Raw genomic sequence first — 57671 nt, forward strand, 5'->3', positions numbered from 1 at the left:
CCACGAGGCGCACGTGCTGGCCGACGTGGCGGGCGCCCCGCGCGCGCAGGCCCTCGGCATTCCCTTCACGGCGCTGGCCGGCGACATGCGCGGTGCGTTCCAGCCGGGCGGCGCGTTCGGCGCGCTGCTGAAGGATGGCGCCAGCATGTCCCGCCTGATGCGCGCCTGCGCGACGCTCGCGCGCGACAACACGCTGCCGTGGATGGAAGCGGCGTGCGCGGCCGCGCGCGGCAGCGACCTGCTCGTGTATTCGGGTCTGGCCGGCTTCGTCGGCCTCGCGGTGGCGGAGGGGCTCGGCATCCCGTGCATCGGCGCCGCGATGTGGCCGATGACGCCCACGCGCGAATTCGCGCCGCCATTCCTCAACATGCACCGCCTGCCGGGCTGGGCCAATATGCTGGCCCACCGCGCGTTCGAACGGATGGCGTGGTCGATGTTCGGCCCGGAACTGAACCGTGCCCGCGCGCGGGTGTTCGGCGCCCCGCCGCGCAAGCAACCCTGGCGCGACATGCCGCTGCTCGTCGGCTGCTCGCCCACGTTGCTGGCGCGCCCGGCCGACTGGCCGCCGAACGTCGCGGTCACGGGCGCCTGGCAGTTGCCGGCCGGGCAGGGCCATACACCGCCGCGGGCCTTGCTGGACTTCCTGGAGGCCGGGCCTGCGCCCGTCTACATCGGCTTCGGCAGCATGGCGGGCATTGCCCAGGGCACGCTGGTCGATGCGATCGCGGCCGTGGCCAGCGGGCGGCGCGTGCTGTTCCATCCGGGCTGGAGCGGCATCGATCCATCTCGCCTGCCGTCCGACGTGTACGTGCTGGACGACACGCCGCACGACTGGCTGTTCCCGCGCACGGCGCTCGTCGTGCATCACGGCGGCGCGGGCACGAGTCACGCGGCGGCGCGCGCGGGCGTGCCGTCCGTCGTCGTGCCGTTTGCCGGCGACCAGTTCTTCTGGGCGCGGCGCATGACGCTGCGCGGGATCGCCGTGGCCTGTCCGGCGGCCGGCCTCGACAGCGCGCGCCTCGTGCAGGCCGTGGCCGCGGCGTCGCAGCCGGCCATGCGGGAGGATGCGCGGCGCGTGGGGCAGGCGATGCGGGAAGAGGACGGCGTGCGGACGGCCGTCGATCTGCTACTGGAGGATAACATTTGCACAAATGATAAATAAAGTTGTAGATTGGAAATCCTAATGGCTATAATTTCCAGATCAATTATAAAAACCGAGAGAGTCCATGAGCCATTCCCGTGCAGTCGTTTTCATCGATCCCGCCATCGCCGGCTGGGAAGACATCGCCGCCTCCGCAGGCCATGCACGCGTCGTCGTGCTGGATGACGGACAGGATGGGCTGCTCCAGGTCGCCGCCGCGCTGGCGGCCGAGCGCGACCTGGCCGCCATCCACATCGTCTCGCACGGCAGCGCCGGCCGGATCGTGCTGGGCAGCACGGTCGTGACCGCCGGCGTGCTCGCGCATTACGCCGGCGCGCTCGCGACGATCGGCCGCAGCCTGGCCGCGGCGGGGGACATCCTGCTGTACGGCTGCGAAGTCGGCCAGGGCGCCGCCGGCGCCGCCTTCCTGGAGCAGCTGTCCGACTACACGGGCAGCGACGTGGCGGCGTCGACCGGCCTGACCGGCGCGGCCGCGCTCGGCGGCGACTGGCACCTGGAAGCGCACGTGGGCACGATCATGGCCCGGCCGCTGGCGGCGCCGGCCTTTGCCGGCACGCTGGCGCTCGTCGGCGGCACCGTCAATAACGACCGCCTGGTCGGCACCGCGGGCGCGGATTCGATGTCGGGCGGCGCCGGTGACGACGTCCTCGTCGGCAGCGCCGGCAACGACACGATGGATGGCGGCGCCGACGGCGCGTACGGCGACACGGTCGACTATTCGGCCGGCACGGCCGGCGTGTCGGTCGACCTGGCAGCGGGCACCGCCAGGGACAACTGGGGCAACACGGACACGCTGATCGGCATCGAGCACGTCACCGGCTCCGCATTCGCCGATACGCTGATCGGCTCGGCCGGCCAGAACTGGTTCCGCCCGGGCAAGGGCAACGACACCGTCAACGGCGGTGGCGGCGACGACGTCGTCATGTACGAGGGCATCACCACCAGCGTCACCATCAACCTGCGGACGGGCGTCGCCACCGGCGCGGACGTCGGCAGCGACACGTTGACCGGCATCCGCAACATCCACACGGGCGCGGGCGCGGACATCATCCAGTTGTCGGACCAGGGCGGCTACGTGTTCGCCCGCGGCGGCAACGACAGGATCACGGGCGGCAACGGCAGCGATACGTTCATCGGCGGCAGCGGCAACGATACCCTCGACGGCGGCGCCGGCCGCGACACGGCCAACTACATGGACGACACCCATGACGGCACCGTGAACGTGGTGGTCACGGGCCTGGGCGTCAAGGTCAACCTGGCCACCGGCATCGCGACCGACAACTGGGGCCACACGGATACGCTCCTCAACATCGAAGACGTGTCCGGCTCGCGCTTCGGCGACACCATCACGGGCAACGCGGCCGACAACAACCTGCGCGGCGAGGACGGCAACGACACGCTGTCCGGCGACGCCGGCAACGACTGGCTCGACGCCGGCAACGGTGCCGACAGCGTGGTGGGCGGCGCCGGGTTCGACCAGCTGACGGGCGGCGCCGGCAACGATACGCTCGACGGCGGCGCCGACCGCGACCGCGTCAACTACAACAACGAGTATCCCGGCACCGGGCTCACGGGCAAGGGTGTGACGGTCAACCTGGCGACCGGTACCGCAACCGACAACTGGGGCAACACGGACAAGCTCGTCAGCATCGAGGACGTGTCCGGCTCGCGCTATGCCGACACGCTGGTCGGCAATGCAGCCGACAACAGCCTGAACGGTGACGACGGCAACGACACGTTGTCCGGCGATGCCGGCAGCGACTGGCTCGACGGCGGCAACGGTGCCGACAGCCTGCTGGGCGGCCTGGGCATGGACCAGCTGTCCGGCGGCGCCGGCAACGATACGATCGACGGCGGCGCCGACCGCGACCGCGTCACCTATTTCAACGACTACGGCACCATCGCGCCGACCGGCAAGGGCGTCGTGGTCAACCTGGCGACCGGTACCGCGACCGACAACTGGGGCAACACGGACAAGCTCGTCAGCATCGAGGACGCGTCCGGCTCGCGCTATGCCGACACGCTGATCGGCAATGCGGCCGACAACAGCCTGTCCGGCGACGACGGCAACGACACGATCTCCGGCGATGCCGGCAACGACTGGCTCGACGGCGGCAGCGGTGCCGACAGCATCCTGGGCGGCGCCGGCTTCGACCAGCTGACGGGCGGCGCCGGCAACGACACGCTGGACGGCGGCGCCGACCGCGACCGCGTCAACTACAACTACGAGTACCCGGTCACCGGGCTTACCGGCAAGGGCGTGACGGTCAATCTCGCAACGGGCACGGCCATCGACAACTGGGGCAATACGGACAAGCTCGTCGGCATCGAAGAGGTGACCGGCTCCCGCTTCGCCGACGTCATCACGGGCGATGCGCAGGATAACTACCTGTGGGGCGAAGAAGGCAACGACAGCATCGCGGGTGCCGGCGGGTCGGACATGCTGACCGGGACCAGCGGCAACGACACACTGGACGGCGGCGACGGCCGCGACCGCGCCAATTACTCGGACGACTACCGCGGCCCGGCGCCCACCGGCAAGGGCGTCACGGTCAACCTGGTCACGGGCGTCGCGACCGACAACTGGGGCAACACCGACAAGCTCGTCAGCATCGAGGACGTGACCGGCTCGCGCTATGCCGACACGCTGACCGGCAATGCGGCCGACAACAGCCTGAACGGCGACGACGGCAACGACACGCTGTCCGGCGATGCCGGCAACGACTGGCTCGACGCGGGCGCGGGCAGCGACAGCCTGCTCGGCGGTGCGGGCATGGACCAGCTGTCCGGCGGCGCCGGCAACGACACGATCGACGGCGGCGCCGACCGCGACCGCGTCACCTATTTCAACGACTACGGCCCCATCGCGCCGACGGGCAAGGGCGTCATCGTCGACCTGACGCTGGGCACCGCGACCGACAACTGGGGCAACACGGACAAGCTCGTCGGCATCGAGGACGTGTCCGGTTCGCGCTACGGCGACGTCCTGACCGGCGACGCCAACGACAACAACTTCTACGGCGACGACGGCAACGATACGCTCGCCGGCGGCGCCGGCAACGACTGGCTCGACGCCGGCGGCGGCAACGACAGCCTGCTGGGCGGCATCGGTACGGACCAGTTGTCCGGCGGCGCGGGCAACGACACGATCGACGGCGGCGATGGCCGCGACAACGTCATCTACGACAACGACTACGGCAGCATCGCGCCGACCGGGAAGGGCGTCGTCGTCAACCTGGCGACCGGTGTCGCGACCGACAACTGGGGCAATATCGACAAGCTCGTCGGCATCGAAGCCGTCGTCGGTTCGCGCTATGGCGACTTCATCACGGGTAGCGCGGGCGACAACGACCTGTTCGGCCAGGACGGCAACGACACGCTGGCGGGCGGCGACGGCAACGACTGGCTCGACGGCGGCAACGGCAGCGACGTCCTGCAGGGCGGCAGCGGCGTCGACGCGTTCTCGGGCGGGACCGGCAACGACACGATCGACGGCGGCGACGGCCGCGACCTCGTCTCGTACACCAACGACTACGGCGCACTCCCGATCACGGGCGTGGGCGTGAAAGTCAACCTGGCCACCGGCGTCGCCACCGACAACTGGGGCAACACGGATACGCTCGTCAGCATCGAGGACGTGTCGGGTTCGCGCTTCGCCGACAAGCTGACCGGCAATGGCGCCGACAATGCCCTGATGGGCGGCGCCGGCGACGACGTGCTCGCGGGCGGCGGCGGTGCCGACCGGCTCAATGGCGATGCCGGCGACGACACCCTGGACGGCGGCAGCGGCATCGACACGTTGAGCGGCGGCGACGGCAGCGACACGTACTACGTCGACAATGCCGGCGACATCGTGATCGAGACCAATGCGTCCGCGGCGGGCGGGATCGACGAGGTCGTGGCGTCGGCCAGCCATGTGCTGGGTCTCAACATCGAGAACCTGACCCTGCTGGGCGGAGCCATCAACGGCACCGGCAATGCGCTGGGCAACCTGATCATCGCCGGTTCGGGCGTGAACGCGATCGACGGCGGCGCCGGCATCGACACGCTGTCGTTCGAAACGGCCACCACGTCCGGCACGACCGGCGTGACGCTGGCATTGGGCGCGGCCGGCGTGAAGACGACCGCGGCGGGGATTTCCGGCGCGGACACGGTGGTCAACATCGAAAACCTGATCGGGTCCGACTACAACGACACCTTGTCCGGCAACGCCGGCGTCAACGTCATCCATGGCGGCGAGGGCAGCGACGTCCTCAATGGCATGGGCGGCAACGACGTGCTGTTCGGCGGCGCGGGCAGCGATGTGTTCGTCTTCACGACGGCGCTGAGCGCCACGGCCAACGTCGTCCGGATCGAGGACTTCTCGAAAGGAGAGGACAAGCTCCGGCTGGAAAACGCGATCTTCACGAAGCTGGCGGCCACGGGGACGCTCGGTGCCGGCAATTTCAAGGTGATCGGTTCGGCGGCCCTCGATGCGGACGACTACATCCAGTACGACAAGGCCACCGGCGCCCTGTACTACGACGCGGACGGTTCGGGCGTGGGCGCGGCCGTCAAGTTCGCCATCGTCGGCGTCAACCTGGCGCTGACCAGCACCGACTTCATGGTGATCTGAGGCAGAGCAGGCCGGTTCCTGCGGACTTCCTGGGTATATACTGGACCATCGTTGCCCGATGACCAGTCCAGGAACCGTGGGTCCCCAATGAACCAGTCGCTCTCCCGCCCGACGAGGATCAGCTATTGCCTGATCATCCTGTTGCTGCTGGCGACACCGGCGCTGCTGGTCTGGCAGCACTACGGGATGGTCAGGACCATCGAGATCTCGCCCGGCCAGCCGCACGGCGCCCGGGTCGCGGACGACCGGCCCGAGCTGGGGGGCAACTCGGTCGGCATCCTGGAGCGCACCCCCGATGCGATCGTCATGCGGTGCGCGCTGGGCACGGTCGCGACTTACGGCTTCTGCAAGTTGCAGTTCCTGCTGGGCCGGCCGGGCAAGGGGATCGACCTGTCCGGGTTCGACTCGATCGATTTCGACCTGCGCTACACGGGGCGGCCGCCGCGTATCGTCAAGCTGCACCTGATGAATTTCGAGCCGGAGTTCTCCACCCTCGGCGACTGGAATTCGCAGCGCTTCAACGAAGCGGAAATCGACTTGTCGCGGCAGGCCACCCCGTTCACGATTCCGATGAACGTCCTGCGCACCGCCGACTGGTGGCGCAGCACGCACAAGATCCCGCTCTCCAAGAGCTACCCCCGGCTCGACCGCGTGACGGCCGTGGAATTGTCGACGGGCGCCGTCCCGCAGGGGCAGACCATCACGCTCGAGGTGCGCTCGATCCGCTTCCACGGCAAGTGGATCTCGAAGACCGCGCTGCTCATGGGCCTGGTGTTCGCGTGGATCGCCTGCGGCATCCTCGGCCTGACGCTCGGCCTGCTGCATTTCCGGGACAGCCTGTCCGCCACGAAGTCGCGCCTGGAACACCTGGCCGCCGTCGACCGCGAACGCAAGGCGGCCGAAGCGGCGCGCGAGGCGGCTCTGGCCGAGGCTGTCGGCCTGGCGCGCCAGCGCAGCAATTTTCTCGCGCAGATGAGCCATGAATTGCGCACCCCGCTCAACGCCATCATCGGCTATGCGCAATTGCTCAAGCGCGACCGGCACCTGCTGAACGACCGCCAGGCCGCGGGCCTCGCCACCATCCACGAAAGCGGCCAGCACCTGCTCACCCTCATCAACGACATCCTGGACCTGGCGCGGGTCGAGGCCGGCAAGATGGTGCTGTATCCGGCCGCGGTCCACCTCGGCACATTCCTGCAGGTGGTCGTCGACATCATGCGCGTGAAGGCCGAGGAGAAGGGCCTCGCGTTCGAGTACGCACTCGCGCCCGACGTGCCAGCCGCCGTGACGATCGACGAGACGCGCCTGCGCCAGGTGCTGCTCAACCTGCTCGGCAACGCGGTGAAATTCACCGATCGCGGGACGGTCTCGCTGCGGGTCGCGCGCGTGCCGGCGGCAAGCGGGGACGACGCCTGCGTACGGCTGCGCTTCGAGGTGGCCGACACGGGCATCGGCATGAGCGCGCACCAGCTCGGCCGCCTGTTTCGCCCGTTCGAACAGGTGGCCGACGTGCCGCGGCGCGCCGGCGGCACGGGGCTGGGCCTGGCCATCAGCCAGCAACTGGTGCGCCTGATGGGCGGCACCATCGGCGTCGCCAGCGAACCGGACGAGGGCAGCACGTTCTGGTTCGAATTCGCCGCGCCGGTCGCCACCGGCAGCCCGGCCAGCGCGCCGTCGCAGCGCACGATCGTCGGCTATGAAGGCGAGCGCAAGCGCTTGCTGATCGTCGACGACGTCCCGCAGAACCGCGCGATGCTCGTCGACCTGCTGCAGGCCGTGGGCTTCGTCGTGGCCGCGGCCGAGAACGGCCTCGAATGCCTCGCCCTGCTCGACAGCTTCAAGCCCGACCTGATCGTAATGGACGTCATGATGCCTGTGATCGACGGCAACGAGACGACGCGGCGGATCCGCCAGATGCCGGCGTGGCGCCGGGTGCCCGTCATCGCCGTGACGGCCGGCGCCAGTCCCGAGGACGAAGCGCGGTGCCGGGAAGCGGGCGCCGACGCCTTCGTGCCCAAGCCGGTCGAACACGACGTCCTGCTGCGCGCCATCGGCACACAGCTGGGCCTGGCGTGGATCACCGGCCCGGCTGCGCCGGACGCGCCGCCGGAGGAGGAAGAGGCCGCGCTGGTCGTCCCGCCCACCGAAGAGATCGAGGTGCTGTGGCAGCTGGTGCGGATCGGAAACATGCGCAAGATCCGCGAACAGGCCGGCTACCTGCGGACGCTCGACCCGTCCTATGCGCCGTTCGCCGACCACCTCGATGCGCTCGCGCGGGGCTATCACTCGAAAGACCTGGCCGCGTTCGTGGCCCGCTACCGGACCGAGGACGTCGTGCGGCCGGCGGTTTGACGACAGACAAATACATATGTGTCGGAGAAATTTACATAAATACAATCATTTTGAAACAAAAAATCCGGCAAAAATGAAACAAGCGTTTGATTAATTGAAGAAATAACTCTTGGTTACAGTTAATGGCATACCCCTTGCTTGACTGCGGATGAGCCTGCCGGTGCCCGGCGGGATCTTCAACAATCGACAGGGAGTCCGCTTTGAGAACGCTTACCGCCATTGCTGTAGCCATCGGCGTGCTGACCACGTCGCTGGCGTACGGCGCCACGACCTCCACCCAGTTCCACCTCGACCGCGATGCGCGCATCGTCGACCTGGGCCTCGCGCCCCAGTCGGAAGTGCGCCAGGTCACGCTGTCGCTGGCGGTGAAAAACGCCGCCGCTATGGACGCGCACGCGGCGTCCATCGTCGACCCGTCCAGCCCGAACTACCGCAAGTTCCTGACGCCGGCGCAGGTCGGCAGCCTGTACGGCCAGGACGCCACGTCCATCGCCCAGGTGGTGAACTTCCTGCAGTCCCAGGGCCTGACGGTCACGAAAGTCTATGCGAACAACCTGCTGATTTCCGCGAAGGGCACGAATGCGCAACTCGCGGCCGTGTTCGGCAGCCCGATCCATGCCTACCAGTCGCTGGGCCGCAAGTACGAGGCGCCGGCGGGCGCGACCGCCGTGCCGGCCAACCTGTCCGGCATCGTCAAGGCCGTGCACGGCTTGAACGGCCGTCCGCTCTTCCACAGCAATATCGTGCGCCAGCCGGCCTCGGGCGTGGCGACCGGCGAGTCGAAGCTCGTACCGAGCCGCATCCCGACCGCGAACGCCGCGGCCGCCTCCTTGCCGGGCGAGTACACGGTACGGGACCTGGCCGCCAAATACAACGTGACGCCGCTGTATTCGGCCGGCGTGACGGGCGCCGGCAAGACCATCGGCATCGCCACGCTGGCCGGCTACCGCCAGTCCGATGCGTACGGCTACTGGAATGCGCTGGGGTTGAACGTGGCGCCGAACCGCATCACCGACGTGCCGGTCGACGGCGGCCCGCTGCCGGATGACGGTCCGGGCAGCGACGGTGCCGGCGAGACCACCCTCGACATCGAACAATCGGGCGGCGTGGCGCCGGGCGCGAACATCCGCGTCTACCTGGCGCCGAACCAGGGCAATGGCTTCCTGGACATGTTCGCCACGGCCGTCGACGAGAACATCGTCGATACGCTGTCCGTGAGCTGGGGCGCCGCAGAGGTATTCAATGACCCGGCGGACCTGGCCGCGTTCCACGCGGTGTTCGTCCAGGCCGCGCTGCAGGGCATTCCCGTGATCGCCGCGTCGGGCGACGCCGGCGCCTTCGACATCAACAGCGCGCTGCCGTATCCCGCCTGCACGACCCTGCTGACGACCGATCACCCGGCGTCCGACACGGCCGTGCTGGCCGCCGGCGGCACGACCCTGCCGCACACGCAGGCGCACAAGTACGGCAACATCACGATCCCGACCGAGCGCGCCTGGGCGTGGGACTACCTGCGCAACTACATCACGCAATACTACGGCCAGACCACGTATTACACGGATTACTTCCCGGTGGGCGGCGGTGGCGGCGTGAGCGTCGACTTCGGCCGGCCGTCGTACCAGAACAACCTGGCCGGCGTCGCGTCGACCTCGGCGGCGCAGAGCCTGTACTGCAAGGCGTCCGTGCTGGGCGATCCGGGCACGGGCTACGAATGGCTGATCGACCTGCCGCCCGCCGTCCCGGGCCGTAACCTGCCGGACGTGTCGCTCAACGCCGACCCGTACAGCGGCTACCTCGTGTACTTCGAAGGGCAATGGGGTTCGGGCAGCGGCGGCACCAGCTTCGTCGCGCCGCAGCTGAACGGCATCTTCACCCTGATCGCGGCCGGCAGGAACGACCGCCTGGGCCTGCTGCATCCGCAGCTGTACGGCGCCTTCAAGACCTACGGCTATGGCGCCAGGTCGCCGTTCCGTGCGATCACGGCCGGCACCAATCTCTACTACAAGAGCACGAACACGTTCAATCCGGCGACGGGCCTCGGCTCGCTCGACGTGACGAACCTCGCGCGCGCATTCGGCGTGAATCTGTGAACCCTTCAGGAACAAGCAAATGAAATCGATCAAGCACATGCTGTTCGGCCTCGTCCTCGCGACCTGCGCCGCCTTCAACGCCTCCGCCACGCCGACGTACAGCGACATGTTCTTCGTCGTGCCCGAGTTCGGCCCGACCACGACCCAGACCTGGGATTTCGGCATCTCGGCACCCGGCGCCCTGGCCGGCGAGACGTTCGAGTTCGACTTCCTGTTCAACACGCCGCCCGAGCCGGCATGGTTCTCGTTCGTCGTGTTCCCGGACCTTGCGGGCTCGATCGCCTTCACCGACCTCGGCATCTTCGCCGGCGACCTCTTCACGCCGATCGACGCGCTGAGCCTGAACCTGGCGAGCGAACTGGCGAAAGGTGCGGGCTGGATCACGAGCGGCACGTACGACCTGCGCCTGGCCGGCACGTTCCTCGTCGACGGCGCCGGTTTCACGGGGCGTGCGGAGTCCGACATTCCGGAACCCGTGAGCCTGGCGCTGCTGGGGCTCGGCCTGGCGGGGATGGCGGGGGTGCGGCGGCGCAAGGCCGTCAAGGAAGCGGCTTGATGTGAAGGCCGGCATGTCGCCGCGGCGCCTTGCCGCGGTCCTCCTGTGCCTGCGGACCGACCGGAACGTGGAGCGGTCGGAACGATGTTTTCAAACGACGGGCGCCGCCCGTCCCCGGCACGCAACGCCGTTCGACATGCCTCACTCGACCCCGCGGCCCGACCCTTCGACGAGCACGGCGCCCGAAAACTGTTGCAACCCGCCGGCTTGTGGCCGACGCGGGACCCGCCGTACATCATCTCCTGCATCGCGTTCGTGAAGACATCGTAGACGCGCTCACGATCACACTGACATGGTGGCCGTGCCGCTGATGCGGCGGGAGAATATCTGCCCGATACGAAAACAAATGCCCGCGAAGTTGCGGGCATTTTATTGCCTACTGCACGGAGCAATTGCTCTAGTTTATTTGCCCAGCTAATCCCATGGAGCGGCGGCCTGACGGCTTGCGTGGTGTCAAAAGGCTAATTCGGCCCGTATAGGAGTATCTCATTTCGTGTCATTCCGGGCCACGTAACATTTAGTTGTTACTGCGTAATGCAACGCCTCTTTTAGTGCCGTTTGTAATTCAAGCGAACACGTACATGTTAAATAGCGTCAGAGTGTTTTTCCAGGGCGAATTCAACCGCAATGTTGTCACCCTGGTGACCGGGACGGGGCTCGCGCAGCTTATTCCACTTGCGGTTACACCGATCCTGTCACGCCTTTATCCGCCGGAGCAATTCGGCGTGCTCGCACTCTTTGTTTCGGTCGTATCAAGCTTGTCCGTGCTGGCCACGGGCCGTTATGAATTCGCGATCATGCTGCCGCGTAAGGATGTCGATGCCACCAATATTGCGGCATTGTCGATCACGATCAGCCTGATCGTCGGCGTCAGCCTGTTTGCGGTCGCCTGCCTGTTGCACAAACCGATATCAACAGCGCTGGAAAACGAATCGATGTCGGCATGGCTGTATGTCCTTCCCCTGGCGGTTTTTCTGAATGGCATTTACTCGACTCTAAAATATTGGTGCAATCGCCACAAGCTGTATTTTTTGATGGCGCATCGGCAAGTGCTTCATAGCGGCGGGACCTCGGCCGTGCAGCTCGGCCTCGGGCTGCTCCACGCCGGCGCCGGCGGACTGGTGATCGGAAGCGTGTCCGGCCAGGCCCTGGCGGCGGGCATGATGGCGGGCATGGTGCGCCGCCATTGTCCGCGATTCTGGCGCGGCGTCGACAAACGCAAGATGCTGGCGCTGGCGAAGCGTTATCGAAGCTGTCCGCAATACCTGGCCCCGGCCCATACGCTGGGTGCGGTGTCGGTCCAGCTGCCCACGATATTCATCAATGCCGCGTTCGGTCTGGCGGCGTCCGGATATTTCATGCTGGCCGAGCGGGCGGTCGGAATGCCGCTGTCGCTGGTATCGGGCTCGATCGGGGATGTTTTCAGGCAGGAAATCAGCGAGGCTTTCCTGGCAGGGCAACGTTGCAGAGAGATATTTATTTCGACACTCAAAAAACTTGTGGCGATCGCGACACCGCCGTTTCTGCTCCTGCTGTTTTTCGCGCCGTCGCTGTTTGCGCTGGTATTCGGTGAAAAGTGGCGTGTCGCGGGAGAATATGCCCGGCTGATGTGCCCGATGTTTTACCTGCGCTTCATCAGTAACCCTTTGAGCCTGGTTGCGATAATCGCGCAGAAGAATCGATTCGAATTTGTGTGGCAGGTGGGTATGTTGTTTTGCCTGACGATCGTGGCGGCAACACATTATGTCATTCACCTGGACGCGAACAAGTACATCGTCGGCTTCGTGATTATCTACAGCGTATTTGATCTCGCGAATCTTTTTGCTTCATATAAATTTGCCTGCGATGGCGACTGGCGGAAGTCCGGCAGCCGAATGCGTTGATCGGCTCCGCAGTTTCAATCGTTGTTTGATGACGGGAGCAAGGCAATGGATGCAGTCATTCAAGAGTTGAACGGGACAGAAGGCGAGAATACGCAACACCGGTCCGCTACGCTGCTGAACAAAGCCGAGTATCGAAACCTGTGCGCAGCCGAGCCGTCGATCCCGATTTTTTCGAATGCCTGGTGGCTCGACGCGGTCGCCGGGCCGGACGGCTGGGACGTCGCGCTCGCGAAGGTCAATGGGCGGATCGTCGGTGCCATGCCGTTCTGCATGACCCGGCGCCATGGCATGAAGGTGATCCAGCAGCCGCCCTTGACACCTGTACTCGGGCCGTGGATACGGGGCGACCAGGGCACCCCCACCACCAGACTGAGCAACCAGCAAAAAATCATGCAGTCGCTGATCGAGCAACTGCCCTGGTTCGACCATTTCAGCCAGGCCTGGAACAAGGATTTGTCGAACTGGCTGCCGTTTTACTGGAACGGCTTCAGCCAGTCGACTGAATACACCTACGTCATTCCCGGGCTGGACGACCTCGATGGCGTCTGGAGCAGGTTCGACCCCACCCGCCGCAAACATTGCAGGACAGCTGTCGAGCGGCACAATCTGCGGGTGCGCGACGACCTGCCGCTCGACGCGTTCCTGGCCCTGCACCGGATGACGATCGAAAGCCGCGGCGTCGCGCAGGCGTTCACGGACGATTGCCTGCGCCGCCTGGACGCCGCGTGTGTCGAACACAAGCGGCGCAAGCTCCACATCGTTGTCGACGAGGCTGGCCGGCATTGCGCCGCGACCTATACGGTCTGGGACAACAATTGTGCGTACGCATTGCTGAAGGGGTCCGACCCCGACATGCACCATACCCAGGCGCCCAGTGTCTGCCAATGGGAAGCCATCAAGTTCAGTGCCACGGTTGCCCCGAAATACGATTTTCTCGGGAACATGAACCCGTCGATCGAACCCTATGTCCGCAGCTTCGGGACGGAGCAGACGCCGGTATTCACCATCACCAAAACCCCTTCGCGTTTGCTGCGCCTGCGCCGCGGTCTGCTCTCGGCGCTCGCCGGTGGACACCAGGAACGCCTCATCCACCGAAAGCCAGCCCGATGACGACCATCCCGCCCAAGGCGCCTGTACAGGCCACGCGCGACATTGCCTCGCCGAAGGACACGTACCGCCGGTTCTGCGCCCAGGAACCTTCGCTGCCCCTGTTTTCGCGCGACTGGTGGCTGGACGCAGCGGTAGGTCGGAACGGCTGGGATGTCGCGCTCGTAAAGAAAGGCAACGAAGTGCTCGCGGCGATGCCGTATGTGATCCGCAGCCGCTACGGCATGCGGATCGTCACGCAGCCCGCCCTGACGCCCATGCTCGGCCCCTGGCTGCGGCCGACCGGGGGCAGGCAGGCGGCGCAGCTGAGCAACGACAAGGACGTCATGCAGGCGCTGATCGATCAACTGCCCCGTTTCGATCACTTCGCGCAGACCTGGCATCCGGGCGTCGGGAACTGGCAGCCTTTCTTCTGGAACGGCTTCCGGCAAACCACGTACTACACCTTCGTCCTGCCCGAGTTGACGGACATGGACAAATTGTGGGCCGGGTTCGAAGGCAAGACCCGCCGCGCCATCACCAAGGCCCAGAAGCAACACCAGCTGCAGGTCCGCAGCGACGTCCCCCTCGACCTGCTTCTCGACCTGAACCGCAAGACGTTTGCGCGCCAGGGCCTGCTCCCACCGTATCCCGACGACTTCGTCCGGCGCCTCGACGCCGCCTGCCGGGAGCGCGGCTGCTGCAGGGTGTTCTGCGCGCTCGATCCCGACGGCGCCCCGCATGCGGCCTGCTACGTCGTCTGGGACGAACACAGCGCCTACGGCCTGATCTCGGGCACGGACCCCGCCTACCGCGAAAGCCAGGCCAACAGTCTTTGCGTATGGGAGTCGCTCCTCCACGCCGCCGGCGTGACGCGCGCATACAACTTCTCCGGTTCGATGATCGCGCCTTTCGAAGCCTACCTGCGTGGCTTCGGCGGTAACCATGTCCCGTATTTTCACATCAGCAAAACCCCGTCGCGGCTGCTGACCCTGCGCCAAGGCCTGTTGTCACTCACCGGGAAACACTGATGCTGCGTATCTCACTGCCGGAGAGCCAACGTCCCGAGCGCAGCTGGATCTGCGACGTCTTGCTCGGCGAATTCCTGGGGCTCGATGTCGAGCTCGCGTTCGACCGCGGGGACACGGTGCGCATCAGCGCGGCCGGCCGGACGCTGCGTTTGCCGGACGTCTTCTTTGCCGGGGCCGCGCGCCCGGATGCAACGCCGCAACAATGGGTCGTCGCCCGCAGCGGTCTCGATGCGCGTCTGTGCGAAGCCGGCGTCCCGGTGCTGTTCGGCGCTCCCGGGTTCACGATCGACGCCGACGGCAACGCCGCGCTGGCGCTCGATGTCTTCGGATCGGCATTCTTCATGCTCGCGCGCTACGAGGAATCGCTGAGTCCCGCGCGCGACGGACATGAGCGTTTCCCCGCCAGCGAGTCGCTTGCCGTGCGCCAGGGTTTTCTCGACCGCCCTATCGTGGACGAGTACGTCGAGATCCTGTGGGCGGCCATGCACAGGCAGTGGCCCACGCTCGCGCGGAAGCAACGCGCCGCGCGCACGCTGATCAGCTGCGACGTCGACCTGCCGTTCGATCCGGCGTGCGCATCGATCGGGCGTCTCGGCAAGCGGCTGGTGGGGCGCGCGGTACGGGAGCGCTCGCTGAGTGCGTTATGCGCCACCGCCGGCAACTACTGGGCAGTCAGGCGCGGGAACCAGGCACGGGACCCTTACTGGCAAGCGTTGTCGTGGATGATGGATGTGAACGAGAAGGCCGGCAACCAGGTCACGTTCAACTTCATCCCCGAACGGACCGACGGCGCCATGGACCATGCGCCGGGCATCGACGATGGCCGCATGCGCGCGCTGCTGCGCACCGTGCACGCGCGCGGCCACCTGGTCGGCATTCACCCCGGCTATCGCACCTACCGGCATCCTGACGCGTTTGCGCGCTCGGCCGCGGCCCTGCGGCGCGCCATCGACGAGGAAGGCATCCGCCAGGACGAACTGGGCGGGCGCCAGCACTACCTGCGCTGGGACGTGCGGACCACGCCGCAGTTGTGGGCAGCGAACGAACTGACTTACGACAGCACCCTGTCTTACCCGACGATCGCCGGGTTTCGCGCGGGAACCTGTCACGAATACACGATGTACGACCTGGTCGGGCGCCGGCCGCTCACTTTGAAGCAACGGCCGCTGGTCGTCATGGAAAACGCGGTGATCGACGACCCCAACATGGGACTGGGCCATGGCGACCGGGCGCATGCCGCGATGCGGTGCTACAAACAGAGGTGCGCCCGTTTCGATGGCGACTTCACACTGCTCTGGCATAACTCGTCGTTCGCGGGCGAAGCCGACCGGGCGATGTATTGCGACCTCATCCAATAGGCGAGCCGAGCATGTCCGCCACCTATGCGCCCTCGGCCAGCATCGCCAGCACGCCCGGCAAGGCAGGTCCGGCGCGGCTGGCGTTCCTGCTGCTGTTCCCTGGCTTTTTTTTCTACCAGACGCTGATCGGCATGGGGGTGATGGGGGCCTTCGTGGGCGGGTATTTTTCGGTCGTCTCCATCGGGTTGTTGCCGCCGCTCGCCTGCATGTATTACCTGGCAATCAGGGCGTCCGGCTACCGTATCGCGTCGACCGATCTGCAGTTCGGCTTTTTCCTGTTCTATTTTTTCCTGGTCGTGGCGATCAACGCGGCCTTTGGCGCCGATCCCACGATCGTGAAGACGCACCTGTTGTCGATCCTCTATTTCATCAACATCTACCTGATCTTCAAACACAGCGACTTTTCAGAGCGCAAGACGATCGCGACGACGCTGGCCTCGCTCCTGCTGATGTCGGCGACCGTATTCTTCTTTTCGCGGGACGGCAGTTTCCAGCCGGGGCAGTTCGGCGATCCGACGAGCCCGGACAGTGTCGCGACCTACCAGGAGCTCGCCCGCTCCTACGTCCTCACCTTCGTGACGGTCATCTGCTTCACGCGCGTACTGGCGGCCCGGCTGGTCCTGTATGCCATCGCTGCCGCGGCGCTGTTCCTGAACGGTGCGCGCAGCGAGCTGGTGGCGGCGCTGTCCCTGTTTCCGATGATCGAACTGTATCGCGCGAAGCACTGGCTTCCTTTCCTGTACCTGGTGCTGCTCGTGTCCGGCCTGGCGAGCATCGATCCGAAGTTCCTTGCGACGCATTTTCCTGAAAGCCGGGTGTGGGAATTATTCAACCTCTCCCAGTCGTCGTCTGCGAGCGCCAGGCACGAGCTCACCGAACACGCGCTGCGCACGATTGCGGATAACCCGGTACTGGGCGCATACGCCAGTTATCCGCCGGGCGGGTATTCGCACAACATCCTGTCGGCCTGGGTCGACCTCGGCTTGTTCGGCTTTGTCTACATGCTGTTCATGCTGGGACGCACCACGGTCGTGCTGTGCTCCCGCGGTTGGCTGGCACGGCCCAGGTCAGGCCAGTTCCTGCTGGCATGGTCACTGATCTGCATCTCGTTGCTCCTGCTGGTGACCGCCAAGACGTTCGACGACATGTTCACTGGCGCCGCCATGGGTGCTTACGCGAACTATCGAAACACCAGGCGGCCGCCGGGAAGCCGCCGATAACGTAGAAGGGGAGAGACCTTGATCAACATTCACCTGTATCCGTCGCCGTTCCTGAACGAGAGCCGGATCCTGCGCGAGGCCTGTTCGCTGTCCCGCTTGGCCCTGTTCGACCGCATCGACCTGGTCGGCGTGGGACAGGAAGGCCTACCGGCGCTCGAGGATCTACAGGACAATATCCGGATCGTGCGCATCGGACAGCGCAGCGGCGACCGCCTGATCGGCAAGCTGAGGCGCACCGGCGACTGGACCCGCGCAGTCTACCAGCGCTATCGCGACGACGAACTCGGGTGCATCAACTGCCACAGTATCGCCACATTGCCGCTCGGCGTCCTGCTGAAGCGCGCCACCGGCGCCAGGCTGGTGTATGACGCCCACGAACTGGAGACGGAGACCAATGGCCTCGGCGGCGTGCGCAAGTGTCTTACGCGCTGGGCCGAACGCGCCCTGATCCGGCACGCCGACCATTGCATCTTCGTCGGGCAAGCGATCGAACAATGGTATGTGCGCAAGTACGCTTTACGCAACGTCACGGTCCTCTACAACTGCCCGCCGCGCCGCAGCGTGAACCCGGCCGATTATTTCCGCAAGGCGTATTCGATCGATGCCGGCATGCCGATCTTCCTCTACCAGGGCTTCATCGGCGAGGGCCGCGGGATCCGCAACCTGGTCGAAGCGTTTGCCGGCCTGGCCGGGCGCGCGGCGCTGGTCGTGATGGGGTACGGCCCGCTGGCGGACTGGATTGCCGGGGAAGCGGCACGCCATGGGGGCATCCATTACCACCCGGCGGTCGCGCCGGAGCGCCTGCTCGATTACACCGCGGCGGCCGATTTCGGGCTGTCGGTGATCGAGGCCACGTCGCTCAGCTACGAGTACTGCATGCCGAACAAGCTGTTCGAGTACGTGATGGCGCGCAAGCCGGTGCTGGTTTCGCCGACCCGCGAGCAGAGCGAGTTCGTGCGCAGGCACGGGATCGGCGAAGTGACGAGCGACGCCTCGGCGGCGGCGATCCGCGACGGCGTGCTGCGCCTGCTGACGCGCGACCAGCGCGTCCTGCAGGATGCGCTGGTGCGGACCGCCGACGAATATTGCTGGGAAGGGCAAGAGGCGAAGCTCGAGATCGTCTATCTGAATGCGCTGGGCATGCGTTCGCGCAGGTACGGCCAGGGCCGCCAGGGGGAGGTGCGGCATGATCTCTGTCATTGACTACGGCGTCTGCAATCTCGGGTCGATGCTCAACATGCTGCGCAAGGTCGGCGCCGAGGCGGAGTTGGTATCGACCGCCGCGGCGCTCGAGCGGGCCGGGAAGCTCGTCCTGCCTGGCGTGGGCGCCTTCGACAATGGCATCGGCGCCCTGCGGGAGCGTGGGCTGGCCGAAGCACTGCGCAAGCGGGTACTCCAGGACAAAGTCCCCTTGCTCGGCGTGTGCCTCGGCATGCAAATGCTGGGCCGGCGCAGCGAAGAGGGCGGCATGGAGGGCCTGGGCCTGATCGATGCCGAGGTGCGCCGCTTCCAGTTTGCGCCGGACAGCAGGAACAAGGTCCCGCACATGGGCTGGAACCTGTTGGCGCCGCGCCGCGACGGCCCATTGCTGCGCGAGCTGGGGGCCCGCTCACGATTTTATTTCTGCCACGCGTACCACCTGGTCTGCGCGGATCCCGGCGACGTGCTGGCCACCGCCGACTACGGCGGCGAGTTCGTCGCGGTGCTCCAGCACGACAATGTGTACGGAGTGCAGTTTCATCCTGAAAAGAGCCATCGCTTCGGCATGGCGCTGCTGCACAACTTCGCGGAGCTGTGATGTTGCACCCACGCGTGATTCCCTGCCTGTTAATGCGCAACGGCGGCCTCGTCAAGACGGTCAAATTCAAGAACGCCCGCTACGTCGGCGACCCGATCAATGCCGTGCGGATCTTCAACGAGAAGGAAGTCGACGAGGTGGTGTTCCTCGACATCGGCAGCGCCGGCGCGCGCACTGCGCCCGACTTCGATTTGCTGGCCGACATTGCCAGCGAGGCCTTCATGCCGTTTTCCTACGGCGGCGGCATTACCAGCATCGGGCAGGTGAAACGGCTGTACGCGCTCGGCGTCGAGAAAGTCGTGCTCAACACCGCGGCGGCCGAGCAGCCGCGCCTGGTGTCGGAAGCGGCCGCGCTGGCAGGCAGCTCCGGGGTCGTGGTGTCGATGGACGTACGCCGCAGCTGGCTGGGCGCTTATACGGTCTGCGTGGCCGGCGGCACGCGCGACCTGAAGCGCGAACCGGCCGCGTATGCGCGCGCGATGGAACAGCTCGGCGCCGGCGAAATCCTCCTCAACGCGATCGACCGCGACGGCACGCGGGAAGGCTACGACCTCGAGCTGGTACGGCGGGTGAGCGAGGCGGTATCGATCCCGGTGGTGGTCGCCGGCGGCGCGGGCGAGGTGCGGCATTTCCGCGAAGCCACCGAAGCCGGTGCGTCCGCACTGGCGGCCGGCAGCATGTTCGTTTTTCACGGCAAGCACAACGCCGTGTTGATCACGTATCCCGAGTACGAAGAACTGGACAAGGTATTCAAATGACGTCGATTACGGAACACTACAACTATTCGGCCGTGCCGGACCAGGCCTACCAGGTTTGCACCCGCTGCATCATGAACACGGCGGCGGACCGCAGCATCAGCTTCGATGACATGGGCCTGTGCAGTCACTGCCAGCGCTACGACCGGCTGGTGAGCGCGCGCCGGCTGCAGGGCGAGCAGGGGCGCGAAGCGTTGCGGGCGCTGGTCGAGCGCATCAAGGCAGCTGGCCGCGGACGCGAGTACGACTGTATCGTCGGCGTCAGTGGCGGCGTGGACAGTACCTACGTGGCCTGGCTGGTCAAGCAGCACGGGCTGCGCCCGCTGGCGGTACACTTCGACAATGGCTGGAATTCCGAACTGGCGACGAGGAACATCGAGCTGGTGCTGCGCAATCTCGGCATCGACCTGCACACCCATGTCGTCGACTGGGAAGAGTTCCGCGACCTGCAGCTCGCCTTCCTCAAGGCGTCGACGCCGGATGGGGAGATCCCGACCGACCATGCGATCGGCGCCTTGTTGTGGAAACAGGCGGCATCGCGGGGCATCAGGTACATCATATCGGGGATGAATTTCGCCACCGAATCGATCAGCGTGCCGGAATGGTCGTACGGGCATTCCGACTGGCGCTTCATCAAGGACATCCATCGCCGCTTCGGCACTGTGAAGCTGAAGACTTACCCGCACTTCAGTCTGTTCTACCTGTTTTACGCCAACATCCTGCGCGGCACGCGCATCGTGTCCATTCTCAACTACGTCGATTACGACAAGGGCAAGGCCATGGCTTTGCTGAGCAGTCAGCTCGGCTGGAAGGGCTACGGGGGCAAGCACCACGAATCGATCTACACACGCTTCTACCAGGGCTATATCCTGCCGCGCAAATTCGGCGTCGACAAACGGTATGGCCACCTGTCGGACCTGATCAATGCCGGACAGATCAGCCGGGCGGACGCGCTCGCGGAAATGCAGCGGCCACCCTACCCGGAAGAGCTGCAGCAGCAAGACCTGGCCTATGTGGCGAAGAAGCTGCGCCTGTCGACAGAGCAGTTTGCGGACATCATGGGTGCGCCGGTCAAGTCATTCAGGGATTACCGCAACCTGTACGGTGTGGTGCAGTTCCTGCGTAATACGGTCAACGCGCTGCGCAAGCGCCACCTTTACCCGCGCTAGGCAGGGGACGGCGCTTGCCACGATGCTCACAATCGGCGTCCCGACTAGGCGTCGTTGTCTTCGGTCGAGAGTTCCAGCCGTACTTCGCCCAGGCCGATGACCTGGCCTGTCGGACCCTGTTCACCGTCGACCCGTACAAACGAGACGGATAGCAGTCCAATCCTCTTCGCCATCCCGGCAAATACGGCGCGCCTCATCCGGTAACGCAACGTGACAGGGCTGCCATGGTGCGCCGCACCGCTGATCTCGAAAGCGCCGAGAGTACCGATGGGAATGGCCTGTGACCTGCCGGAAGCGTCCGGCGGGAGGTTCAGGTCGACCCGATAGTAGTATCCGCCGCGCTTTCCGGCTTCGGTGATCATGACGTTATCCACGACGACATGGACGGAACGGTAGCGTTGCTGGCTGGCGGGCACGGTGGTGCCGCTCCCGGCCCCGATCTGCGCCAGGGCGTGCATGCTTTCCGAACTCACCGGCAACTGCACACCGATTGACCTCTCATCCAGGCCGACATCGAGCGCGCCGCTGAGCGCGAACGTCCGGTCGCTCGTCTGCCGTGTCGGCGATATCCTGAATGAACCGAGTGGCGGCTGCACTCCCGCACGTTCGCTTGGCGCGGCTTCCGCAAGATCCGGGGTCGAGAGCGCGGATCGTGCCAACGGCAGCCTGGTCGGGAAGCTCTCGTTCTGGTAGCGGTATCCGAGTTTCGTCCGCGTGCTGTAGGTGGACGAGCGCGGCATCGTCAGCGAACTCGTGTAGATATGCGACCCGGACCAGTAAGCGCTGCTCAGGGAGGGCATCTTCCGTCCGTTACCGGCACTGACCCAGGCCACCCAGAGCCGGTCGACATTCGCATGGTGCAGCCAGAAAATCGGGTCCGTCGGCGATAGCATATCGGCCATCACACCGCCGATGATGTTATGGATTAGATTATGGGGTGCCGATTCGAAACTGGGCTCGAATGCGTTGTTGCTATTCGTCGGGAAATTAATGAGGCTCGAATCAAAGGGCGCCATGCTCAGGGCTTGTCGAACGTTATTGTTGACCCGCGAAACGTAGAGTGGATTGCCTGTGCCCGGATTCGTGAACTCGGCCGGTAACGTCGGGTTCGTATAATAATCCCAATACGGCAGGATGAGTTGCGGATCGCCGGAGACCGCACGCAACTGGCGCTCGAAATAATAGAGATAGCCGCGGTGCCAGGCGAAGAAATACGGAATGGAATGCGGGCAACGGTTCAGGTGAATATTTGTCCAGTAAGACCAACTCCTGGGGTCGGTGGCCTGCGAATTGGCCTTCATGAGTTTTACCGCTCTCAGGAATGAATCATAGCGAGGCGTCGTCTTGAACGCCTGCCATTCCGGACGGACCATTAATGTCGTTTGGCCAAATGTTTTAGGGAGAATTGCCGATGCGCCGAGCAACATCGCGGACCGCTGCATAAATTGTCTTCTACCCACCAGATCATGTTTCATCATGCGCTCCTTGAAATATCTGCAGTCTCGAACAAACTCATCCTTTCAAAATTCACCGGCGTTAGATTGCCGGCAACTGGAGATCATGCCGTCTGAAATCCGTTATTTACGCTAGGCTCGCCAATAACGGGATTTTTTGATTAACTTCATGTGCTACAGAGGCGGGGCGTGAAGGCGGGGATTCCGTATTTGCGCACTCCGAATTCCACTGGCTTTGACGTTTTTGCGCAATTCAAAAGCCGACATGAAAACACCCTACGAGCCTGGGCTTCGTAGGGTGTCGGGGAGTACGCCGGCGCTCTCGACAGCGTTTAGTTCGAGTTCGTCTCGTAGGCGCCCATGTCGATGTAATAGCCACGGCCCTTGCCGTCGAAGTCGGTCTGGGGCGCGTAGGAGGTCTGGCCCCTGTTGATGGCCGGCGACGTGGTCTTCAGGCGATAGTTGCCGCCACCGTTGGAGAGGTAGCTGACGAACTGCGGATCGGTGCTGATGATGCCGGTCCTGGTGGCGCTGCTCGGGCTGGCCAGGTCGAAATTCGTGCGATTCGCATAGACCAGGTTATTGGCTACGCTGTTGCCGACGTCTTCGGACGCGATCGGACCCTGGATGCCGCCGCCGTTCGCATAGATGATGTTGTTGTGGATCTGGATCCCGCGGGTCGGGCAGCCGTTGTTGTACGCTTCCTTGCAGCCGCCGAAATACACGCCATAGCCGCTGTTGGCGAACAGGGTGTTGTTCATGACCAGGATGTTATGGTCGTCATGGCCCATGTTGATGCCCTGGCTGGTCCCGTTGACCACGTTGTTGATGATCTTGCCCGACGACGAGTGGTAGATGCCCTGGATCCAGCCGCAGCCACCGCCGACATTGTTCACCCTGTTGCCGATGATGTCATAGTTGCTGTAGGCCTTACCGCGGCCCTGGTCGGCGACGATGCCCCCGCCGCCGCGGTTGTCGCAGCCGGAGGCCATCGCAACGTCGTGGATCCAGCTGTTCTTGACCGACGAATTGCCGCCATTCAGATAGATGCCGACACGCGCGGTGGTGCTGCCGGCGCCATTGAGCTGGAAACCGTCGATATCCGTATAGCCGCCCCGGGCGGTCCACATCGTATAGGCGCTGCCGGCCGGACGCAGGATCGCGCCGTACTTCGTGTCCGAAACAAAGCGGATGCGCGCGGACGACGTGCCGTTCACGGTCGAGGTGATGGTCTCGGTGTAGGTGCCGGGCGCCACGTGGATCGTATAGCCGGGCCGTGCCAGGTTGGCGGCGCGCTGGATGGTGCGCAGCGGGGCGCTCGCCGCGCCCGTGTTCGTGTCCCTGCCTGCGGTCGACACATAGAGGTCGGCGGCCGAGGCGACGGTACAAGTCATCATTGCGACTGCAAAACCAGTCAGCAGGGGGGCGGTCAATGCGTTGTTTGCGAACGAAAAAGTTTTCAAGGGAAAGCCACTCATCAATAAACAAAGGAGTAACTTTGACGAGGGGAAACTGCCAAAGTTCAACTTTTCGCGAAATAAATTTCCCTGAGTAATAGTTTTTCTACAGAAGTTTCTCGTGCGTTATATGTGTGGTTTGATCAAAAACTTGGATGGCCCTGACGCCGTGTTCGACAACAGCGGCGTCCTTTTGAACCGGCGAGCATGGCGCTGATTGACAATCGATAAAGGCCGCGCTGGCGAAGACCGGGAAAATAGATGAGGTTCCCAGCTTCGAATCATTGATTGGAATGTAAATGGCTCATCACATTGAATCGGCTTGCATTCAATGGCAAGGCAGAATCGCCACCTGGCTGAGACGGCCGCTCGCCCATAAGCTGCGTTCGCTTTCGAACAAGGCAGCGGGTGGAATGAACTGGATAGAGGACCAGTGGTTCGAAAAAAGGCACGGTCTCGACTGCAGCGGCTTTATCGTTGGGCACGAACTCGAAACCAGTTATTCGTCAGCGCGCGCGCACTCACGGGCCTACCAGGCCGTTACCTGCGTGGCGATTCGCGAGTTGCTCAATGAGGCAATGAAGACCGGCATCGTATTCGACCATTTCATCGATCTCGGCTCGGGCAAGGGAAAGGCGTGCTTTTATGCTGCCGCGAACTACCGGTTTCGACGGCTCGTCGGTGTCGAGTTTTCGGAGCCGCTGGTGCAGGCGGCGGACTGTAACGTCAGGAAATTTGGCGCCGATAATGTCTGCTTCGTCAATGCTGACGCAGCCAGTTTCTCACTTCCGGCCGGAAATAATCTGGTCTATCTGTTCAACCCATTTGGCGAGGCGATCCTGCTCGAATTTCTGAAAAACAATATGGACAAGTTCAGTCGGAGCCAGTCGATCATCGCGTACGCCAACGACAAGCAACGGTTGTGCCTCGCAAAAGCCGGTTTCGTCACGCTCTTCAGGAACCAGGATTCCCAGAGCTCGCTGCACCAATACCTGTAAAGCAAAAGCGGCCCCGAAGGCCGCGTCTGCTTTGGCGTACTGCTTACTTGCCGAGGATAGACACGACGTTGTCCGCCCCCGGCGCCCCGAATGCCTGCTGCTTGAGAACGTGCAACTGGTCGCGTACCTGCGCCGCCTTTTCGAACTCGAGGTTCTTCGCGTGGTCGACCATGAGTTTTTCGAGGCGCTTGATTTCTTTCGAAATCTGCTTCTCGCTCATGCCCTCGACCTTGGCGGCTTCTTCCGACAGGCCATTGTCGTTCAGCATGGCCTTCTGCGCGGCCGCGCTGTAGACGCCGTCGATCATTTCCTTGATCTTCTTCTGCACGCCCTTCGGGGTGATGCCGTTCGCTTCGTTGAACGCGATCTGCTTGGCACGGCGGCGTTCCGTCTCGTCGATCGCGCGCTTCATCGAATCCGTGATCTGGTCCGCGTACAGGATCGCCACGCCGTTCAGGTTACGCGCCGCGCGGCCGATGGTCTGGATCAGCGAGCGTTCCGAACGCAGGAAACCTTCCTTGTCGGCGTCCAGCACGGCCACGAGCGACACCTCCGGCAGGTCGAGACCCTCGCGCAGCAGGTTGATGCCGACGACGACGTCGAACGTGCCCAGGCGCAGGTCGCGCAGAATTTCCACGCGCTCCACCGTGTCGATGTCGCTGTGCAGGTAGCGCACCTTGATGCCGTGGTCGGACAGGTATTCCGTCAGCTGCTCGGCCATGCGCTTGGTCAGCGTGGTGACCAGCACGCGCTCGTCCTTCTTGATGCGGTCCGTGATCTCGCCCATCAGGTCGTCCACCTGCGATCGCGCGGGTTTCACGATGACCTGCGGGTCGACGAGGCCCGTCGGGCGCACGACCTGCTCGACGACGTTGTCGGCTTTTTCCTTTTCGTAGTCGGCCGGCGTCGCGGAGACAAAAATACACTGGCGCATCTTGTTCTCGAATTCCGAGAATTTCAAAGGCCGGTTGTCGAGCGCGGATGGCAGGCGGAAGCCGTAGTCGACGAGGTTCACCTTGCGCGACCGGTCGCCGTTGTACATGGCGTTCAGCTGGCCGATCATCACGTGCGACTCGTCCATGAACATCAGCGCGTCTTTCGGCAGATAGTCGATCAAGGTCGGCGGCGGTTCGCCCGGCATCGAGCCGGACAGGTGGCGCGAGTAGTTCTCGATGCCTTTGGTAAAACCGACTTCGGCCAGCATCTCGAGGTCGAAGCGGGTGCGCTGCTCGAGGCGTTGTTCTTCCAGCAGCTTGCCCTGCTGGCGGAATTCCTCCAGGCGGTCGCGCAGCTCGGCCTTGATGGAGTCGACGGCCTTCAGCACGGTGGCGCGGCCGGTGACGTAGTGGGAGCCCGGGTACACCGTGAAGCGCGGGATCTTCTGGCGTACTTTACCCGTCAGCGGATCGAACAGTTGCAGCGATTCGATCTCGTCGTCGAACATTTCGACGCGGATCGCGAGCTCGGCGTGTTCGGCCGGGAAGATGTCGATGGTGTCGCCACGCACGCGGAACGTGCCGCGCGCGAAGTCCATTTCGTTGCGCGTGTACTGCATCTGGATCAGGCGCGCGATGACGTCGCGCTGCGCGACCTTGTCTCCCGTGCGCAACGTGAGAATCATCTTGTGATACTCGTTCGGATTACCGATACCGTAGATGGCCGAGACGGTCGCCACGATGACGACGTCGCGCCGCTCCATCAGCGACTTCGTGCACGACAAACGCATCTGTTCGATGTGCTCGTTGATCGACGAGTCCTTTTCGATGAACAGGTCGCGCTGCGGCACGTACGCTTCCGGCTGGTAATAGTCGTAGTACGAGACAAAGTACTCGACGGCATTCTGCGGGAAGAACTCGCGGAACTCCGCGTACAGCTGGGCCGCGAGGGTCTTGTTCGGGGCGAACACGATCGCCGGACGGCCGGCTCTGGCGATCACGTTGGCCATCGTATAAGTCTTGCCGGAACCGGTCACGCCGAGCAGCGTCTGGTACATCAGGCCGTCCTCGATGCCTTCCACCAGGCCATCGATCGCCGTGGGCTGGTCGCCCGCGGGCGGGAAGGGCTGGTGCAGCTTGAACGGGGAATCCGGGAATGTGATGACGGTAGGTGCTGGTGAATTTGCAACCGATAAATCTGCCATTGGATCAGACCTTTGCTAGAATGAGAATCCGCCTGCGACCGAGCAACTCTCGAGGTCGCTGTCTATACAACCGCTGCGAAACCCAGCCGACAAACCAAGTTTATCACGATGAATTCCCCAGCTACTGCCAGCATCTTCAGCGCCATCGCCATGGCTCCCCGCGATCCGATCCTCGGCATCACCGAGGCCTTCAATGCAGACACCAACCCCGCCAAGATCAATCTGGGCGTGGGCGTCTACTACGATGACAACGGGAAAGTGCCGCTGCTGGAATGCGTGCAGAAAGCGGAAGCGAAGTTGATGGAACAACCGACGCCGCGTACCTACCTGCCGATCGAAGGCCTGGGTGCGTACGACAAGGCTGTGCAAGAACTCGTATTTGGTGCCGACAGCGCCGTAATTCAAGAGAAACGTGCAGTCACGGTGCAAGCCCTGGGCGGCACCGGCGCGCTGAAGATCGGCGCCGACTTCCTGAAGCGCTTCGCGCCGGATTCGCAAGTCTACATCAGCGACCCGAGCTGGGAGAACCACCGCGCCCTGTTCGAAAGCGCCGGCTTCACCGTCAACAACTACGCCTACTACGACGCGGCCACGCACGGCGTCAACTTCGAAGGCATGCTGGCCGCGCTGAAAGCGATGCCGGAAGGCGCCATCGTCGTCCTGCACGCCTGCTGCCACAACCCGACCGGCGCCGAGCTGAACGCCGACCAGTGGGGCCAGGTGATCGAGGTCGTGCGCGCCAACAACCTGATCCCGTTCCTCGACATGGCCTACCAAGGCTTCGGCGACGGCATCGCGGAAGACGGCGCCGTCGTGCGCCGCTTCACTGCTACCCCCGGCCCGCTGCTCGTGTCGAACTCGTTCTCGAAGTCGTTCTCGCTGTACGGCGAGCGCGTGGGCGCGCTGTCCGTCGTCGCATCGACCGCGGAAGAGGCTGCCCGCCTGCTGTCGCAGCTGAAGCGCATCGTCCGCACCAACTACTCGAACCCGCCGACGCACGGCGGCAAGGTCGTCGCGACCGTCCTGTCCACGCCGGAACTGCGCCAGCTGTGGGAAGACGAGCTGGCCGGCATGCGCGTCCGCATCAAGCAGATGCGCGACGAGCTGGTCAAGAAGCTGGCCGAAAAGGCGCCGGGTTCGGACTTCGAGTTCGTGCGCAAGCAGGTCGGCATGTTCTCGTACTCGGGCCTGACGAAGGAGCAGGTCGAGAAGCTGCGCGCGGAATCGATCTACGCCGTGGACACCGGCCGCATCTGCGTCGCTGCCCTGAACTCGAAGAACATCGATCGCGTCGTTGACGCCATCGCAAAAGTTCTCTAAAATCGCGGCTCTTCGTTACGGCACACCCGTAACGTATCGGGGCATTGAAGAGCCGTCGCGAGCGGCAGCAGTTTCGTCCGAGAAGCGCAGCCGTACTTACGGTACGGCGAGCATCGCAGGACGAAAATGCAACGCGCAGCAGGCTATTCAAGCCCCCACTACTCCCTGATAGCTCAGTCGGTAGAGCGACGGACTGTTAATCCGCAGGTCCCTGGTTCGAGTCCAGGTCGGGGAGCCAGATTTTCGCACGGTTGGCCTGCCAACTTTGCAAGCCGTTGGTGAGCGGCTATAATACGACCACCTATTCCCTGATAGCTCAGTCGGTAGAGCGACGGACTGTTAATCCGCAGGTCCCTGGTTCGAGTCCAGGTCGGGGAGCCAGAATTCTAGAAGGGGCATCGAGCGATCGATGCCCCTTTTTCGTTATCGGCCCGATACCGGCTTGACCTTCGACGCCGCCTCCAGCGCCCGTGCGCGCGCCGTCTCGACATCCTCCGCCGTCGCCAGCGCCACGCCCATGCGGCGGCGCGCGAAGGACTCCGGCTTGCCGAACAGGCGGATGTCGCTGCCCGGCACCCTCAGGGCGTCGGCCACGCCTTCGAACGCGATAGCCGCTTCCTCCAGCTGGCCGTAGATCACGGCGGACGCACCCGGCGCGCGCAGCGCCGTGTTCACGGGCAGGCCCAGGATCGCCTTGGCGTGCAGCTCGAATTCGCTCTGCACCTGCGTCGCCATCGTCACCATGCCGGTGTCGTGCGGGCGCGGGCTCACTTCCGAGAACCACACCATGTCGCCCTTGACGAACAGCTCGACGCCGAACACGCCCTGGCCGCCCAGGTTCGCCGTGACCTTTTCGGCGATCTCCTGTGCGCGCTGCAGCGCGAGCGGTACCATCGGCTGCGGCTGCCACGATTCGACGTAGTCGCCATGTACCTGCTTGTGGCCGATCGGCTCGCAGAAGCGCGTCTCGACGTTGCCATCGGCACCGACCGCGCGCACGGTCAGCAAGGTGATCTCGTAATCGAAGTCGATGAAGCCTTCGACGATCACGCGGCCCGCGTCCACACGTCCGCCCGACGCGGCGTAGTTCCAGGCGCTCTCGACGTCGGCCGCGCTGTCCAGCTTCGACTGGCCCTTGCCCGACGACGACATCACGGGTTTCACGACGTTCGGAAAGCCGATCTCGGCGCAGGCGGTCTTGAGCTCGTCGAGGCTGGACGCGAAGCGGTACGGCGACGTCGCCAGGCCCAACTCTTCGGCGGCGAGGCGGCGGATGCCTTCGCGGTTCATCGTCAGCTGCGCGGCGCGCGCGGTCGGGATGCAGGTGATCGTCCCGGCCGCTTCCAGCTCGGCCAGCTTCGCGGTCGCGATCGCCTCGATCTCCGGCACGACGAGGTCGGGCCGCTCCCGCTCGATCAGCGCGGCGAGGGCGGCGCCGTCCGTCATGTCGATGACGTGCGCGCGGTGCGCGACCTGGTGGCCGGGCGCGTTCGGGTAGCGGTCGACGGCGATCACTTCGATGCCGAGCCGTTGCAGCGCGATGATGACTTCCTTGCCGAGCTCGCCAGAGCCGAGCAGCATGACTTTGGTTGCGGAAGGGGAGAGGGGAGTGCCGAGGGTGGTCATTGGTCAGTAGGGGCAGGTCGGGAAGAGGGCGACTATAGCAAACAGTGCTTACGGACGCACGCCGCGGGCGCGATTTGGCAATTCGCGGATTCCTGCTATAATATTGCCTCAATTCCCTGATAGCTCAGTCGGTAGAGCGACGGACTGTTAATCCGCAGGTCCCTGGTTCGAGTCCAGGTCGGGGAGCCAGAATTCAAAAGGCCGCGTTATCCAACGCGGCCTTTTTCGTTTCCGCCCTGCCATGACTATCCTTTCCTCGCGCGACGCCGCCCGTATCGACCGCTACGCCGCCACCGCCGACACGGACGGCTGGCTGCACCCCGTCCACCAGGCCCTGATCCATCACCGCGGCTGGCTGCGCATGCTGGCGCCGCGCGCCGTCGGCGGGGAAGAGCGGCCGCTGCCGGACGTCGTGCGGCTGGAAGAAGCCATCGCCCGCGTCGACGGCAGCGTCGGCTGGACCGTCACCCTGTGCGCCGGCGCCGGCTGGTTCGCGGGCTTCCTGCCGCCGCACCTGGCCCGCGCGATCCTGGCCACGCCCCGCGCCTGCCTCGCGGGCAGCGGCGCCCCGACGGGATACGCTGACCGCGAGGGCGACGGCTGGCGCGTCGAGGGCGAATGGGACTACGCGAGCGGCGCGCCGATGGCCACGCATTTCACGTTCAACGCCTTCCTGCGCGCGGACGGCCGGCCGCTGCTCGATGCGGATGGCCAGCCGCGCATCCAGGCGTTCGTGGTGCCGAAGGAGATCGTCGAGATCGTGCCCCGCTGGCGCAGCATCGGCCTGCGCGCGACGGCGTCGCACGCCTACCGCGTCCGCGGCGCGTGGGTCCATGCCGACCACGGCTTCGTCATCGACCCGGCGGCCGCGCGCGAGCGGGGGCCGCTGTACCGTTTTCCATTTCTCCCGTTCGCCTTCGTCACGCTGGCCGCGAACGTGGCCGGGATGGCGTCCCACTTCGTCGACCTGGCCCATGCCTGCATCGCGCGCCGGCGCAACCGGTTCGGCGGGCAGAACGAGCTGTTGATCGACGTGCCGGCCGTGCGCACCGTGCTGGATGGTGCCCGCGGCAGGCTGGACGACGTGCGTGCGCGCTTCTACGCCCTGCTCGACGCGACGTGGGCCGACGTCGTCGCCGGCGCCGACGTCGCGGACGAACAGGCCGCGCGGATGCAGGCGCTGGCACAGGAGTGGGTCGCCGCGTCGCGCCACGCCGTCGACACGCTGTATCCGTACTGCGGCCTCGTGGCGGCCAGCGCGGACAGCGCCATCAACCGCGTCTGGCGCGACTTCCACACGGCGTCGCAACACGCGCTCTTGCTGCCGCAGAGCTGAGCCGCTATAATGCGGCCTCTTTTCCCTGATAGCTCAGTCGGTAGAGCGACGGACTGTTAATCCGCAGGTCCCTGGTTCGAGTCCAGGTCGGGGAGCCAGAATTCAAAATGGGCGTCGAGAAATCGATGCCCATTTTCGTTTTTGCCCGCCCCAGCAGGAAACAAAAAAACGAGCGAAAATAACGACTTACGTTATCCCGAGATCGTTTCCCAATGTCTACTGCAGCTTCTCCCACATTCCCCCGCGGCGCCGACGTCAACCCGAAACCGCTCGGCGTCGCCCTGTTGCTCATCGTCCTCGGCGCCTGGTATCTCGCGCAAACCGTCGGTGCGAAGCACGCCGCGTTGTTCGTCGTCGGCGCGCTGCTCGGCCTCGCGCTGTACCACGCCGCATTCGGCTTCACGTCCGCGTGGCGCGTCTTCATCGCGGACGGCCGCGGCGCCGGCCTGCGCGCGCAGATGATCATGCTCGCCGTCGGCGTCGCGCTGTTCTTCCCGGCACTGTCCGCAGGCACCCTGTTCGGCAATCCCGTCAACGGGCTCGTGTCGCCCGCGGGCACGTCCGTGATCGTCGGCGCGTTCATGTTCGGCATCGGCATGCAGCTGGGCGGCGGTTGCGCGTCCGGCACGCTGTACACGGTCGGCGGCGGCAGCACGCGCATGATCGTGACTTTGCTGGCGTTCATCGCCGGCTCCGTCATCGCCACGGCGCACATGCCGTTCTGGACGTCGCTGCCGCAACTGAAACCGGTCTCGCTCGTGAAGGCGCTGGGCCTCGCCCCCGCGCTGCTGCTCAACTGGGCCGTGTTCGCGCTGATTGCGTTCATCACCGTCGTCGTCGAGAAGCGCCGGCACGGCCGCCTCGTCGACCCGACCGTGCGGCCCGCGCACGCGTCGCCGTGGCTGCACGGGCCGTGGCCGATGGTGGCCGGCGCCGTCGCGCTCGTCGTGTTGAACTTCGCGACGCTCGCGCTGTCCGGCCGGCCGTGGGGCGTGACGTCCGCGTTCGCGCTGTGGGGCGCCAAGGCCGCGCAGGCGATCGGCGTCGACACGGCGAGCTGGACGTACTGGTCGACGAAGGCGAACGCCGCCGCGCTGGCCGCGCCCGTGTCGCACGACGTGACGTCCGTGATGGACATCGGCATCGTGCTGGGCGCGATGCTGGCGGCGGCGCTGGCGGGCCGCTATGCGCCCGTGTGGCGCGTGCCGCTGCGCTCGCTCCTCGCGGCCGTCGTCGGCGGCTTAATGCTCGGCTATGGCGCGCGGCTCGCGTACGGCTGCAACATAGGCGCCTACTTCAGCGGCATCGTGTCGGGCAGCCTGCACGGCTGGCTGTGGCTCGTGGCTGCGTTCACCGGCAACGTGTTCGGTACGCGGCTGCGTCCGCTGTTCGGGCTCGAAGTCGAGCGGGTGAAGCCGAGCGGCTGCTGAGGCCGGTCCGCTGCACGCTTCGCCGGACAGGCCTACAATCGATCCTTTTGCCGTCAGGATCGAGCATGCAAGCAGCAGTCAATACAACACCTCTCGAACAGGACGGATTACCCGCGGGCCCGCGCGCCTGGGCCATTCTCGCCCTCGCGCTCGGCGTGGGCATGTCATCCCTCGATACCGCCATCGCCAACACCGCGTTGCCCGCGATGGCGCAGCAATTGCACGCCACGCCGGCCGACTCCGTGTGGATCGTGAATGCCTATCAGCTGGCCATGGTCGCCACCTTGCTGCCGATCGCGGCGCTGGGCGAAACCATCGGCTACCGCCGCGTCTACGTGGCCGGCATGGCCCTGTTCACGGTGGCCTCGCTCGCGTGCGCGCTCGCGTGGTCGCTGCCCGTGCTGATCGCCGCGCGCCTGTTCCAGGGCCTCGGGGCCAGCGCCATCATGGGCGTCAACACGGCGCTGCTGCGCGCCACGTATCCGGCGAAACTGCTGGGACGCGGCTTCGGAACCAATGCCCTCGTCGTCGCGGTCGGCTTCGCGCTCGGACCGAGCCTCGCGTCGATCATCCTTGCTGCATCGTCATGGCAATGGCTGTTTGGCATCAACGTGGTGCCGGGCATCGTCGCGTTCTTCATGGCGCGCAAGGTGCTGCCTGAAACGCGCCGCGCGACCCACCGCGTGGACCGGCTCGCCGGCGTCTACAACGTCGTCGCGTTTTCGATGGCCGTGCTGGCGCTGGGCGATGCCGCGCACCGCGTGGACATGAAGACGTTGCTGCCGGAGGCGTTGATCGCGCTGGTGTTCTTCGGCCTGCTGCTGCGCCGCGAGCGCGGCCATCCGGCACCGCTGTTGCCGGTGGACCTGTTCCGCCGTCCCTTGTTCGCGCTGTCGACCATCACCGCCATCTGCACGTTCGCCGCGCAGGCGCTCGCATTCGTCGCGCTGCCGTTCTTTTTCGAGACGACGCTCGGCCGTTCGCCCGTCGAGACGGGCTTCCTGATGACGCCGTGGCCCGTGATGGTCGGGATCATGGCGCCCGTCGCCGGACGATTGAGCGACCGGTATTCGCCGGGCCTGCTGGGCGGCATCGGCCTGTTGATCCTCGCGGCCGGCCTGGTCACGATGATGAGCCTGCCGGCCGCGCCGTCCGCCCTCGACATCGGCTGGCGCATGGCCGTGTGCGGCATCGGCTTCGGCTTTTTCCAGGCGCCGAACGTGAAGGCGATCATGGGCAGTGCGCCCGGCTCGCGTGCCGGCAGCGCCAGCGGCATGGTCGCCACCGCGCGCCTGACGGGCCAGGCGACGGGCGCCGCGCTCGTCGCATTCTGCCTTACCATCTCCCATGTACGCGGTCCGTGGATCGCGCTCGGCATCGCCGCCGCGTTCTCGTTCGCGGCCAGCGTGGCCAGTTTCTCGCGCCTCGTCGTTGCGGCGCCCGCGGTGTGAGTCTTACCATTCAAGAAAGAACCAAATGACACGACGTTTCAGGATCGCCGCCATCGCCGGCGACGGCATCGGCAAGGAAGTCCTGCCGGAAGGCCTGAAGGTATTGGCGGCCGCGGCCGAGCGCTTCGGCCTGCAGCTCGAGTTCACGCATTTCCCGTGGGCCAGTTGCGACTGGTACATCCAGCACGGCGAGATGATGCCTCCCGACTGGAAAGCGCAATTGTCCGGCATGGACGCCATCTATTTCGGCGCCGTCGGCTGGCCCGCGCTGGTGCCCGACCATATCTCGCTGTGGGGCTCGCTGCTCAAGCTCCGCCGCGAATTCGACCAGTACATCAACCTGCGCCCGGTACGCCTGTTCGAAGGCGTGCCGTGCCCGCTGGCCGGCCGCAAGCCGGGCGACATCGACTTTTTCGTGGTGCGCGAAAACACGGAAGGCGAGTACACGAACCTGGGCGGCGTGATGTTCCCGGACACCGAGCGCGAGATGGTGATCCAGGAATCCGTGTTCACGCGTTACGGCACCGACCGCGTGCTGCAGTATGCGTTCGGGCTCGCGAACGCGCGCCAGCGCAAGCATGTGACGGTGGCGACCAAGTCGAACGGCATCGCCATCAGCATGCCGTGGTGGGACGGCCGCGCGGACGCGATCCACGCCGACTACCCGGACGTCACCGTCGACAAGCAGCACATCGACATCCTGACGGCCCGCTTCGTGCTGCAGCCCGACCGCTTCGACGTCGTCGTGGCGTCGAATTTGTTCGGCGACATCTTGTCCGACCTCGGCCCGGCGTGCACGGGCACGATCGGCCTGGCGCCGTCCGGCAACCTGAACCCGGACCGCAGGTTCCCGTCGCTGTTCGAACCCGTGCACGGCTCCGCGCCGGACATCGCCGGCAAGGGCATCGCCAACCCCATCGCGATGATCTGGTCGGGCGCGATGATGCTGTCGTTCCTCGCCGCCGGCCCCGATCCGGATCCGCGCTGCGGCGAGGCGCACGATGCGATCATGGCCGCGATCGAGGAGGTGCTGCGCGCAGGACCGCGCACGGGTGACCTGGGCGGCACGGCGACGACGGTCGAGGTGGGCGACGCCATCGCCGCGCGCGTACGCGGCTGACGATGCTTTAAACGGGCCCGGCCGCCCCGATATCAGGAACATGGCGCGCCGTTCCCGTATTCCCGACTTCGATTCTCCTGCCCAGCCTGCCGCGGCGGACAGCCCGTGTCCGCTGTGCGGCCGGCCGCTCGGCACGGTCAACATCGACCGGCATCACCTGATCCCCAAGTCCCTGAAGGGCAGGGAACAGTTCCTTATCCATAAGATCTGCCATCGCAAGATTCATGCGACGTTTTCCGAGCGCGAACTGCTGCGGGCTTATCACACGTGGGAGGCGCTCAAGAGCGATAACGATATCCGGGCGTTCGTCGACTGGGTGGTGAAAAAGCCTCCGGAGTTTTATGCGCGAACGTTCACGTCGAATAAGAAGAAAGGGCGTGACTGACCGGTATGATCAGGATGGCATCGCTTATGTCGCACGATTGAATCGAACGTCCCCCCTGTCGTGCTTGGTGTTAAAATCAGTTCTTACTTTTTTGCAATTCTGGTTCCTTTTTTCAATGCCGCTATCCCCGCAGTTGCAATGAACCAAGAAGACTCGAACGCCTGCTCTGTTCTCCTGATCGACGACGAACCCTTTGCCGAGGACATCATCTCCCACGGCATGAAGGGATGCGCCGCCTATGCGTTGCGCTATGCCCGCGATCCCGGCATGGCGGTCGAGTTGGCCAAGGAAGTCGGCGCGACGGTCGTGCTCGTCGACCTGCGCATGCCCGAGATCGATGGCTTCGAAGTCACCCGCCGCCTGCGCGCGGACAAGGATACGGAACACATTCCCGTCGTCCTGTTGTCGTCCGAAGAAGATCCCGAGATCAAGGCGAAAGCGTTCGCCCTCGGCGCCAACGATTACCTCGTCAAGTGGCCCGATCCGCGCGAACTCGTCGCACGCGTGCGTTACCACAGCGATGCCTGCATCGCGCGGCGCCAGCGCGATGCGGCGTTCGTGTCGTTGCGTCTTAGCCAGGAACAACTGGCCGCCAGCCAGTCGGCGCTGCACCAGGCGCAGAAGATGGAGGCGATCGGCCAGTTGACGGGCGGCGTCGCGCACGATTTCAACAACGTGCTGCAGATCATCGGCGGCAACCTGCAATTACTGAAACTGGTGGGTAACCTGAACGATGCCGGCAAGGCGCGCGTCGACATGGCGCTGGCCGGCGTGGAGCGCGGGGCCAAGCTGTCGTCGCACCTGCTCGCCTTTGCCCGCCGCCAGCCGCTGCAGGCCGTCGTGATCAATCCCGGCCATTTGCTGCGCGAAATGGACGACATGATGCGGCGCGTGCTCGGTCCGCGCGCGCGCGTCGTGACGGAGATCGCGGCCGGCCTGGGCAGCACGCTCGTCGATCCGAACCAGCTCAACAACGTGCTGCTGAACCTCGCGATCAATGCGCGCGATGCGATGGCGGGCGGCGGTACGCTGACGATCCGCGCCGCCAATGCCGGGCCCGACGGCGCGTTGCCGACGGAAGTGCCGCGCGGCCATTATGTGCTGATCGAAGTGGCGGACTCGGGCAAGGGCATGGCGCCCGAAGTGCTGGAGCGCGCGTTCGAGCCGTTCTTCACGACCAAGCCGACGGGGCAGGGGACGGGCCTGGGCCTGTCGATGGCGTACGGGTTCGTCAAGCAGTCCGGCGGCGAGATCGTGCTGAGGAGCGAGCCGGGCAAGGGCACCAGCGTGCGCATCTACCTGCCGCGCAGCGAGGCCGAGCCGCAGCACGCGGAACAGGCGCCGACGGCGCCGCTGCTCGGCGGCATCGAGACGATCCTCGTCGTCGAGGACGAGGAAGACGTGCGCAGCACGACTTGCGGCATCCTGTCCGCGCTCGGCTACAAGGTGCTGGAGGCGCCGGATGCGGCGAAGGCCGTGGAGATCGTCGAGAGCGGCCAGCACATCGACCTCGTGTTCACGGACGTGATCATGCCGGGCCCGGTGAGCAGCCTGCAACTGGGCGAGGTGGTGCGTGCGCGCCTGCCGCAGGCGCAGATCCTGTACACGTCGGGGTATGCGGAGGGCGTGCTGGCGCACGAAGGGAAGCTGGAGGCGTCCGTCAACCTGTTGCAGAAGCCTTACCACCCGGACGCGCTCAGCGCGCGCATCCGGCACCTGCTGCGCCGTAGGGCGGGCACCCCTGTGCCCGCGCGTAACGATGCGTGACGCGAACATTCGCGTGGGCACGGATCGTTACCTGTTGGGCTTGACGTAGCGCTGCGACCCCGGCGGCGGTTCGTTCAGCACGGCCCAGAAAATGCCCAGGTCCGCGATCGCGCGCACGAATTCCGTGAAATCCACCGGCTTGACGACGTAGGCATTCACGCCCAGCTCGTAGCTGCGCACGAGGTCCTGTTCTTCCTTCGACGACGTCAGCATCACCACCGGCAGGGGCTTGAGCCCGTCGGTGCTGCGGACTTCGCGCAGGACTTCCAATCCATCCACTTTCGGCAACTTCAGGTCGAGCAGCACGACGGCAGGATTGCCGGCCGGGCGCGACGCGTATTCGCCGCGACGGTGCAGGTAGTCCAGCGCTTCGGCGCCGTCGCGCACGATGATGACCTGGTTGGCGAGCTGGCTCTTGGACAGCGCGATCAGCGTGAGTTCGAGATCGTTCGGGTTGTCTTCGACCAGCAGGATGGGTTTGAGCATGGATGTCTTCGTAAGCTTTCAGTGAGATGAGTCTTGCTTGGGCAGCGCGAACGAGAACGTCGCGCCTTCGCCCTGCACGGAGTCGGCCCAGACGCGGCCGTTGTGGCGCTCGACGATGCGGCGCACGTTCGCCAGGCCGATGCCCGTCCCCTGGAAGTCCTCCATCCGGTGCAGGCGCTGGAACACGCCGAACAGTTTGTGCACGTACTCCATGTTGAAGCCGGCGCCGTTGTCCGCCACGTGGAAGACCGTCTCGTGCGGATGGTCTTCGGCGGACACGCGGATCACGGCCGGATCGCGCTGGCCCGTGAACTTGACGGCATTGGCCAGCAGGTTGAACAAGGCCAGGTGCAGGAAAGTCGGGTCGGCCCAGGCTTCCGGCAGCGTGCCGATGTTCCACTCGATGTTGCGGCCGCGCGTTTCCAGCGCCAGCTTGTCGAGGCAGGACGCGACGAGGTCGTTCATGTCGACCGTCGTCGGGCGCAGCGAGGCGCGGCCCATCTGCGAGAACGACAGCAGGTCGTCGACGAGCTTGCCGGCCAGGCGCGCGGCTTCCTTGATGTTCTTGAGGAAGCGCTGGCGCTGCTGGGCGTCCTCGCTGCCGGCCGATTCGAGCAGCAGGTCGGCAAAGCCGACGATGTGGCGCAGCGGCGCGCGCAGGTCGTGCGACACGGAGTACGAGAACGCTTCCAGTTCCTTGTTCGCGCGGCCCAGTTCCTCGGCCAGTTCGGCCATCTGCTCCGCGCGTTCGAGCGCGATGCCGAGGAGGGCGGTGCGGAATTCCAGCGCCATCTCGATCTCGCCCTGGTGCCACGGCTGGCTCGTGCCGTGGATCGTCTCGCGCCACGCGTCGAAGCTCGTGCGCGGCGACAGCTGCGTCGGCGCGCCCGTTGCGGCCGCCTTCGCGTGCGGATTGCCCGCCCACTCGATCGTGTGCACCCACTCGGGACGGAACCACAGCAGGTAGTGCTTGTGGATGCGCGAGATCGGCATCGCGAGCAGGCCGCTGGCGTTGCGCGTGAGGCGTTCCGCCGGCGGATACTGCGCGGACAGTTTATCGGTGTGGAACACGTCGCCGTGGTCGTGCAGCGTGAGCCAGTCGACGAGGGCGCGGATGTCGTCTTCCTCCGGCGTGTCGCCGTACGTGAGGACGCGGCCGTCGACCATGATCGCCGCGCCCGACGCGCGCGCGAAGCGCAGCAGGTCCGGGAACACATTGACCAGGTTCTCGACGAAGTCGCTGCCCTGCGTGAGGCCGGCGAGCATCGACACCATCGTGCGCCGCACTTCGAGGCGGAACTGCAGGTCGGCCGCGTCCTCGCGCGATTCGATGCACAGCGCGAGGATCTGGCCCAGCTGCTCGCACGCCGTGCGCTTTTCGAAGGCGACCGGGATCGGTCCCTCGTTGTGGCACGAGACCAGGCCCCACAGCTTGCCTTTGACCATCAGCGACACGGACATCGACGCGAGCGTGTTCATGTTGCGCATGTACTGCAGGTGCACAGGCGAGACGCTGCGCAGCGCCGCGAACGACAAATCGTTCGGCCGGCCCGTGACGGGGTTCAGCGCCGGCACGAGCGGGGCGGGCATGTAGGTCGCGTCCTGGATCAGGCGGATGCGCGACAGCTTGTACAGCTCGCGCGCCTGCGCCGGGATGTCGGACGCGGGGAAGTGCTGCCCCATGTACGAGTGATAGCGCTCGTCGCGCGCTTCCGCCGTCACGTGGCCGTGGCCGTCCGCGTCGAACTGGTAGACGAGCACACGCCCGAAACCCGTCACGGAGCGGATGTGCTGGCACGCCAGGCTCGCCAGCGCTTCGATGCCGGTCGCGTCGTTCACCTTCAGCAGGAAGTCGCCGATCAGCGGGTACAAGTGGCGGAAATCCGCCGCTTCCGCGCGGTCGACGGCTTCGAATTCGGCGATGATCACGCCATCCCATTCGTGGGCCAGCACGTCGAAGTGGTGGCCGTTGGCCGTCGTGATCGTGCCGGCGTAGTACGGGCGCGGACCCAGGTCGGCCGCCAGCTCGGGCGCGATACGCTGCGCCGCCGCGGCGCCGATCACGGCCGCCAGCGGCTGCCCGACGGCGTCCCTCGGCGCGACGCCGGTCCAGTCGCCCACGTTGCCACTGGCCTGCAGCACGGCCAGGTCGGGCGCGAGCGTCAGCAGGAAACCGTGCGGCTGGATGCTGCCGGGCGTGCGGATCGGTTCCTTGTCGCAGGTCGACAGGTCGAGGACGGGTACGGTGGCGGCCTGGGTCATGGGTGGTAAACGGCGTGGGAAACGTCGGGTTGCAAGTGCAGCATTTTACAATGAAAAGCTGAACGCCGATTCGGCATTCCTACCATGCAATCTCGTCGATCCGCGCGAATCCGGCGAATTGCGCGGTGTATTGATGGGCTTGTCGCTGTAGAAATGGGAAATTCGACGACAGCCGTCATTACCTGGGAGGTAATCGCCGCGCCGCACGCCGCCCGGCACACTGGCTCCAACGTCAACCACCGAAGGAGACCATCATGCCCCTGCAGCGACACACCCGCGCCTACACCGCCGCGCCGAACACCATCATCGCCGGCGACGTCAACCTGTACTACCGCGACTGGGGCCGCGGCCGGCCCGTGCTGTTCGTGGCCGGCTGGTCGATGTGCTCCGATTCCTGGGGCTACCAGATGATGGCGTTGTGCCGGCAGGGCCTGCGCTGCATCGCCTTCGACCGGCGCGGCCACGGCCGCTCGTCCGACCCGGGCGGCGGGTACGACCTCGACACGCTGGCCGACGACATCGCGGCCGTCATCGAAGCCCTCGACCTGCGCGACGTCGTGCTGGTCGGGCATTCGATGGGCTGCAACGAGATCGTCCGCTACCTCACGCGCCACGGCAGCGCGCGGGTGACGCAGGTCGCGCTGCTCGGGCCGATGACGCCGGGCATCACGCTGTCCGCATCGAATCCGCATGGGGTCGATCCCGCGCTGCTGCAACAGTTCCGCAGCACGCAGCTGCTGCACGACTTCCCGCGCTGGATCGAGGAGAACGTCGAGCCGTTCGTGCCCGGCGCCGGCCCGCGCATGCGCGACTGGCTCGCGCAGATGGCCCTGCAATGCTCGCTGCAGGCGCTGCACGATTGCCACCTCTGCGTGGAGGACTCGGACATGGTGGCGGAGCTGGAAGCCGTCGACGTGCCGGTCCTCCTGATCGCCGGCGCTCGCGACGTCTCCGCGCCGCTGGAGCTGACCGCGCGCAGGACGAGCGCCCTCGTACCGGACTGCCGGCTCGTCGTCCATGAAGACGCCGCGCACGGCATGTTCCTCACGCACGTGGAGCAGGTCAATGGCGAGTTGCTTGAGTTCATCCGTGCGGAGGTCTAAATTGATGCCTTTACATCAACAGGGGATCGCGATGCAGGATGGGCACGCGGACGCGCGCAGCGACGGCTACTTCAGCGACTTCGGTTCGGCGCTGCGCTACTGGCGCACGCGGCGCGGCTACAGCCAGTTGCGCCTGGCAGTGGATGGCGGCGTCTCGCAGCGGCACCTGAGCTTCCTGGAGAGCGGACGGGCGCAGCCGAGCCGGGACCTGGTCCTGAAACTCGGCATCGTGCTCGACGTGCCGTTGCGCCAGAGAAACGCGATGCTGCTCGCCGCCGGCTTCGCGCCCGCCTACCAGGAGCGCAACCTGTCCGACCCGGAACTGTCGTCCGTGATGCAGGCGCTCGACTTCATGCTGCGCCAGCAGGCGCCGTTTCCCGCCCTCGTCGTGGACCGGCTGTGGAACCTCGTGATGTTCAACGAGCCCGCCGCCGGCTTCATGAAGTGGCTGCTGGGCCTGCCTTCCGATGCGGCCATCCCGCGCGACGGCTCCATCAACGTGCTGCGCCTGATGCTCGACCCGAACGGGCTGCGGCCGCGCCTCGTCAACTGGGAGGCCGTGTGCGCGGACAGCCTGTCGTGGATCCAGCGCGAAGCGATGGCGGACGGGCCGGGCAGCGAGACGACGGCGCTGCTGGCCGAACTGTCCGCGTTGCCCGGGATGGCGGCACTGTCCGACGGCCACGTGCCGAACCTCGACCGGCGCGCGCTGCCGTTCCTGCCGCTGACGATCGCTCACCAGGGTGTGGAACTGAACCTGTTTACAACGATCACGACGCTCGGCACGCCGCACGACGTTACCGTGCACGAGTTGCGGCTGGAATCGTTTTTCCCGGCCGACGGTCCGACGGCGGCATGGTTCCGCGAAAATTTTGCGGTGTAATAACACTCATCAATTCCGGTGATTTTTGGTGAAGATGCATCGTCTATGCAGGTTTTTGGTCCAGTAAAATCCTGAAACTGACAATGTGAAATTCGTTAATCGCAACGCGCGCAAGGCTTTTTTCTCCGGTGTATGATGACCCGGTTTTGACCCTATTCGAGCGCATTCAGCCGCAGTAAATGAACGACCTGTCACCTACGCAATCCTGGCCCGACGAGCGGCGCTACCAGTACCTGATCTCCGGGATCAGCGACTATGCCATCTACATGCTCGATCCGAACGGTTACGTCAGCAGCTGGAATGCCGGCGCGAACCGGTTCAAGGGCTATGTTGCGCAGGAGATCCTGGGCGAGCACTTCTCGCGCTTCTACACACCGGAGGACCGCGAAGCGGGGAAGCCGGCACGGGCGCTGTCGATCGCGCTCGCGGAGGGCAAGTACGAGGCCGAGGGCTGGCGCGTGCGCAAGGACGGCTCGCGGTTCTGGGCGCACGTGGTGATCGATCCGATCTACAACGAGGAGGGCGTCCTGCTCGGCTTCGCGAAGGTGACGCGCGACGTCACCGAGCGCAAGCGCGCCGAGGATGCGCTGCGCGAAAGCGAGCAGCGCTTCCGCCTGCTCGTGAACGGCGTCACCGACTATGCGCTGTTCATGCTGTCGCCGGAAGGCACCGTCACCAACTGGAACCCGGGCGCCGAGCGCATCAAGGGCTATAGCCAGGAAGAGATCGTCGGCAGCCATTTCTCGCGCTTCTATACGCCGGAAGACCAGGCCGCGGGCATCCCGAAGCGCGCGCTGGACACGGCCGCGGCGGCGGGCCGCTACGAGTCCGAGGGCTGGCGCGTGCGCAAGGACGGTTCGCGGTTCTGGGCCCATGCCGTGCTCGACGCCATCCGCGGCGACGACGGCGAACCGCTCGGCTTCGCCAAGATCACGCGCGACCTGACGGAAAAGAAGAAGGCCGACGAGGCGCTGGAAAAGGCCAGCATCGCGTTGTACCAGGCGCAGAAGATGGAATCCATCGGCCAGCTCACGGGCGGCGTCGCGCACGATTTCAACAACCTGTTGTCGGTGCTGTCCAGCGGCCTGGAGGTGCTGAACCTGCAGCGGGGCGAGGGCGATGCGCGCACGCTGGAATCGATGCGGCGCGCGATCGACCGCGGCGCGCGCCTGACCCAGCAATTGCTCGCGTTCGCGCGCCAGCAGCCGCTGCAGGCGGAAACGCGCAACCTCAATGCCGTCATCCGCGGCTTCGAGACCGTGCTGCGCCGCGCCGGCAATCCGTCCATCGATTTCGTGATCGACCTCGACCGCAAGGCCCACAATGCCCTGATCGACAGCGCCCGCTTCGAGTCGGCGCTGCTGAATCTCGTCGTCAACGCGCGCGACGCGATGCCGGAGGGCGGCCGCCTCGTCATCGCGACGGGCAATGTCGTGGCGGACGGCCAGCATCCGGCCGGCCTCGCGCCGGGCGACTACGTGCGTGTGACCGTCAGCGACACGGGCACCGGCATGCCGCCGGACGTCGTGGCGCGCGCCTTCGAACCCTTCTTCACGACGAAGGAAGTGGGCAAGGGCACGGGCCTGGGCCTGTCGCAGGTCTACGGCTTCATCAAGCAGTCGGGCGGCGAGGTTGCCATCGACAGCAAGCCGGGCGAAGGCACGACGATCGCGATCTACCTGCCGGCCGTCGTCAATCCCGCCGAGGAGGCACAGGCCGAGCACACGGAGCGCGTCCTCATCGTCGAGGACGAGCCGGACCTGATGGACGTGGCCGCGTCGCTGTTCACGAGCATGGGCTACGAGGTCGTCACGGCGGCCAGCGGGCAGGAAGCGATCGACTTGATGGAACAGCGCGACATCGACATCCTGTTCACCGACGTCGTGATGCCCAATGGCATGAACGGCATCGAGCTGGCCACCTATACGCGCGAGCATTTTCCGACTACCAAGATCATGCTCGCGTCCGGCTATCCGCTGCCGGCCCTCAAGCAGCGGCATGGCGTCGATCTCAACGAGTTCGCGTTCGTCAACAAGCCGTATCGGCTGTCGGACCTGGCGCGGACCTTGCGGTCTGCGATGTGATTACAACCCGAAGATGATGTCGCTGATCCGCTCGTAGATCGGGTCGGCCGACGGCCCGTTGTTCGGCCAGTTCAAGATATCGAAATGGTCGTAGCCGCGGTAATTGCCGAGGAAATTCCACGTCCCCTTGACGGCCTTGCCGTCGTAGTCGCGCACCGGATGGCCGCTCGGCGCGCGCATGCTCACCGTGTTGACCACGCCATCGTTCGGAAACCATGCGCTGTCGATGCGCACGCGGCCCGGCGCGTTCTGTGTGTACGAGCCCATGCCCGGCTGGGCCAGCGAGCCGACGATCCATTCGCCGGCGAACAGCTTGAAGTACGGGATCATGTCCGCGCGCGGATACTGGAACTGGACGTTCTGCACGGGCGCGAGCACGCGGTCCGTGCCGTTGCAGCACCAGGCGCCGGCTTCCGTCGCCAGCGTCCCCACCGAAAAATAATAGGCCGATGGTGACGTCAGCGCCCAGCGGTTGAATTCGCGCGCGCCGTCCGGCGCCAGTTCCCAGTGGGCCAGTTCGTTGTCGAGGATGTCGCGCAAGGGGCTGCGCAGGTTCGGCAGCACGTCCAGCACGGCATCGCGCAGGGTGGTGCCGTCGTGCGGCGCGGAGATCGTCACGACGCTCCTGATCCAGCCCACCTTGCCGCCTTTGTACAGCTCGCCGCCGCCCTCGTCGCCGTCGGGCGAGCCGTGTTCCAGCAACTGGATCAGGGCGCGGATCGTCGTGCCGCCCTGGCTGTGGCCGATCATGTGGACCGGGTGCGCGGCATCCCATTGCGGGTAGAACGCGAGCGGGTAGTTGTCCGGATTGTTGGCCGGATCCGCGGCCCAGCATTTGCCGGCCGGCTTCTGTGCCTGGCCGGGATAGCCATAGCGCGCCACGTGGTGGGCGCCGTAGTCGACGCAGCCGCCCTTGACCTGGGCGTAAAGCTCGGCGGCGCGGTCCCAGTTCGACGCGATCGCGCCCACCTGCGCGGTGAAGACGGTATGCGGGCCGTGGTAGACGGTCAGGTGCGCGGCGATGTTGCCGTAGCCGCCCCAGTACAGGAAGCTGCCGAGCGGATGCGATTCCGGCCCGAAGCCGAGGACGCCGTGCACGAGCACGACGGGATCGTTGTTGGTGGCGCGCGCGGGGGTGCCCAGCAAGGCGGCAAGCGCCAGCAGCGCGCAGGCGCAGGACTTCGTCAGTCGCAACATGTGACTCTCCATTGGACGTGGCGAGCCCATTGTCGGTTTGATATGCGGCACGGAGTTTGCGCTGCCTCGACCGGGACGACGAAACGGCTGCTGCAATGCAACAAAATGGCGTCGGTGTGGCTTGTGCGCACTATACTGCCGCACATTGTGCAACGCGAGGTCAGTTCGCCGCCGTCATGCCCGCCGCATTGCCCACCGCGCCATCGCCCGGCGTGGACGGGGCCGGCGTATTGGATGCCGTGACGGCCGCCTTCTCGGCCAGGTCCGGGTTCCAGACGACGTGCTCGTCCACCGAATACAGGCGGCATGGCTTGTCGCTCTTGGCCGAGCAGGTGGCCAGGGCGCGGGCTTCCGGATCCTCGCCTTCCTCGGCCCAGCACCAGGCGCCGCTGGGCGACACGGCGAACGCGCGCGGCGTCATCTTGGTCAGATATTCGCGGTAGGCGCGCTTGCCGTTCTCGGACAGGAACGGCACGGCCTCGACGTCCTCGATGCCGGCGAAGTTCGTCGCCTGCGGCTGCGGCGGTTCCGGCACCTTGTAGACGACCTTGGTCGGCATGCCGATCTGCTGCAGGAAGTTCATCGTGTCGGCCAGCCATACCTTTTGGCCGTCGCGGCTGGCCAGCATTCCATGCGAATCTCGCTTGAACGGGGCGTACTCGACGAGCTGGGCGCGGCCGCCGGCCTGTTCGAACGCGTCGTGCATGCGCGCCACGAGTTCCGGCGAGAACAGCGAATCATTCTGGCCGTACATCCACAGGCTCGGCAGCTTGTTCTGCGACCCGTACTCGGCGAAGGCCGACACGAGGGCCGAGCGCCAGCCGCAGCCGTTGCTGTCGTCGCGCAGGCCGCCCGCGAAGTTGATCAGGCCGCGCACGCCCGGCAGGTCCTCGGTGCCGAGCGCCATCGTCGCGAGGCCGCCGTACGACTGGCCGGCGACGACGATATGGTCCGCGTCGACCCATTTCTGCGCACGCGCGTATTCGAGGGTGTCCTTGATGTCCTCGGCCTGGGTATAGCCGTTGGCCGTCATGTCGCAGCCATGGTCGTGGTAATAGCCCGTCGAGTTGGCGAAGCCCTGGCGCATCGGCACCATCACGGCATAGCCGCGTGCCACGAACGCGTGGGCCATGTGGTAGAAGCGGTCGCGCGGCTGCAGGTTCGGGTGACCCGGATCCTTGCCGTGGTTGATGATGATGAGCGGGAAGGGCCCCGGGCCGTTCGGCTGGAACACGGTCGTCTCCAGGCGGGCCTGATGGTCCTGGCCGGCCGGGATCAGGACGATGTGCTCGTTGATCCGATAGTCGAGCTGAAGCTCTTGTTCGATGGCGAGACCCGGCAGCAGGGCCAGGGCGGCAATGAAGGCGGAGGTCAGTTTGCGAACGGAAGGGCGGACTTTAAGCATGGAAGACTCTGCAACGACACCGGGTTTGCACTTTTCCCCGAGAACTGCTTGCCTCGCGGAATGAATTGATTCTAAGCACGGTGATTTCTCAGAGCAATGCCCAATTAACCAAATCTCGAACTAAATCTTCACGTGTGGCCACATTTGCCATAACAGGCAGATAATCTGGATGGCCAACGATTGGGATGCCCATGTTTAACTGACATGAATACCGACGACCCCGACGACCGTTTTCTGCAAGCGTTACAAGGCAGCGCGCGCGCCTGGCGCCTCGCGCTCGAACGCCACCTGAAGGCGAACGGCCTGACGATGGCCGGCTGGAACGCACTGACGGCCGTGGCCGACAGCCCCGAACCGCCGTCGCAGCGGGAACTGGCGCGCCGGCTCGGCGTGGACGGCGCCACGCTCGTGACGACCCTCGACCGCCTCGTCGCGGGCGGCCTCGTGCGGCGCGGTTCGGCGCCGGGCGACCGCCGCGTCAAGCGCATTGCGCTCACGCCGCAGGGCGAGGCGGTGGCGGGCCATGTCCACGCGGAAGCGGCCGCGCTGCGGCGCCTGACCGTCGCGCGGCTGGACGCCACCGCCATGGCCGCGGCGGCGGCCGTGCTGGAAGACCTGCAGCGGCTGCTGGAGAACCCATGAGCGACGCCGATTACGCGCCGCGCCAGTGGCATCCCGACGAGCGCCCCACGCTGCCGGGCGGACCATCGTTTCCGAAGCACTCGATGCCGCGCCGCATCGCCTACTTCCTGATCGGCACGCTCGTGACCATCACGGGCGGCCTCGGTAACGCACTCGTCACCGTCAACCTCGTGAACCTGCAGGGCACGCTGGGCGTCTTCGCGGCCGAAGTCAACTGGCTGCCGACGGCCTACGTGATGACCAATGTGTCGATGAATCTGTTGCTGGTGAAATTCCGCCAGCAATTCGGCCTGCGCGCGTTCACCGAATTCTTCCTCGTGTTGTATGCCCTGATCACGTTCGCGCACCTGTTCGTCAACGACCTGGGCTCCGCGATCGCCGTGCGCGCGGCCCACGGCATGGCGGGCGCGGCCCTGTCGACGCTGGGCCTGTACTATAGCCTGCAGGCTTTTAAAAAGGAATGGCGGCCGCGGGGCATCGTGATCTCGACCGGCATCGCGCAGCTGGCCCAGCCGATCGCCTACATCTTTTCCAGGAGCCTGCTGCAGATCGCGGAATGGCGCGGCCTGTATCTGTTCGAGCTCGGGCTCACGCTCGTCACGCTGGCCGCCGTGCTGTGGCTGAAACTGCCGCCGGGCGACCGCTTCAGGGCGTTCCGGCCCGCCGACTTCCTCACGTTTTCCCTGTTCGCGCCGGGCATGGCGTTGCTGTGCGCGGCGCTCACGTTCGGCCGCGTGCTGTGGTGGACGGAGAACGCGTGGGTGGGGATCGCGCTGGCCGTGTCCATCGTGCTGCTGCTGGCCGCGATCTGCGTCGAGCACAACCGCGACAATCCCCTGCTGAACATCCGCTGGCTGACCAACGGGATGATCCTGCGCCTCTCCATCGCGCTGATGCTCGTGCGCGTCGTGCTGTCCGAGCAGAGCGTGGGCGCGGTCGGCTTCCTGCGCCTCGTGGGCCTGAACAACGACGAGATGCAGACGCTGTTCATCGTCATCCTGCTCGCGACGATCCTCGGCATCGTCGTCTCCGTGCTGGTCACCCGGCCGCCGCACCTGATGGCGCCCCAGGTGGTGGCGCTGTTGATCATGGCGCTGGGCGCATGGATCGATTCGAACGCGACCAACGCCACGCGGCCCGCCCAGATGTACGTGAGCCAAGGCCTTCTGGCGTTCGGCGGCGTGATGTTCCTCGGGCCATTGCTGCTTACGCTGCTCGGGTCCGTGATCGCCAACCCCGCGAACCTGATCAGCTTTTCCGTGCTGTTCGGCCTGACGCAGAACCTGGGCGGACTGATCGGCTCGTCGCTGCTGGGCACGTTCCAGCTGATGCGCGAAAAATACCACTCGTCCGTGCTGGCCGAGCAACTGAGTTCGCTCGATCCGCTCGTCGCCGCGCGCATCCAGCAGTACGGGGCGGCGTACGCGCGCCAGCTGGCGGATCCCGCCGCGCGCACGCGCCAGGGCATCTCCGTGCTGACGCAGACGGCCGCGCGGGAAGCGAACATCCTCGCCTACAACGACGTGTTCCTGTTGATTTCCATCATCGCCACCCTGCTGGCCGCGTGGATCTTCGGCCGCTCGCTGTGGCTGAAGTACGTAGCGCCGCCACCGCCGGCGCCGGTGCCGGTGCCGGCACCGCCCGACCCGACCGATTCGCCGATCGCCGTCCCGTCCGGCGACCGCCGCACGGCGCCGCGTCCGCCCCAGCCGACGCCGGCCGTCCCAACCTGAACCGAGCCCCGACCATGCCGGAAACGACCACAACCCAACAAACATCGAACCGCCGCGTCATCGTGAGCGGCCTGCTGTTCGCGTTCATCGCCCTGATCGGCGTCCTGATCGTGCTGTATGCCTGGAACCTGCCGCCGTTCCACAGCGCGCTGCAGACGACGGAGAACGCGCTCGTGCGGGGCCAGGTGACGATCATCAGTCCGCAACTGTCCGGTTACATCGTCGAAGTGGACGTGCAGGATTACCAGGTGGTCCACCAGGGCCAGCTGCTGATGCGCATCGACGACCGCATCTACCAGCAGAGACTGGACCAGGCCAAGGCCCAGCTGGCGACGACACGCGCGGCACTCGCGAACTTCGCGCAAAGCCGCGGCACGGCCAGCGCCACCATCCAGCAGAACCAGGCCGCGGTCGCCAACGCGGCCGCCCAGGCGCAGCGCGCGAATGCCGACCTGAGACGTGTGGAAGAACTGGCGGCCGACGGTTCGCTGTCCGCGCGCGAACGCGACGCCGCCCGCGCTACCCGCGCGCAGACCGTCGCCGCGGCCGAGCAGGCGCGGGCGGCCCTCGAGATCTCGCGCCAGAACCTGCGCACCGTCGACGTCAACCGTGCGTCGCTGGAGGCGGCCGTCGCGAATGCGGAGGCGGCCGTGCGGCTGGCCGAGATCGATTTGTCCAATACCCGCATCACGGCGCCGCGCGACGGCCAGTTGGGGCAGGTGAGCGTACGCCTCGGCGCGTTCGTCAACGCGGGCGCGCAGCTGACGGCGCTCGTGCCGCAGACGATGTGGGTCGTCGCCAACATGAAGGAGACGCAGATGGCCGATGTCCGGCTGGGCCAGCCCGTTACGTTCACCGTCGACGCGCTCAACCGCGCCAGGCTGCGCGGCCACGTCGAGCAGATTTCGCCGGCGACCGGGTCCGAGTTTTCCGTGATCGTGCCGGACAATGCGACGGGTAACTTCGTCAAGATCGCCCAGCGGATTCCGGTCCGCATCAGCATCGACCCGAATCAGGCACTGGCGGCGCGGCTACGGCCCGGGATGTCGGTGGTGGCGAGCATCGACACGAAAGCGAAAGGACAGGCCCGATGAAGCGCCGCCTGATGCTGGGCGCCTGCGCCGCGCTGCTGGCCGGCTGCCGCATCCCCGTGCAGCCGCCGCCGCAGACGACCTTGAGCGTGCCGCCCGCGTGGCGGGGCCAGGTCGGACCGGGTGCGCCCGTCGAGCGGGACTGGTGGCGCGCGTTCGCCGATCCCGCGCTGGACCGTCTCGTCGCGCAGGCGCTGGAACGCAACAACGACGTGCGCACGGCGCAGGCGCGGCTGCAGGAATACCGGGCGCGCGTCCAGGTGGCGCGCGCGGCCGAGGCGCCGACCTTGTCCGTCGGCCTCACGCCCACGCGGGCGCGCGTGATCGGGCCGTTCGGTATGCCGATCGATACGACGTCGATGCAGGGCGCGTTCCAGGCCGCCTACGAACTCGATCCGTTCGGCCGCACGGCCAGCCTGACGGAAGCGTCGCGGTTGGACTACGCCGCGCAGCAGGCGGCAGCGGAGGCGACGGCGCTGTCGGTCGCGGCGACCACGGCGTCCGGCTACCTGAACCTGCGCGGCCTCGACGCCCAGCTGGAACTCGCGCGCGCCACCCTGGCGTCGCGCCAGCGCTCGCTGGACCTGGCGCGCCGCCAGTTCGAGGTCGGCTACAGCTCGCGCCTGGAATTGTCGCAGGCCGAGGCCGAGTACCGCGCCACGGCCGCCGTCGTGCCGCAGCTGGAGCGGGCGATCGCGCAGCAGGAAAATGCCCTCGACATCCTCGCCGGCGCCAATCCCGGCCCGGTCGGACGGGGCACCGCACTGGTTCGCCTGAATGCGCCCGCGATCCAGCCCGGGCTGCCGTCCGAACTGCTGCGCCGGCGGCCCGACATCGCATCGGCCGAACGCGCGCTCGCCGCGGCCGACGCGAGCCTCGCGGCCGCGCGCGACCAGATGCTGCCGTCGTTGCGCCTGACGGCGTCGCTGGGCGCGTACGCGAACGATTTGCCGACGTTGCTGTCATCCCCGACGAGGCTGTGGAGCGTGGGCGGCAGCGTGCTGGCGCCGCTGTTCGACGCGGGCCGGCTGCGCGCCCAGGCCGAGATCAGCGCCTCGCTGCGCGACCGCGCCGTGTTCGCGTACGAAGCCGCGGTGCGCAATGCGTTCGCCGACACGGAGAATGCCCTGGCGGCCGTGCAGCGCCTGCGCGAGCAGCTGGACGAGGTCGAGGCGCGCCGCGTGGCTACGAGCGAAGTTCTGCGCATTGCCCACAACCGCTACCGCAACGGCTATTCGTCGTACCTGGAAGAGCTGGACGCCCAGCGCAACGCCTTCGCCGCGGAGAACGCCGCGCTGCAGCTGCGCGCCGCCTGGCTGCAGGCGCACGTCGACCTGTACCGCGCGCTGGGCGGGGGCTGGCATCAATAACGACACCATGGAGGAGGGAACATGATCAAGATCGGGATCATCGTCGGGAGCACCCGGCCGGGCCGCAAGGCGCTGGACGTGGCGCGCTGGGTGCTGGACATCGCGGGCATGCGCGCCGACGCCGTGTTCGAGCTGGTCGACATCCAGGATTTCAACCTGCCGCTGCTGGACGAGCCCGTGCCGCCGTCGCAGGGCCGGTATTCGCAGCCGCATACGCAGGCCTGGGCCGCCGCCATCGCCGGCTTCGACGGCTACGTGTTCGTCACGCCCGAGTACAACCACGGCACGTCCGGCGCGCTGAAGAACGCCATCGATTTCCTGTACAAGGAATGGAACAACAAGGCCGCCGGGTTCGTCGGCTACGGCAGCGCGGGCGGCTCGCGCGCCATCGAGAGCCTGCGCCTCGTGATGGGCGAGCTGATGGTGGCCGACGTGCGCGCGCAGGTGATGCTGTCGCTGCGCACCGACTTCGAGAATCACACGACCTTCAATCCGGCCGAGCATCACGAGCAATCCGTGGATGCGATGCTGGACCAGGTGGTGGCGTGGAGCCGGGCGCTCAGGACGTTGCGGCCGGATGCGCCCATCACGTCGGCCGACGCGCCGCATACGGGTCAGCGCATGGGCAGCCAGTGACGGCATGGCGGCGGCGTTACAATCGCCGCCCATGACCGCTTCATCCTCTTCCACAAGGCGCGCAACGTGCGCCGCCTGCCTGCGCGCGCAGAGCGCCTGCATCTGCCACTGGGTGCGGCCGCTGTCCAGCCGCGTCGACCTGTTGATCCTGCAACATCCGCTCGAGGTGCGCAACGCCAAGAACAGTGCGCGGCTGCTGCATCTGTGCTTGCCCGGGAGCCGCCTCGAAGTGGGCGAGACGTTCCCTGATCTGCAGGCGCTGTTGTACGCGGATGGGCGCGTACCCGTGCTGCTGTATCCCGAAACGCCCGGCTTCGCGGCGCCCGTGCTTGAACCGGCGCCGCCGGAGCGGCTGCGGCTCGTCGTGCTGGACGCCACCTGGCGCAAGAGCCTCAAGATGCTCCACGTAAATCCCGAACTGCAGCGTCTGCCACGCCTGGCGCTGCACGACGTGCCGGCGTCGGCTTATCGGATTCGCAAGGCGCATGCGCCACACCAGTTGTCGACGCTGGAAGCCGCAGCGCTGGCACTTGGCCAAATGGAAAGCGACGCCGACGCATACCGGCCTCTACTGCAGGCGTTTGACGGTTTTGTGCAACAACAAGCTGCTCTTTTTTTGTGCTTGAACCCATCCTGACATCGGCGTACTATACTGTATAAACATACAGTACTTAAGGAGCGCCGTGTGAATCGGGTCAACAAAGCAAACGCAAGTCGGGCGGTCAGCCAGGTGGTGTTGCCGTTCCCGCAAAAGTCCGCCGAGGTCGTGCCTATCCACGGTCCGATCAAAGGTCGTGGCGCCGTCACCAATATGCAAGGCCGGTACGAAGTGAACGGCCGCGAGCGGTTCGACGACGGCTGGACCGTGCCTGGCGTAAAGGACGAGGCACCGGCGCCCCTCAAGACGACCGTCACGGACGAGATCGCCAAATCGATCCTCAGCCGCAACACGTCGCCGGATATCCCGTTCAGCGTGTCGCTGAACCCGTACCGCGGCTGCGAGCACGGCTGCATCTACTGCTTCGCACGGCCCACACACGCCTACCTGGGCCTGTCGCCGGGTCTCGATTTCGAAAGCCGTTTGTACGCCAAGGTGAACGCGGCCGACCTGCTGCGGCGCGAGCTGGCGCGGCCGGGCTACGTCCCGGAAAACATCGCCATCGGCGTGAACACGGACGCCTATCAACCGTGCGAACGCGAACGCCGCCTCACGCGCGAGGTGCTGGAAGTGCTGGGCGAATGCAACCACCCGTACGGCCTGATCACGAAGTCGTCGCTGATCGAACGCGACATCGACCTGATCGCGCCGATGGCCGAGAAGGGCCTTGCCTGCGCCGCGATTACCCTGACGACCCTGGACGGCGAAATCTCGCGCACGCTCGAACCGCGCGCGGCCGCGCCGGCCCGCCGCCTGCGCGCGATCCGCACGCTGACGGAAGCCGGGATCCCCGTCAGCGTGAGCGTCGCGCCGATCATCCCGTTCATCACGGAACCGGAAATCGAGCGCATCCTGGAAGCCGCGAAGGACGCTGGCGCCGTCGGCGCGCACTACACGGTGCTGCGCATGCCGTGGGAAGTGAATCCGCTGTTCCAGCAATGGCTGCACGCCCACTTCCCGGACCGCGCCCAGCGCGTGATGAACCGCATCCGCGACATGCGCGGCGGCAAGGACTACGACAGCGACTTCAGCAAACGCATGACGGGCGAGGGCATCTGGGCCGACCTGATTCGCCAGCGTTTCACGAAGGCCATCAAGCGCCTGGGCCTGGATGGCTATATGGGACGGTTCCACAAGCTGGACGGCTCGCAGTTCAAGCGGCCGCTCGTGGTGCCGAAGACGATCGTCAAGCCGACCAGCGCGGCGGCGGCGCAGATGGATCTGTTTTAAACGTTCGCCGTCGTGTCCGACGGCGTCAGCGACAGCACGTGCGCCGCGACGGGGCGCCCGTGCAGGTTGAGGCGGTTGCACGCGAGGCATTCATGCACCGCCCCGGCCTTGCGGGCAACGCCGAGGCTAGCCTGGTTGCCGTCCGCGACGACGATTTCGACCCGCGCCTGGCCCAGGTGCTCGAACGCATGACGCGACAGCGCCCGGATGGCCGCCAGAGCCGCACCTTGCCCCTGGGACGAGGTACGCACCCAGTAGCCGAGGTTACAGAAGCCGTGCAGGCGATTGAACTGGTTGAGGCCTGCCGCGCCGACGTAGTGCCGGCCGTCCGGCCCGAAAATGCCGAACTCGTGCGCGCTGCCATCGGCACGCGCGGCAGCGCAGAACGCGATCCAGGCCAGCGCATCGGCATCGTCGTAGGCGGCATGGGCCCAGGGCATCCACGGGCCGAGGCTCGCCATCGATTCGTGGACCGCGGCCGCCATCGCCGGCGCGTCGTCCGGGACGAGGGGACGCAGGAGAAAACCGTCGGCGTGGATGGGCTGTGTCATGTCAGCATGATAACCGGTCAGTTGTAGCGATGCAGGCTCTCGGCTACGATTGCGTTCTTTATATCGGCGGATGGGCAGGCGGGATATGGTGGAGCAGGACAATACGGTGCAGCGCGTCGTCTTCGTGGGCGCGGAATCGACGGGGAAGTCGACGTTGTCCGAGCATCTGGCACATGCCTACGACACGGTCGCGGTGCCCGAGATCGGCCGCTTCATCTGGGAAGAAAAACAGGGCAAGCTGGGGCCGGACGACTACGTCGAGATCGCCGTCAGGCACCGCGCCGCCGAGGACGCGGCGATGGCGCAGGCGCGGCGCTGGCTGTTCGTCGACACGAATGCGCTGACGACACTGCTGCTGGGCATGGAGTTCCGCCAGGTCGGCGACCCGCCGCCGGCCGAGCTGCTGCGCTGCGCCGGCGAATGCCGCGCGCGCTATGCCCACACGTTCGTCTGCGCGGACGACATCCCGTACGAGGAACAGGACGTGCGCGAGAACGAGGCGTGGCGCGGGCGCATCCAGCGACTCGTGCTGAAGGATCTCGACGCCCGCCGCATCCCGTACACCGTCGTGCACGGCAGCGTGGAAGAGCGGGCAAGCCAGGTGCGCCGGGTGCTCGACGGCGTCGTTTAGACGATCGTGCCCGGCAATTCGATACCGTGCAGGCGCCGGAACAGCTTCAGCGCGAAGCCGTCCGTCATGCCGGAAATATAGTCGGTCGCGCCGAGCAGGCGCGCGTACGGCGTCGTACCGCGGCTGAATTGCTGCGGGATGATTTGCGCGATCTTGCGGTCGGCCGCCGACCGCTCCGCTTCCGGCTTGACGAGCGCCGGCACGATCTTGCCCAGCAGCCCGCCGAGGATCTCGAAGCCGGCCGCTTCGATCTGCAGCACGGAAGGCGTCGCATAGATGCGCTCGCGCGACAGCGTCGCGATCGCCTTCAGCTCGGGCGCGAAGCGCGATGCGCCGGCGAGGTCTTGCTCGAAGCGGCCGTCCATGATCGTGTCGTAATGCTCGCGGAACACATCCAGCGCGGCGCCGATGAGATGGCCGATGGCGCGGGCACGCAGGTATTCCACGCGGCCCGTGTCGTCCGCGAGCTGGCGGTAGGACGGGCTCTCGGCCGCGCCGCCCGGGAAGGCGAGGGGCCACAGCAGTTGCCGCGCCTCGTCGAAGGACACGCGGCCCAGACGGTGACCGTCTTCCAGGTCGACGATGCCGTAGCAGATGTCATCCGCCGCTTCCATCACGAAGGCGAGCGGATGGCGCGTCCAGGCGCCCGGGGCCTTGCGCACGAGTCCGACCTGGGTGGCGACCCGTGCGGCCGTTGCCGCGTCGTCCGCGAAGTAGCCGAATTTCTTTTCGCTGATCCTGTCCCTGGCCGACGGCAGGTCGGACGCGCGCGGGTATTTCATGAACGCCGCGAGCACGGCATAGGTGAGCTGGAATCCGCCATGGTCGACGGCATTCTGCAGGCGCGTGACGAGGCGGAAGCCCTGGGCATTCCCTTCGAAGCGCAGGAAATCCTGGCGTTCGCGCTCGGTGAGGTCGGCCAGCCAGCGTTCCTCGTGCTCGGCGAACCATGACTGGATCGCAGCTTCACCCGAGTGGCCGAACGGCGGGTTGCCGATGTCGTGGGCGAGGCAGGCGGCGGCCACGATGCTGCCGAAGTCCTGCGGCGCCATCGACAACGCGGGTTCGCGCTCCTTGATGAATTCGCCGCACAGCATGCCCAGCGAGCGGCCCACCGACGACACTTCGATGCTGTGCGTGAGGCGCGTGCGTACGTAATCGCTGTCCGACAGCGGGAACACCTGCGTCTTGTCCTGCAGGCGCCGGAACGCGCTCGAATACACGAGCCGGTCCCAGTCGCGCATGTATTCGGTACGGCTGCCGCCGTCGCCCCGGTCATCCTCGCGGCCCAGGCGCATCGTCGACACCAGGCAGTCCCATTCCATCGACATCAATCTCTCCATAAATTATCAGGCGGCCCAGTGTAGCGCGCTCGCGTCAATAAATGGTTGACAGTATCAACTTGGTTGTATATCTTACGATGTATCTTACGATATAAGGGGCGATCATGCCACACCACCATCCACATCATCATCATCACCATCACCTTCATCACGACCACGGACACGCAGGGTTCGCGCCGCACCACCGGCATGGTCCCGGCGGTCCCGGCGGCCACCATGGCCGGGGCCGCGGTCCGGGCGGCTTTGGCTTTTCCGACGACGGCGGGCTGCCGCGCGGACGCAAGCTGTCGTCGGACGACCTGCAATTGCTGCTGCTGGCCCTCATCGCCGAACAGCCGAGCCATGGCTACGAGCTCATCCGGGCCTTGGAAGCCCGCTCGGGCGGCTTCTACGTACCGAGCCCCGGCATGATGTATCCGGCACTCGCCGCGATGGAAGACCTGGGCTGGGTGACCATCGAGCTCGAAGGCACGCGCAAGCGTTATGCGTTGTCCGACGACGGCCGCGCCCATCTGGACGCGAACCGCGAACACGTCGACATGCTGCTCGCCCGGCTGCAGGAGGCCGCGCGCAAGATGGAATTGATGCGCAGCGCGCTCGCCGAAGGAGAAGAGGGGCCGGGCGGACGCGGTGCGTTCAGCGCCGAGTTGCACGACGCACGCCACGCACTCAAACGGGCACTGGCCTCGCGGGCGGGCGCGTCCGCCGAGGAGCAGCAGCGCATCGCCGCCGTCCTGGCGCGCGCCGCCGCCGAGATCGAGCAGGGCGGCGCAGCCGGCTGAAGCTCAGCCCGCGAGTGCGTCGGGC

At 65.9% G+C, this 57671-nt stretch carries 45 protein-coding genes and 4 tRNA genes (2 of these 49 running past the window's edge); 38 read left to right on the plus strand and 11 right to left on the minus strand.

The features are described 5' to 3' along the window. The 14 genes from QPK29_RS15810 to QPK29_RS15875 all read left to right on the plus strand — a co-directional run. Positions 1-1162: the 3' portion of a glycosyltransferase gene (locus QPK29_RS15810; protein WP_371768026.1), read on the plus strand. It extends 83 nt beyond the left edge of the window; the window shows 1162 of its 1245 coding nt (coding positions 84-1245); the start codon falls outside the window, past its left edge; its stop codon occupies positions 1160-1162. A 64-nt stretch (positions 1163-1226) separates the two neighbouring features. Further along, positions 1227-5777 (plus strand): DUF4347 domain-containing protein, encoded by a 4551-nt coding sequence (locus QPK29_RS15815; RefSeq protein WP_371768027.1) that lies wholly within the window; start codon positions 1227-1229, stop codon positions 5775-5777. A gap of 87 nt (positions 5778-5864) precedes the next feature. After that, a complete protein-coding gene (locus QPK29_RS15820) occupies positions 5865-8129 on the plus strand; it encodes an ATP-binding protein (protein WP_371768028.1) in 2265 nt (754 codons plus the stop codon). A gap of 200 nt (positions 8130-8329) precedes the next feature. Continuing rightward, complete coding sequence (locus QPK29_RS15825; RefSeq protein ID WP_371768029.1) at positions 8330-10219, plus strand: S53 family peptidase; 1890 nt, start codon at positions 8330-8332, stop codon at positions 10217-10219. Between the two features lie 19 nt (positions 10220-10238). After that, positions 10239-10775 (plus strand): PEP-CTERM sorting domain-containing protein, encoded by a 537-nt coding sequence (locus QPK29_RS15830; RefSeq protein ID WP_056132302.1) that lies wholly within the window; start codon positions 10239-10241, stop codon positions 10773-10775. Between the two features lie 581 nt (positions 10776-11356). Next, on the plus strand, positions 11357-12658 hold the full coding sequence (locus tag QPK29_RS15835; RefSeq protein WP_371768030.1) for an oligosaccharide flippase family protein: 1302 nt from the start codon (positions 11357-11359) through the stop codon (positions 12656-12658). A gap of 45 nt (positions 12659-12703) precedes the next feature. Beyond that, positions 12704-13768: a GNAT family N-acetyltransferase gene (locus QPK29_RS15840; RefSeq protein ID WP_371768031.1), complete on the plus strand. Its 1065-nt coding sequence runs from the start codon at positions 12704-12706 to the stop codon at positions 13766-13768. Next, complete coding sequence (locus tag QPK29_RS15845) at positions 13765-14775, plus strand: GNAT family N-acetyltransferase (RefSeq protein WP_160409992.1); 1011 nt, start codon at positions 13765-13767, stop codon at positions 14773-14775. The genes QPK29_RS15840 and QPK29_RS15845 overlap by 4 nt, the downstream gene beginning before the upstream one ends. Continuing rightward, entirely contained in the window at positions 14775-16133 is a 1359-nt protein-coding gene (locus QPK29_RS15850) for a polysaccharide deacetylase family protein (protein WP_371768032.1), read from the plus strand. Before QPK29_RS15845 ends, QPK29_RS15850 begins: the two co-directional genes overlap by 1 nt. An 11-nt stretch (positions 16134-16144) precedes the next feature. After that, entirely contained in the window at positions 16145-17353 is a 1209-nt protein-coding gene (locus QPK29_RS15855) for an O-antigen ligase family protein (RefSeq protein ID WP_371768033.1), read from the plus strand. An 18-nt stretch (positions 17354-17371) separates the two neighbouring features. Further along, positions 17372-18556, plus strand: a complete 1185-nt coding sequence (locus QPK29_RS15860; protein ID WP_371768034.1) for a glycosyltransferase — start codon at positions 17372-17374, stop codon at positions 18554-18556. Beyond that, on the plus strand, positions 18540-19151 hold the full coding sequence (gene hisH, locus QPK29_RS15865; protein WP_371768035.1) for an imidazole glycerol phosphate synthase subunit HisH: 612 nt from the start codon (positions 18540-18542) through the stop codon (positions 19149-19151). Before QPK29_RS15860 ends, hisH begins: the two co-directional genes overlap by 17 nt. Beyond that, the gene (locus tag QPK29_RS15870) at positions 19151-19909 is read left to right on the plus strand and encodes an AglZ/HisF2 family acetamidino modification protein (RefSeq protein WP_160409994.1); all 759 of its coding nucleotides are present in this window, start codon (positions 19151-19153) and stop codon (positions 19907-19909) included. Before hisH ends, QPK29_RS15870 begins: the two co-directional genes overlap by 1 nt. Further along, entirely contained in the window at positions 19906-21075 is a 1170-nt protein-coding gene (locus QPK29_RS15875; protein ID WP_371768036.1) for an N-acetyl sugar amidotransferase, read from the plus strand. Before QPK29_RS15870 ends, QPK29_RS15875 begins: the two co-directional genes overlap by 4 nt. Before the next feature lie 44 nt (positions 21076-21119). Here QPK29_RS15875 and QPK29_RS15880 read toward each other — a convergent pair whose 3' ends face one another. Further along, on the minus strand, positions 21120-22550 hold the full coding sequence (locus QPK29_RS15880; RefSeq protein ID WP_371768037.1) for a tyrosinase family protein: 1431 nt from the start codon (positions 22548-22550) through the stop codon (positions 21120-21122). Positions 22551-22861: 311 nt separating this feature from the next. Further along, a complete protein-coding gene (locus QPK29_RS15885; RefSeq protein WP_371768038.1) occupies positions 22862-23926 on the minus strand; it encodes a choice-of-anchor Q domain-containing protein in 1065 nt (354 codons plus the stop codon). 359 nt (positions 23927-24285) lie between these two features. Between QPK29_RS15885 and QPK29_RS15890 the strand changes: the two genes are divergently transcribed. Next, positions 24286-24984, plus strand: coding sequence for a class I SAM-dependent methyltransferase (locus tag QPK29_RS15890; RefSeq protein WP_371768039.1), 699 nt, complete (start codon positions 24286-24288; stop codon positions 24982-24984). 43 nt (positions 24985-25027) lie between these two features. Here QPK29_RS15890 and uvrB read toward each other — a convergent pair whose 3' ends face one another. Beyond that, a complete protein-coding gene (gene uvrB / locus QPK29_RS15895) occupies positions 25028-27124 on the minus strand; it encodes an excinuclease ABC subunit UvrB (RefSeq protein ID WP_371768040.1) in 2097 nt (698 codons plus the stop codon). 108 nt (positions 27125-27232) lie between these two features. Between uvrB and QPK29_RS15900 the strand changes: the two genes are divergently transcribed. The 3 genes from QPK29_RS15900 to QPK29_RS15910 all read left to right on the plus strand — a co-directional run bounded on the left by QPK29_RS15900 (position 27233) and on the right by QPK29_RS15910 (position 28825). Next, positions 27233-28444, plus strand: a complete 1212-nt coding sequence (locus QPK29_RS15900; RefSeq protein ID WP_082577643.1) for an amino acid aminotransferase — start codon at positions 27233-27235, stop codon at positions 28442-28444. A 162-nt stretch (positions 28445-28606) separates the two neighbouring features. Further along, positions 28607-28682, plus strand: a tRNA-Asn gene (locus QPK29_RS15905). Positions 28683-28749: 67 nt separating this feature from the next. Next, positions 28750-28825, plus strand: a tRNA-Asn gene (locus QPK29_RS15910). 42 nt (positions 28826-28867) lie between these two features. On the opposite strand, the gene purT is transcribed toward QPK29_RS15910, so the two are convergent. Beyond that, complete coding sequence (gene purT, locus QPK29_RS15915) at positions 28868-30070, minus strand: formate-dependent phosphoribosylglycinamide formyltransferase (RefSeq protein ID WP_371768041.1); 1203 nt, start codon at positions 30068-30070, stop codon at positions 28868-28870. Between the two features lie 113 nt (positions 30071-30183). Between purT and QPK29_RS15920 the strand changes: the two genes are divergently transcribed. The 8 genes from QPK29_RS15920 (at position 30184) to QPK29_RS15955 (ending at position 37559) form a co-directional block, all read left to right on the plus strand. Continuing rightward, positions 30184-30259: transfer RNA gene (locus tag QPK29_RS15920), tRNA-Asn, on the plus strand. A 52-nt stretch (positions 30260-30311) separates the two neighbouring features. Then, on the plus strand, positions 30312-31406 hold the full coding sequence (locus QPK29_RS15925; protein ID WP_371768042.1) for an acyl-CoA dehydrogenase family protein: 1095 nt from the start codon (positions 30312-30314) through the stop codon (positions 31404-31406). A gap of 22 nt (positions 31407-31428) precedes the next feature. Further along, positions 31429-31504: transfer RNA gene (locus tag QPK29_RS15930), tRNA-Asn, on the plus strand. Positions 31505-31618: 114 nt separating this feature from the next. Next, entirely contained in the window at positions 31619-32836 is a 1218-nt protein-coding gene (locus QPK29_RS15935; RefSeq protein WP_371768043.1) for a YeeE/YedE family protein, read from the plus strand. Positions 32837-32901: 65 nt separating this feature from the next. Beyond that, positions 32902-34287 carry an MFS transporter gene (locus QPK29_RS15940; RefSeq protein ID WP_371768044.1) on the plus strand — a complete coding sequence of 462 codons (1386 nt, stop codon included), beginning with the start codon at positions 32902-32904 and terminating at the stop codon, positions 34285-34287. A 25-nt stretch (positions 34288-34312) separates the two neighbouring features. Further along, positions 34313-35407 (plus strand): tartrate dehydrogenase, encoded by a 1095-nt coding sequence (locus QPK29_RS15945; protein ID WP_371768045.1) that lies wholly within the window; start codon positions 34313-34315, stop codon positions 35405-35407. 40 nt (positions 35408-35447) lie between these two features. Next, complete coding sequence (locus QPK29_RS15950; protein ID WP_371768046.1) at positions 35448-35792, plus strand: HNH endonuclease; 345 nt, start codon at positions 35448-35450, stop codon at positions 35790-35792. A 138-nt stretch (positions 35793-35930) separates the two neighbouring features. Then, on the plus strand, positions 35931-37559 hold the full coding sequence (locus QPK29_RS15955) for a response regulator (RefSeq protein WP_371768047.1): 1629 nt from the start codon (positions 35931-35933) through the stop codon (positions 37557-37559). 27 nt (positions 37560-37586) lie between these two features. On the opposite strand, the gene QPK29_RS15960 is transcribed toward QPK29_RS15955, so the two are convergent. Together QPK29_RS15960 and QPK29_RS15965 are read right to left on the minus strand one after the other, a co-directional pair. Further along, positions 37587-38045, minus strand: coding sequence for a response regulator (locus QPK29_RS15960; RefSeq protein ID WP_371768048.1), 459 nt, complete (start codon positions 38043-38045; stop codon positions 37587-37589). A gap of 18 nt (positions 38046-38063) precedes the next feature. Beyond that, the gene (locus tag QPK29_RS15965) at positions 38064-40307 is read right to left on the minus strand and encodes an ATP-binding protein (protein ID WP_371768049.1); all 2244 of its coding nucleotides are present in this window, start codon (positions 40305-40307) and stop codon (positions 38064-38066) included. A gap of 254 nt (positions 40308-40561) precedes the next feature. Between QPK29_RS15965 and QPK29_RS15970 the strand changes: the two genes are divergently transcribed. The 3 genes from QPK29_RS15970 to QPK29_RS15980 all read left to right on the plus strand — a co-directional run bounded on the left by QPK29_RS15970 (position 40562) and on the right by QPK29_RS15980 (position 44377). Further along, positions 40562-41410: an alpha/beta fold hydrolase gene (locus QPK29_RS15970; RefSeq protein ID WP_371768050.1), complete on the plus strand. Its 849-nt coding sequence runs from the start codon at positions 40562-40564 to the stop codon at positions 41408-41410. A 4-nt stretch (positions 41411-41414) separates the two neighbouring features. After that, complete coding sequence (locus QPK29_RS15975) at positions 41415-42293, plus strand: helix-turn-helix domain-containing protein (protein ID WP_371768051.1); 879 nt, start codon at positions 41415-41417, stop codon at positions 42291-42293. Positions 42294-42472: 179 nt separating this feature from the next. Continuing rightward, entirely contained in the window at positions 42473-44377 is a 1905-nt protein-coding gene (locus tag QPK29_RS15980; protein ID WP_160410002.1) for a hybrid sensor histidine kinase/response regulator, read from the plus strand. Here the strand turns inward: QPK29_RS15980 and QPK29_RS15985 are convergent, their stop codons facing one another. Together QPK29_RS15985 and QPK29_RS15990 are read right to left on the minus strand one after the other, a co-directional pair. Next, complete coding sequence (locus QPK29_RS15985; RefSeq protein ID WP_160410003.1) at positions 44378-45574, minus strand: esterase/lipase family protein; 1197 nt, start codon at positions 45572-45574, stop codon at positions 44378-44380. A 160-nt stretch (positions 45575-45734) separates the two neighbouring features. Next, positions 45735-46979 (minus strand): dienelactone hydrolase family protein, encoded by a 1245-nt coding sequence (locus QPK29_RS15990; RefSeq protein WP_371768052.1) that lies wholly within the window; start codon positions 46977-46979, stop codon positions 45735-45737. 204 nt (positions 46980-47183) lie between these two features. On the opposite strand from QPK29_RS15990, the gene QPK29_RS15995 reads away from it, so the two are divergent. The 7 genes from QPK29_RS15995 to QPK29_RS16025 all read left to right on the plus strand — a co-directional run bounded on the left by QPK29_RS15995 (position 47184) and on the right by QPK29_RS16025 (position 54339). Continuing rightward, on the plus strand, positions 47184-47621 hold the full coding sequence (locus QPK29_RS15995; RefSeq protein WP_371768053.1) for a MarR family winged helix-turn-helix transcriptional regulator: 438 nt from the start codon (positions 47184-47186) through the stop codon (positions 47619-47621). After that, entirely contained in the window at positions 47618-49354 is a 1737-nt protein-coding gene (locus tag QPK29_RS16000; protein WP_371768054.1) for an MFS transporter, read from the plus strand. Before QPK29_RS15995 ends, QPK29_RS16000 begins: the two co-directional genes overlap by 4 nt. A 14-nt stretch (positions 49355-49368) precedes the next feature. Beyond that, complete coding sequence (locus QPK29_RS16005; protein ID WP_371768055.1) at positions 49369-50448, plus strand: HlyD family secretion protein; 1080 nt, start codon at positions 49369-49371, stop codon at positions 50446-50448. Continuing rightward, on the plus strand, positions 50445-51815 hold the full coding sequence (locus tag QPK29_RS16010) for an efflux transporter outer membrane subunit (RefSeq protein ID WP_371768056.1): 1371 nt from the start codon (positions 50445-50447) through the stop codon (positions 51813-51815). The genes QPK29_RS16005 and QPK29_RS16010 overlap by 4 nt, the downstream gene beginning before the upstream one ends. 21 nt (positions 51816-51836) lie before the next feature. Further along, entirely contained in the window at positions 51837-52451 is a 615-nt protein-coding gene (locus QPK29_RS16015) for an NADPH-dependent FMN reductase (RefSeq protein WP_371768057.1), read from the plus strand. Between the two features lie 31 nt (positions 52452-52482). Next, a complete protein-coding gene (locus QPK29_RS16020) occupies positions 52483-53088 on the plus strand; it encodes a tRNA-uridine aminocarboxypropyltransferase (protein WP_371768058.1) in 606 nt (201 codons plus the stop codon). Positions 53089-53187: 99 nt separating this feature from the next. Beyond that, the gene (locus QPK29_RS16025; RefSeq protein WP_056132578.1) at positions 53188-54339 is read left to right on the plus strand and encodes a PA0069 family radical SAM protein; all 1152 of its coding nucleotides are present in this window, start codon (positions 53188-53190) and stop codon (positions 54337-54339) included. Here QPK29_RS16025 and QPK29_RS16030 read toward each other — a convergent pair. Further along, positions 54336-54890, minus strand: coding sequence for a GNAT family N-acetyltransferase (locus tag QPK29_RS16030; protein ID WP_371768059.1), 555 nt, complete (start codon positions 54888-54890; stop codon positions 54336-54338). The genes QPK29_RS16025 and QPK29_RS16030 overlap by 4 nt on opposite strands. 85 nt (positions 54891-54975) lie before the next feature. Between QPK29_RS16030 and QPK29_RS16035 the strand changes: the two genes are divergently transcribed. Next, positions 54976-55521, plus strand: a complete 546-nt coding sequence (locus QPK29_RS16035; protein WP_400189779.1) for an AAA family ATPase — start codon at positions 54976-54978, stop codon at positions 55519-55521. Here the strand turns inward: QPK29_RS16035 and QPK29_RS16040 are convergent. After that, positions 55518-56852 (minus strand): deoxyguanosinetriphosphate triphosphohydrolase, encoded by a 1335-nt coding sequence (locus QPK29_RS16040; RefSeq protein ID WP_371768061.1) that lies wholly within the window; start codon positions 56850-56852, stop codon positions 55518-55520. The two genes, QPK29_RS16035 and QPK29_RS16040, sit on opposite strands and share 4 nt — an antisense overlap. Before the next feature lie 116 nt (positions 56853-56968). Here QPK29_RS16040 and QPK29_RS16045 point away from each other — a divergent pair, with 116 nt between their 5' ends. Further along, positions 56969-57646 carry a PadR family transcriptional regulator gene (locus tag QPK29_RS16045; protein ID WP_371768062.1) on the plus strand — a complete coding sequence of 226 codons (678 nt, stop codon included), beginning with the start codon at positions 56969-56971 and terminating at the stop codon, positions 57644-57646. 3 nt (positions 57647-57649) lie between these two features. On the opposite strand, the gene QPK29_RS16050 is transcribed toward QPK29_RS16045, so the two are convergent. After that, positions 57650-57671, minus strand: the 3' portion of a protein-coding gene (locus tag QPK29_RS16050) for an acyltransferase family protein (protein ID WP_371768063.1). Its footprint extends 1148 nt past the window's final position; 22 of the gene's 1170 nt are visible here — the last part of the coding sequence; its start codon lies off the right edge, out of view; its stop codon occupies positions 57650-57652.

The sequence above is a fragment of the Massilia orientalis genome (assembly GCF_030411975.2).
GTDB classification, from domain to species: domain Bacteria; phylum Pseudomonadota; class Gammaproteobacteria; order Burkholderiales; family Burkholderiaceae_D; genus Telluria; species Telluria orientalis.

Coding starts and splice junctions, on each gene's coding strand:
- QPK29_RS15885 (WP_371768038.1), bottom strand. CDS start 23,926: ATGATGACTTGTACCGTCGCCTCGGCCGCCGACCTCTATGTGTCGACC.
- hisH (WP_371768035.1), top strand. CDS start 18,540: ATGATCTCTGTCATTGACTACGGCGTCTGCAATCTCGGGTCGATGCTC.
- QPK29_RS15845 (WP_160409992.1), top strand. CDS start 13,765: ATGACGACCATCCCGCCCAAGGCGCCTGTACAGGCCACGCGCGACATT.
- QPK29_RS15945 (WP_371768045.1), top strand. CDS start 34,313: ATGACACGACGTTTCAGGATCGCCGCCATCGCCGGCGACGGCATCGGC.
- QPK29_RS15950 (WP_371768046.1), top strand. CDS start 35,448: ATGGCGCGCCGTTCCCGTATTCCCGACTTCGATTCTCCTGCCCAGCCT.
- QPK29_RS15875 (WP_371768036.1), top strand. CDS start 19,906: ATGACGTCGATTACGGAACACTACAACTATTCGGCCGTGCCGGACCAG.
- QPK29_RS16020 (WP_371768058.1), top strand. CDS start 52,483: ATGACCGCTTCATCCTCTTCCACAAGGCGCGCAACGTGCGCCGCCTGC.
- QPK29_RS15880 (WP_371768037.1), bottom strand. CDS start 22,550: ATGAAACATGATCTGGTGGGTAGAAGACAATTTATGCAGCGGTCCGCG.
- QPK29_RS15835 (WP_371768030.1), top strand. CDS start 11,357: ATGTTAAATAGCGTCAGAGTGTTTTTCCAGGGCGAATTCAACCGCAAT.
- QPK29_RS15850 (WP_371768032.1), top strand. CDS start 14,775: ATGCTGCGTATCTCACTGCCGGAGAGCCAACGTCCCGAGCGCAGCTGG.
- QPK29_RS16015 (WP_371768057.1), top strand. CDS start 51,837: ATGATCAAGATCGGGATCATCGTCGGGAGCACCCGGCCGGGCCGCAAG.
- QPK29_RS15925 (WP_371768042.1), top strand. CDS start 30,312: ATGACTATCCTTTCCTCGCGCGACGCCGCCCGTATCGACCGCTACGCC.
- QPK29_RS15900 (WP_082577643.1), top strand. CDS start 27,233: ATGAATTCCCCAGCTACTGCCAGCATCTTCAGCGCCATCGCCATGGCT.
- QPK29_RS15980 (WP_160410002.1), top strand. CDS start 42,473: ATGAACGACCTGTCACCTACGCAATCCTGGCCCGACGAGCGGCGCTAC.
- QPK29_RS16035 (WP_400189779.1), top strand. CDS start 54,976: ATGGTGGAGCAGGACAATACGGTGCAGCGCGTCGTCTTCGTGGGCGCG.
- QPK29_RS15935 (WP_371768043.1), top strand. CDS start 31,619: ATGTCTACTGCAGCTTCTCCCACATTCCCCCGCGGCGCCGACGTCAAC.
- QPK29_RS15985 (WP_160410003.1), bottom strand. CDS start 45,574: ATGTTGCGACTGACGAAGTCCTGCGCCTGCGCGCTGCTGGCGCTTGCC.
- uvrB (WP_371768040.1), bottom strand. CDS start 27,124: ATGGCAGATTTATCGGTTGCAAATTCACCAGCACCTACCGTCATCACA.
- QPK29_RS15855 (WP_371768033.1), top strand. CDS start 16,145: ATGTCCGCCACCTATGCGCCCTCGGCCAGCATCGCCAGCACGCCCGGC.
- QPK29_RS15990 (WP_371768052.1), bottom strand. CDS start 46,979: ATGCTTAAAGTCCGCCCTTCCGTTCGCAAACTGACCTCCGCCTTCATT.
- QPK29_RS16000 (WP_371768054.1), top strand. CDS start 47,618: ATGAGCGACGCCGATTACGCGCCGCGCCAGTGGCATCCCGACGAGCGC.
- QPK29_RS16045 (WP_371768062.1), top strand. CDS start 56,969: ATGCCACACCACCATCCACATCATCATCATCACCATCACCTTCATCAC.
- QPK29_RS15995 (WP_371768053.1), top strand. CDS start 47,184: ATGAATACCGACGACCCCGACGACCGTTTTCTGCAAGCGTTACAAGGC.
- QPK29_RS15840 (WP_371768031.1), top strand. CDS start 12,704: ATGGATGCAGTCATTCAAGAGTTGAACGGGACAGAAGGCGAGAATACG.
- QPK29_RS15970 (WP_371768050.1), top strand. CDS start 40,562: ATGCCCCTGCAGCGACACACCCGCGCCTACACCGCCGCGCCGAACACC.
- QPK29_RS16030 (WP_371768059.1), bottom strand. CDS start 54,890: ATGACACAGCCCATCCACGCCGACGGTTTTCTCCTGCGTCCCCTCGTC.
- QPK29_RS15960 (WP_371768048.1), bottom strand. CDS start 38,045: ATGCTCAAACCCATCCTGCTGGTCGAAGACAACCCGAACGATCTCGAA.
- QPK29_RS15955 (WP_371768047.1), top strand. CDS start 35,931: ATGAACCAAGAAGACTCGAACGCCTGCTCTGTTCTCCTGATCGACGAC.
- purT (WP_371768041.1), bottom strand. CDS start 30,070: ATGACCACCCTCGGCACTCCCCTCTCCCCTTCCGCAACCAAAGTCATG.
- QPK29_RS15830 (WP_056132302.1), top strand. CDS start 10,239: ATGAAATCGATCAAGCACATGCTGTTCGGCCTCGTCCTCGCGACCTGC.
- QPK29_RS16005 (WP_371768055.1), top strand. CDS start 49,369: ATGCCGGAAACGACCACAACCCAACAAACATCGAACCGCCGCGTCATC.
- QPK29_RS16040 (WP_371768061.1), bottom strand. CDS start 56,852: ATGTCGATGGAATGGGACTGCCTGGTGTCGACGATGCGCCTGGGCCGC.
- QPK29_RS15820 (WP_371768028.1), top strand. CDS start 5,865: ATGAACCAGTCGCTCTCCCGCCCGACGAGGATCAGCTATTGCCTGATC.
- QPK29_RS15965 (WP_371768049.1), bottom strand. CDS start 40,307: ATGACCCAGGCCGCCACCGTACCCGTCCTCGACCTGTCGACCTGCGAC.
- QPK29_RS15815 (WP_371768027.1), top strand. CDS start 1,227: ATGAGCCATTCCCGTGCAGTCGTTTTCATCGATCCCGCCATCGCCGGC.
- QPK29_RS16010 (WP_371768056.1), top strand. CDS start 50,445: ATGAAGCGCCGCCTGATGCTGGGCGCCTGCGCCGCGCTGCTGGCCGGC.
- QPK29_RS15890 (WP_371768039.1), top strand. CDS start 24,286: ATGGCTCATCACATTGAATCGGCTTGCATTCAATGGCAAGGCAGAATC.
- QPK29_RS15870 (WP_160409994.1), top strand. CDS start 19,151: ATGTTGCACCCACGCGTGATTCCCTGCCTGTTAATGCGCAACGGCGGC.
- QPK29_RS15975 (WP_371768051.1), top strand. CDS start 41,415: ATGCCTTTACATCAACAGGGGATCGCGATGCAGGATGGGCACGCGGAC.
- QPK29_RS15940 (WP_371768044.1), top strand. CDS start 32,902: ATGCAAGCAGCAGTCAATACAACACCTCTCGAACAGGACGGATTACCC.